Annotated in this window: 48 protein-coding genes and 1 riboswitch (1 of these 49 running past the window's edge); of the genes, 33 read left to right on the plus strand and 15 right to left on the minus strand. The window is 60.9% G+C overall.

The window, feature by feature from the left end; all coding sequences use genetic code 11:
* Window positions 1–35: 35 nt before the first annotated feature.
* Window positions 36–560 (plus strand): LasR-specific antiactivator QslA, encoded by a 525-nt coding sequence (locus HX830_RS31435; protein ID WP_177104702.1) that lies wholly within the window; start codon window positions 36–38, stop codon window positions 558–560.
* A 57-nt stretch (window positions 561–617) separates the two neighbouring features.
* On the opposite strand, the gene HX830_RS31440 is transcribed toward HX830_RS31435, so the two are convergent.
* The gene (locus HX830_RS31440) at window positions 618–1,217 is read right to left on the minus strand and encodes a hypothetical protein (protein WP_177104704.1); all 600 of its coding nucleotides are present in this window, start codon (window positions 1,215–1,217) and stop codon (window positions 618–620) included.
* A 175-nt stretch (window positions 1,218–1,392) separates the two neighbouring features.
* Between HX830_RS31440 and HX830_RS31445 the strand changes: the two genes are divergently transcribed.
* The 9 genes from HX830_RS31445 (at window position 1,393) to HX830_RS31485 (ending at window position 10,480) form a co-directional block, all read left to right on the plus strand.
* Window positions 1,393–1,980: a TetR/AcrR family transcriptional regulator gene (locus HX830_RS31445; RefSeq protein ID WP_177104706.1), complete on the plus strand. Its 588-nt coding sequence runs from the start codon at window positions 1,393–1,395 to the stop codon at window positions 1,978–1,980.
* A gap of 78 nt (window positions 1,981–2,058) precedes the next feature.
* Window positions 2,059–2,562, plus strand: a complete 504-nt coding sequence (locus tag HX830_RS31450) for a hypothetical protein (protein WP_177104708.1) — start codon at window positions 2,059–2,061, stop codon at window positions 2,560–2,562.
* 269 nt (window positions 2,563–2,831) lie between these two features.
* Window positions 2,832–3,713, plus strand: coding sequence for a 4-hydroxy-tetrahydrodipicolinate synthase (gene dapA / locus HX830_RS31455; RefSeq protein ID WP_152740826.1), 882 nt, complete (start codon window positions 2,832–2,834; stop codon window positions 3,711–3,713).
* Between the two features lie 10 nt (window positions 3,714–3,723).
* Complete coding sequence (locus HX830_RS31460; protein ID WP_177104710.1) at window positions 3,724–4,893, plus strand: iron-containing alcohol dehydrogenase; 1,170 nt, start codon at window positions 3,724–3,726, stop codon at window positions 4,891–4,893.
* Complete coding sequence (locus tag HX830_RS31465) at window positions 4,890–6,134, plus strand: four-carbon acid sugar kinase family protein (protein ID WP_177104712.1); 1,245 nt, start codon at window positions 4,890–4,892, stop codon at window positions 6,132–6,134. Before HX830_RS31460 ends, HX830_RS31465 begins: the two co-directional genes overlap by 4 nt.
* 15 nt (window positions 6,135–6,149) lie before the next feature.
* Window positions 6,150–7,163 carry a 4-hydroxythreonine-4-phosphate dehydrogenase PdxA gene (pdxA, locus tag HX830_RS31470; RefSeq protein WP_177104714.1) on the plus strand — a complete coding sequence of 338 codons (1,014 nt, stop codon included), beginning with the start codon at window positions 6,150–6,152 and terminating at the stop codon, window positions 7,161–7,163.
* A 56-nt stretch (window positions 7,164–7,219) separates the two neighbouring features.
* Window positions 7,220–8,170: a phosphoglycerate dehydrogenase gene (locus tag HX830_RS31475; protein WP_152740824.1), complete on the plus strand. Its 951-nt coding sequence runs from the start codon at window positions 7,220–7,222 to the stop codon at window positions 8,168–8,170.
* 111 nt (window positions 8,171–8,281) lie between these two features.
* Entirely contained in the window at window positions 8,282–9,589 is a 1,308-nt protein-coding gene (locus HX830_RS31480) for an MFS transporter (RefSeq protein WP_152740823.1), read from the plus strand.
* 123 nt (window positions 9,590–9,712) lie between these two features.
* Window positions 9,713–10,480 carry a DeoR/GlpR family DNA-binding transcription regulator gene (locus tag HX830_RS31485; RefSeq protein ID WP_152740822.1) on the plus strand — a complete coding sequence of 256 codons (768 nt, stop codon included), beginning with the start codon at window positions 9,713–9,715 and terminating at the stop codon, window positions 10,478–10,480.
* A gap of 6 nt (window positions 10,481–10,486) precedes the next feature.
* Here HX830_RS31485 and HX830_RS31490 read toward each other — a convergent pair whose 3' ends face one another.
* Window positions 10,487–11,215: an SDR family oxidoreductase gene (locus HX830_RS31490; RefSeq protein ID WP_177104716.1), complete on the minus strand. Its 729-nt coding sequence runs from the start codon at window positions 11,213–11,215 to the stop codon at window positions 10,487–10,489.
* Window positions 11,216–11,316: 101 nt separating this feature from the next.
* Between HX830_RS31490 and HX830_RS32705 the strand changes: the two genes are divergently transcribed.
* Window positions 11,317–12,231: an AraC family transcriptional regulator gene (locus HX830_RS32705; RefSeq protein ID WP_177104718.1), complete on the plus strand. Its 915-nt coding sequence runs from the start codon at window positions 11,317–11,319 to the stop codon at window positions 12,229–12,231.
* Here HX830_RS32705 and HX830_RS31500 read toward each other — a convergent pair.
* Entirely contained in the window at window positions 12,218–14,842 is a 2,625-nt protein-coding gene (locus HX830_RS31500; RefSeq protein WP_177104720.1) for an EAL domain-containing protein, read from the minus strand. The two genes, HX830_RS32705 and HX830_RS31500, sit on opposite strands and share 14 nt — an antisense overlap.
* A 462-nt stretch (window positions 14,843–15,304) precedes the next feature.
* A riboswitch (guanidine-I (ykkC/yxkD leader) is annotated at window positions 15,305–15,407 on the plus strand.
* Between the two features lie 65 nt (window positions 15,408–15,472).
* Here HX830_RS31500 and HX830_RS31505 point away from each other — a divergent pair.
* The 8 genes from HX830_RS31505 to HX830_RS31540 all read left to right on the plus strand — a co-directional run bounded on the left by HX830_RS31505 (window position 15,473) and on the right by HX830_RS31540 (window position 25,722).
* On the plus strand, window positions 15,473–16,540 hold the full coding sequence (locus tag HX830_RS31505) for a putative urea ABC transporter substrate-binding protein (protein ID WP_177104722.1): 1,068 nt from the start codon (window positions 15,473–15,475) through the stop codon (window positions 16,538–16,540).
* 15 nt (window positions 16,541–16,555) lie between these two features.
* Window positions 16,556–17,371: an ABC transporter permease gene (locus HX830_RS31510; protein WP_152740818.1), complete on the plus strand. Its 816-nt coding sequence runs from the start codon at window positions 16,556–16,558 to the stop codon at window positions 17,369–17,371.
* The gene (locus HX830_RS31515) at window positions 17,368–18,162 is read left to right on the plus strand and encodes an ABC transporter ATP-binding protein (protein WP_177104724.1); all 795 of its coding nucleotides are present in this window, start codon (window positions 17,368–17,370) and stop codon (window positions 18,160–18,162) included. Before HX830_RS31510 ends, HX830_RS31515 begins: the two co-directional genes overlap by 4 nt.
* Window positions 18,159–18,872, plus strand: coding sequence for an urea amidolyase associated protein UAAP1 (locus HX830_RS31520; RefSeq protein ID WP_177104726.1), 714 nt, complete (start codon window positions 18,159–18,161; stop codon window positions 18,870–18,872). Before HX830_RS31515 ends, HX830_RS31520 begins: the two co-directional genes overlap by 4 nt.
* A 10-nt stretch (window positions 18,873–18,882) precedes the next feature.
* Complete coding sequence (locus tag HX830_RS31525) at window positions 18,883–19,509, plus strand: urea amidolyase associated protein UAAP2 (protein WP_103495612.1); 627 nt, start codon at window positions 18,883–18,885, stop codon at window positions 19,507–19,509.
* A 183-nt stretch (window positions 19,510–19,692) separates the two neighbouring features.
* Window positions 19,693–23,292 (plus strand): urea carboxylase, encoded by a 3,600-nt coding sequence (uca, locus tag HX830_RS31530; protein ID WP_177104728.1) that lies wholly within the window; start codon window positions 19,693–19,695, stop codon window positions 23,290–23,292.
* Window positions 23,289–25,052 carry an allophanate hydrolase gene (gene atzF / locus HX830_RS31535; protein ID WP_177104730.1) on the plus strand — a complete coding sequence of 588 codons (1,764 nt, stop codon included), beginning with the start codon at window positions 23,289–23,291 and terminating at the stop codon, window positions 25,050–25,052. The genes uca and atzF overlap by 4 nt, the downstream gene beginning before the upstream one ends.
* 178 nt (window positions 25,053–25,230) lie before the next feature.
* Window positions 25,231–25,722, plus strand: coding sequence for a GNAT family N-acetyltransferase (locus HX830_RS31540; protein WP_177104732.1), 492 nt, complete (start codon window positions 25,231–25,233; stop codon window positions 25,720–25,722).
* 39 nt (window positions 25,723–25,761) lie between these two features.
* On the opposite strand, the gene HX830_RS31545 is transcribed toward HX830_RS31540, so the two are convergent.
* Complete coding sequence (locus HX830_RS31545) at window positions 25,762–27,036, minus strand: glucarate dehydratase family protein (protein ID WP_177104734.1); 1,275 nt, start codon at window positions 27,034–27,036, stop codon at window positions 25,762–25,764.
* The gene (locus tag HX830_RS31550; protein WP_103495607.1) at window positions 27,033–28,430 is read right to left on the minus strand and encodes an MFS transporter; all 1,398 of its coding nucleotides are present in this window, start codon (window positions 28,428–28,430) and stop codon (window positions 27,033–27,035) included. The genes HX830_RS31545 and HX830_RS31550 overlap by 4 nt, the downstream gene beginning before the upstream one ends.
* A 105-nt stretch (window positions 28,431–28,535) precedes the next feature.
* Here HX830_RS31550 and HX830_RS31555 point away from each other — a divergent pair, with 105 nt between their 5' ends.
* Window positions 28,536–29,438, plus strand: a complete 903-nt coding sequence (locus tag HX830_RS31555) for a LysR substrate-binding domain-containing protein (protein ID WP_177104736.1) — start codon at window positions 28,536–28,538, stop codon at window positions 29,436–29,438.
* A 19-nt stretch (window positions 29,439–29,457) separates the two neighbouring features.
* On the opposite strand, the gene HX830_RS31560 is transcribed toward HX830_RS31555, so the two are convergent.
* Entirely contained in the window at window positions 29,458–30,645 is a 1,188-nt protein-coding gene (locus tag HX830_RS31560; RefSeq protein WP_177104738.1) for a XylR family transcriptional regulator, read from the minus strand.
* 153 nt (window positions 30,646–30,798) lie between these two features.
* Between HX830_RS31560 and xylA the strand changes: the two genes are divergently transcribed.
* From xylA to HX830_RS31580, 4 genes are all read left to right on the plus strand, one after another.
* Window positions 30,799–32,115: a xylose isomerase gene (gene xylA, locus HX830_RS31565; RefSeq protein ID WP_177104740.1), complete on the plus strand. Its 1,317-nt coding sequence runs from the start codon at window positions 30,799–30,801 to the stop codon at window positions 32,113–32,115.
* 141 nt (window positions 32,116–32,256) lie between these two features.
* Window positions 32,257–33,258, plus strand: coding sequence for a D-xylose ABC transporter substrate-binding protein (gene xylF, locus HX830_RS31570; RefSeq protein ID WP_177104742.1), 1,002 nt, complete (start codon window positions 32,257–32,259; stop codon window positions 33,256–33,258).
* A gap of 32 nt (window positions 33,259–33,290) precedes the next feature.
* Window positions 33,291–34,847 (plus strand): D-xylose ABC transporter ATP-binding protein, encoded by a 1,557-nt coding sequence (gene xylG, locus HX830_RS31575; RefSeq protein WP_103495590.1) that lies wholly within the window; start codon window positions 33,291–33,293, stop codon window positions 34,845–34,847.
* Window positions 34,848–35,984, plus strand: coding sequence for a sugar ABC transporter permease (locus HX830_RS31580; RefSeq protein WP_103495589.1), 1,137 nt, complete (start codon window positions 34,848–34,850; stop codon window positions 35,982–35,984). It abuts the gene before it with no gap.
* Window positions 35,985–35,997: 13 nt separating this feature from the next.
* Here HX830_RS31580 and HX830_RS31585 read toward each other — a convergent pair whose 3' ends face one another.
* The 3 genes from HX830_RS31585 to HX830_RS31595 form a co-directional block, all read right to left on the minus strand.
* Complete coding sequence (locus HX830_RS31585; protein WP_152740799.1) at window positions 35,998–36,837, minus strand: alpha/beta hydrolase family protein; 840 nt, start codon at window positions 36,835–36,837, stop codon at window positions 35,998–36,000.
* Window positions 36,834–38,930 (minus strand): tetratricopeptide repeat-containing sulfotransferase family protein, encoded by a 2,097-nt coding sequence (locus HX830_RS31590; protein WP_177104744.1) that lies wholly within the window; start codon window positions 38,928–38,930, stop codon window positions 36,834–36,836. The genes HX830_RS31585 and HX830_RS31590 overlap by 4 nt, the downstream gene beginning before the upstream one ends.
* Before the next feature lie 133 nt (window positions 38,931–39,063).
* Window positions 39,064–41,544 carry an autotransporter outer membrane beta-barrel domain-containing protein gene (locus HX830_RS31595; protein WP_177104746.1) on the minus strand — a complete coding sequence of 827 codons (2,481 nt, stop codon included), beginning with the start codon at window positions 41,542–41,544 and terminating at the stop codon, window positions 39,064–39,066.
* 244 nt (window positions 41,545–41,788) lie between these two features.
* Between HX830_RS31595 and HX830_RS31600 the strand changes: the two genes are divergently transcribed.
* Window positions 41,789–42,820: a helix-turn-helix domain-containing protein gene (locus HX830_RS31600; RefSeq protein WP_152740796.1), complete on the plus strand. Its 1,032-nt coding sequence runs from the start codon at window positions 41,789–41,791 to the stop codon at window positions 42,818–42,820.
* On the opposite strand, the gene HX830_RS31605 is transcribed toward HX830_RS31600, so the two are convergent.
* Together HX830_RS31605 and HX830_RS31610 are read right to left on the minus strand one after the other, a co-directional pair.
* On the minus strand, window positions 42,780–44,129 hold the full coding sequence (locus HX830_RS31605; protein WP_177104748.1) for an MFS transporter: 1,350 nt from the start codon (window positions 44,127–44,129) through the stop codon (window positions 42,780–42,782). The genes HX830_RS31600 and HX830_RS31605 overlap by 41 nt on opposite strands.
* A gap of 159 nt (window positions 44,130–44,288) precedes the next feature.
* Complete coding sequence (locus HX830_RS31610; RefSeq protein WP_152740794.1) at window positions 44,289–44,951, minus strand: RraA family protein; 663 nt, start codon at window positions 44,949–44,951, stop codon at window positions 44,289–44,291.
* 153 nt (window positions 44,952–45,104) lie between these two features.
* Between HX830_RS31610 and HX830_RS31615 the strand changes: the two genes are divergently transcribed.
* Window positions 45,105–46,259 (plus strand): alpha-hydroxy acid oxidase, encoded by a 1,155-nt coding sequence (locus HX830_RS31615; protein WP_177104750.1) that lies wholly within the window; start codon window positions 45,105–45,107, stop codon window positions 46,257–46,259.
* Window positions 46,260–46,456: 197 nt separating this feature from the next.
* Here the strand turns inward: HX830_RS31615 and HX830_RS31620 are convergent, their stop codons facing one another.
* Window positions 46,457–46,885 (minus strand): ester cyclase, encoded by a 429-nt coding sequence (locus tag HX830_RS31620; protein WP_177104752.1) that lies wholly within the window; start codon window positions 46,883–46,885, stop codon window positions 46,457–46,459.
* A gap of 118 nt (window positions 46,886–47,003) precedes the next feature.
* Here HX830_RS31620 and HX830_RS31625 point away from each other — a divergent pair, with 118 nt between their 5' ends.
* Window positions 47,004–47,885: a LysR family transcriptional regulator gene (locus HX830_RS31625; RefSeq protein WP_103495584.1), complete on the plus strand. Its 882-nt coding sequence runs from the start codon at window positions 47,004–47,006 to the stop codon at window positions 47,883–47,885.
* A 30-nt stretch (window positions 47,886–47,915) separates the two neighbouring features.
* On the opposite strand, the gene HX830_RS31630 is transcribed toward HX830_RS31625, so the two are convergent.
* A complete protein-coding gene (locus HX830_RS31630; protein WP_177104754.1) occupies window positions 47,916–48,617 on the minus strand; it encodes an alpha/beta fold hydrolase in 702 nt (233 codons plus the stop codon).
* 88 nt (window positions 48,618–48,705) lie between these two features.
* Window positions 48,706–49,629, minus strand: a complete 924-nt coding sequence (locus tag HX830_RS31635) for a LysR family transcriptional regulator (protein ID WP_177104756.1) — start codon at window positions 49,627–49,629, stop codon at window positions 48,706–48,708.
* Between the two features lie 515 nt (window positions 49,630–50,144).
* On the opposite strand from HX830_RS31635, the gene HX830_RS31640 reads away from it, so the two are divergent.
* The 4 genes from HX830_RS31640 (at window position 50,145) to HX830_RS31655 (ending at window position 54,903) form a co-directional block, all read left to right on the plus strand.
* On the plus strand, window positions 50,145–51,521 hold the full coding sequence (locus HX830_RS31640) for an MFS family transporter (protein ID WP_177104758.1): 1,377 nt from the start codon (window positions 50,145–50,147) through the stop codon (window positions 51,519–51,521).
* A gap of 152 nt (window positions 51,522–51,673) precedes the next feature.
* On the plus strand, window positions 51,674–52,570 hold the full coding sequence (locus tag HX830_RS31645) for a LysR family transcriptional regulator (RefSeq protein WP_103495582.1): 897 nt from the start codon (window positions 51,674–51,676) through the stop codon (window positions 52,568–52,570).
* 243 nt (window positions 52,571–52,813) lie between these two features.
* On the plus strand, window positions 52,814–54,160 hold the full coding sequence (locus tag HX830_RS31650) for an MFS transporter (protein ID WP_177104760.1): 1,347 nt from the start codon (window positions 52,814–52,816) through the stop codon (window positions 54,158–54,160).
* An 80-nt stretch (window positions 54,161–54,240) separates the two neighbouring features.
* Window positions 54,241–54,903: an RraA family protein gene (locus HX830_RS31655; RefSeq protein ID WP_103495580.1), complete on the plus strand. Its 663-nt coding sequence runs from the start codon at window positions 54,241–54,243 to the stop codon at window positions 54,901–54,903.
* Between the two features lie 209 nt (window positions 54,904–55,112).
* Here the strand turns inward: HX830_RS31655 and HX830_RS31660 are convergent, their stop codons facing one another.
* The gene (locus tag HX830_RS31660) at window positions 55,113–56,417 is read right to left on the minus strand and encodes a dicarboxylate/amino acid:cation symporter (protein WP_177104762.1); all 1,305 of its coding nucleotides are present in this window, start codon (window positions 56,415–56,417) and stop codon (window positions 55,113–55,115) included.
* Window positions 56,418–56,982: 565 nt separating this feature from the next.
* Between HX830_RS31660 and HX830_RS31665 the strand changes: the two genes are divergently transcribed.
* Together HX830_RS31665 and HX830_RS31670 are read left to right on the plus strand one after the other, a co-directional pair.
* The gene (locus HX830_RS31665; protein ID WP_177104764.1) at window positions 56,983–57,522 is read left to right on the plus strand and encodes a thiamine pyrophosphate-binding protein; all 540 of its coding nucleotides are present in this window, start codon (window positions 56,983–56,985) and stop codon (window positions 57,520–57,522) included.
* A protein-coding gene (locus tag HX830_RS31670; protein ID WP_177104766.1) for a thiamine pyrophosphate-dependent enzyme crosses the window boundary here: on the plus strand, window positions 57,510–57,671 show its 5' portion. It continues 435 nt past the right edge of the window; only the first 162 of its 597 coding nucleotides appear in the window; it begins with the start codon at window positions 57,510–57,512; its stop codon lies off the right edge, out of view. The genes HX830_RS31665 and HX830_RS31670 overlap by 13 nt, the downstream gene beginning before the upstream one ends.

The following is a 57,671-nucleotide window of genomic DNA, read 5'->3' on the forward strand; positions in this document are numbered from 1 at the left end:
CGGGGTTAGTAGACCACTACACGGAGCCCCTCTCCATGATTGATCGAACATTGCTCTCACGCCTACCCACACCCACCTTGATCAAACTCGCCTCCCTGAGCCCCACCGAAGCGGTCGATCATTTACGCCACGCCGCCCGGCTCTGCCTGGACGGTGCCCGAACCCTGGCCTTTCAGGATGACCAGCAGCAGAAGCTGGCCGACAAACTGATCAAGGACGCCATCGCCCTCTACGACATGGCCATCCTGCGACAACGTGATCCCCCCTCTCCCGCTTCAACCACCACCATCAGCCTCAACGCCTGCGCCAATGCCTCATCGCAAAGCCCCACCCCTTGGGACGAGCAATTCGCCCAGGAAATCGCCAGTGGCGGACGCTGCGCGGGGCTCTGGCTGGACCGACGCGCCACCCAGCCGTTGTGGTGGCAACTGACCCAGGCTCGCCGGGGCTATCCGGAAGGTGATCGGCGCGACGCCTTCGAAGCCGGGTTTCTGCGGCACCTACAGCAACGCCTGATTACGGCGCAATACCGAGCTTCACGCAGTTCACCGCAACACTGACCATCAAGGCGGCAACGTTCGCGTTGCCAGCCTCTTTGCTTTCCAAAAACTCAAAACTCACCACCCCGCCCCCTCAAAACGATACTTTTGAGAAGTAGCCATGCTGCCCCCACTGACCCGATTGATAAGCTTCATCTCATCCGCCATATCGGCCACGAAATAGGCCCTCTTCGCCCAAGGATCACAGATGACGGCGTCGTTGTTCCAGGTCGTGGGGTCTTGCAGATTGGTCTGCGCGCTCCGGCCGCAGACGACGAAGACGTGATCAGGGCCCGCGTAATCGGCCTCCACAATCCCTGTAATCGCGCCGCTTACCGCAGGGCCCTGATAGCCTTCCATTCCCACGTGGTTTTGCAGGGACATCAGTTCGAGCGGCGCGATCCCGGTACTGGCGAGCATATCGAACGCGAGGCACGCCTGTTCCTCGCAGTTTCCCGCTCGTGACGCCCGCGCCGCAGCGGCGACCGCCTTTACATAGGGCTTCCCTTCGAAGCCGAAGATGCCGTCGTCAACATACGACTGGCTGAGCACCGCGTGTCGTTGCTCAAGCACGGCATTGCCATGGGTCAAGGCGTCTCCAGGGCGATTGCTCGCCGCGATGCCCAACGCCTTTATGCCCTGCACCACCACGCGAGCCGCCTGTAGAAATACATACATGTAAATCGCCTCCATTGACCGACCGCAGGCTTTCCCTTTCGTAGGGAGCCGTCGCTTGGACAGAAAACCAACCTACTAGTAGGTTTACCCCATCCAACAGCCAGCAGGCTGACTCAACCCCCTCTCACGGGGCCGAGTATATCCAGCGTTGCGCGGTAATTTTATGGAATTGTCTATGAACACAGAACTGTCCCCGAAGGCGACCGAAATCGCCGAGTATGCCCAGTCATTGCTGACTGTCGGGGGCTACAACAGCTTCAGTTATGCGGATATTGCCGAGCGGGTGCGTATCACCAAGGCCACCATTCATCACCATTTCCCCAGCAAGGCCGAGTTGGTTCGCGTGGTGGTCGCGCGGTATCGCGAGCAAGCACGGGAAGGCTTGGCGGCGCTCGGCCGACAGATTGCCGATCCATTGGCACAGCTCAATACCTACGTCGATTACTGGTCCACCTGTATCCGTAGTGGCAGCTCTCCGTTCTGTATCTGCGCGATGCTGGCCGTCGAACTGCCGACGATTCCTGACGAAGTGGCGGCCGAAGTTCGCGGGCATTTCCAGGACCTGACCGACTGGCTCACATCGGTCCTCGAAAAGGGCACCGCCACCGGGCAGTTTCACTTGCAAGACAGTTCGACGATCGAGGCAAAGGCGTTCATGGCCAGCGTGCATGGAGCCATGCTGGCCGCGCGTGGGTTCGGCGATCCAGAGACCTTCCAGGCGCTGGTTCAATTGTCCATCAGCCGGCTGACTTCAACCCGCTGATCCATACCGAGAAGACTGGCGAAGACCGGTCTTTTATTTTGCCCTTATACCCAACCAACTAGTAGAGAGATACATTCCATGACTCATCCCATATCGACTTTAGGCGCCATCCATACCGTTATCAGCCTGATCCCCGTGATTGCAGGCGCCTACAGCTTTATCCGCTATTACAAGATCGACCCGAAGACCCGCGCCGGCAGTCTCTACCTCATCAGTTTGACGCTCACGGTCGCCACGTCCTTTGGGGTCTCCAGTACTGGTGGTTTAAATGCCGGGCATGCCTTTGGCGTCATTGTGCTGCTTGCCGCCTACGCCGGTGCGTGGGCGCCAGCAGTGAGTTTCCTGGGGCGAGCGCGCCCGTATTTGAGCGCATTCGGGCTGTCGTTCAGTTTCCTGCTGTCATTCGTGCCCGCCACCAATGAAACCCTGACCCGCCTCCCCGTCTCGCATCCGATTGCCGATCATCCGATGGCGCCTGTGGTGCTGAGCACGCTGCTGGTATGGCTAGGCTTTTTCATCGTGGGATTTGCCGCGCAATGCCGGCAGATTTATTCGCGGAACAAGGTCTCGGTACGGACATAAAGCGGGGTCATCAGGCGGTTACGCGGCTCAAACACGGTATTCCCTCGGCATCGGCGCCAACAGCAATCCCAACGAGCCGCATAACAGCGAAGTCAGGCCCAAAGACCAGCAGTATTCTCGCCCCGGAAAAATGATCGATTCACGCAAAAACACAAAAACACTCACCTACAAAAAACCACTTTAGTGATTTTTTCAGTCATTAGTCCTTGCCATTCACGATCACTTCAATCACTCTCGTCCCAATTACAACAAAACGAGAGACCCTCTTCATGAAATTCCACGGCATCGTTCCCGCTTTAGTCACCCCGTTTACCGCAGACCAGCGTTTGGACGAAAAAGCCCTGCGCGGCCTGGTCGAAAGCCTGATCGAAGCCGGTGTCCACGGCCTGTTCGTGCTGGGCACCAACGGTGAATTTTTTGCCCTGTCCGATGAAGAAAAACTCGAAATCGTCCGCATCACCCTCGACGCTTCGGCCGGCCGCCTGCCCGTTATGGTCGGTACCGGGGCGTTCAGCACCCGCGAAGTGATTGAAATGAACAAACGCGTCGAAGGCATGGGCGCCGATGCGTTGTCCGTTATCACCCCGTACTTCAATGCCGTCAGCCAGGCGGAACTGATCAAGCATTACGAAGCCATCGGTGACGCCACCTCGTTGCCGGTGATGATGTACAACATTCCGGCCAAGACCGGCATGTCCATCGGCATCGGTGCCGTGGCCACCTTGTCCCAACACCCACAGATCAAAGGCATCAAGGACAGCGCCGGCAACTTCGACAACCTGGTGCAGATGATCAAATACCGCAGCGACGACTTCGCGGTATTCGCCGGCACCGACTCCCTGATCTACTGGAACCTGCTCGCCGGCGGCGACGGTGCCGTGGCTGCCACCGCCAACGCCGTGCCTCATGTGGTCATGTCCATCTGGAACCAGTTCCAGGCCGGCAACCATGACACCGCCAAGGCCGCCCAGGAACTATTGCGTCCGCTGCGCGATGCCTTCGCCCTGGGCACCATGCCCTCGGTGCTGAAAAAAGCCACCGACCTGTTGAACGTGCCGGTCGGCCCCTGCCGTTCCCCGGTCGCGCCCCTCGATGCGGCGACCACGCAAAAACTCGAAGAGATCCTGGCTGTTTACCGCCAAAACGCCTGAGGGGGCCGACATGTCCGCGACCTATCACTTCCAGACCGTCAAGAACATCATCCACGGCCCCGGCAGCCTGGAGCAGTTGGGCGACAAGCTGTATCTACTGGATACCCCGCTCAAGCAGGTGGTACTGGTCACCCAGCAGGCCATGCACCGGCTCGGTGTCACCGCGAAAATCAAAGAACAGTTCGCCAGGCGCGGCATCGCCGTGCAGACGATTGATAACGTCGAAATCGAACCGACCCTGGAAAACATCGAGCGGGTCTTTCACGAGCAGGTCGCGCCCTTTGCACCGGACGCCTTGATCGCCGTGGGCGGCGGCAGCGTGCTCGATGCGGCCAAGCTGTTCGCCGTGATGCTGACCAACGATACCCCGCTCAAGGAGCTGCTCGGGATCGACAAGGTGGGCAACCCCGGCAAGCCGATGGTGCTGATTCCAACCACCTCGGGCACCGGCTCCGAAGTCACACCCAACGCCATCGTCACCCTGCCCGACGAAGAATTGAAGATCGGTGTCGTCAGCCGGCACCTGCTGCCCAACCTGGTGATCCTCGACCCCTTGCTGACCCTGAGCCTGCCCAAGGCGATCACGGCCGCTACCGGCATGGATGCGTTTACTCATTCGCTGGAATCGTTTATTTCCACCAAGGCCAACCCCATCAGCGACACCTTTGCCCTGGAATCCATGCGCCTGATCGCCGGCAGCATCGTCGAGGCCTATCAACAGCCCGACTCGGTGCGGGCCCGTGGCGATATGCTGCTGGGTTCGATGTACGGCGGCCTGGCACTGACGGGCGCCGGCACCGCCGCCGTGCATGCCCTGGCCTATCCGCTGGGGGGCAAGTTCCATGTTACCCATGGCGTTGCCAACGCGATGCTGCTGCCCCATGTCATGGCCTTCAACCTGGACAGCTGCGCCGCCCGCCTCAAGCGCGCCGCCTGTGTCTGTGGCGTAGCCCTGGAAAGCGACAGCGCCGAAGCGGCCGCCGGCAAACTGATCGAACAGATCAGCGAGTGGACGGCGACCCTGAATATCCCGCAGAACCTGCGCGAATTCGGCGTGGCCGAAGAGCATCTGGCGGACATGGCAGTGGCCGCGTCGAAGGTGACGCGCTTGATGGCCAACAACCCCAAGACCCTCAGCCTCGACGATATCCAGCAGCTTTATCGGTGCCTGCTGCCATGAGCACCACGCCCCTGCCGCGCCTGCTGATCATTGCCGATGACCTTTCCGGGGCGGCTGACTGCGCCGCCGATTTTGCCGGGCGCATGGTCACCCAGGTGATTCTCAGCCACGTCGGGCTGGAGCTCGGCACGGCGCTGGGCGCGGAGGTGATCGCCCTCGATCTCGACTCCCGGCGCCTCAGTGCGCAAGCCGCCGCCGTGGCCCATCGCGATGTGTTGGCGATGGATCAGGTAGCCGAGTTGCCGCTGTACAAAAAGATCGACTCCACCCTGCGCGGTAATGTGGCGAGCGAAGTGGCCGCGTTGCAGGCCCTTCGCGGCATGGCCCTGGTGGCGCCGGCCTTTCCGCTGATGGGCCGGACCACCGTGGGCGGCGTTCAGCACCTCGACGGCGTTCCCGTCGATCAGACCGATGTCTGGCGCAATGAGCGCCTCGCGGGCACGGCCAATCTGCTGGAGCAGTTGAGGACGCAAGGTCTGCGCTGTGCGACGCTGTCTCTCGATGCCGTACGCGACACGGAGCGATTGCAGGCCGATCTGCTCAGGCATTTGGTCGCCGGGGTACAGGCACTGGTGTGTGATGCGCAAACCGAGACGGACCTGGCGAATATCGCCCAGGCATCGGCGGCTCTGTATAAGCGGCTGTTCTGGGTCGGCTCCGCCGGGCTGGCCCGACACCTGCCGCAGGCGTTGGGATTTCCGCCGGTATCAGCTCAGTTGAATGCGCCGATCAACGGGCCGGTGCTGACCGTGGTCGGCAGTATGTCCCGACACTCCCAGGTGCAAGCCAACTACCTGGCCGAACACAGCGATCAACTGCACTTGCGCCTTGCCCCCGCCACCTTGTGCGCGGGACCGGAGATGGCCGAATGGCAGTCCATCGCCGCCACAATCGAGACGGCCCAGCAACAGGGTCGGCATGTGCTGGTCAGCCTGCAACAGGAGCAGCGCGATCCCGGCCAGGCCGCGCAGTTGAGTACGGCCCTGGCCCAATTGCTCCAGCCTGCCCTGCTGCGCTCGGGCGCGCTGATCGCCACCGGGGGCGAAACCGCCCGCGCCATGCTCGGGGCCGCCGGCATCCAGCGCCTGGACCTTCAGGGCGACCTGGCCCCCGGTGTGGTCTTCTCCCGCGCCCGCTGGCGTGGCCGTGAGCTGGCCGTCGTGACCAAAGCCGGTGGCTTCGGCCAGCCGAGCAGCCTTTTCGATGCCTGGCGGCAACTGACCGCCACGCCGCAACTTTAACGAAGGAAGACCACTATGTCTGAGCGTCCCGTTATCGGCATCACCATGGGCGATGCCACCGGCGTCGGTCCGGAAATCATCATGAAATGCCTGGCCCACGCCGCACTGTACGAAACCTGCCGGCCACTGGTGATCGGCGATGCCGCTCGACTGGCCGATGCCAACCGCATTGTCGGTGGCAGCCTGAAAGTGAACAGCATTGAACGCCCGGCTCAGGCACGCTTTCAACACGGTATCGTCGACTGCATCGACCTGGGGCTGATCCCCGCCGACCTGCCCTACGGCAAGCTCTCGGCTATCGCCGGTGATGCCGCTTTTCGCTACATCGAGCGCACGGTGCAACTGACCGAAGCCGGTGAGCTGGACGCCATTTGCACCGCGCCGCTGAACAAGGAAGCCTTGCATGCGGGCGGCCATATTTTCCCGGGCCACACCGAGCTGCTGGCGCACCTGACCGGCATCGAAGAGGTCTCGATGATGCTGATGACGCCGACCCTGCGGGTGATTCATGTCACCACCCATATGGGCATTATCGATGCCATCGCCAAGATCGAGCCCGGCCTGGTGAAACGCACCATTGAGCGCGCCCGCGAAACCCTCATACGCGCCGGTATCGAAGACCCGCTGATCGCGGTCTGTGGCATCAACCCCCATGCCGGGGAGAACGGTTTGTTCGGTTATGGCGAGGAAGCCACCAAGATCCAACCGGCCATCGACGAGCTGCATGCCCGCGGCTGGCGTGTGGAAGGACCGCTGCCGGCGGACACCCTGTTTTTCCGCGCAGGGCGCGGTGACTTCGATGCGGTGGTCGCGATGTATCACGACCAGGGCCATGGCCCGGTAAAAGTCATGGGCCTCGAAGCCGGGGTGAATGTCACGGTCGGCCTGCCGGTGATCCGCACCTCCGTCGACCATGGCACCGCCTTCGACATTGCCGGCAAGGGGATCGCCGACGAACGCAGCCTGACCGAGGCGATGCGCCAGGCCGTGGAGCTGGCCGCCCACAAGCGCAGCAGCACGGCGGCCTGATTACCCGCGAACGCCCGAGTCAGCAAAACCTATAAAAACAATATGAGGACATCACCATGAAAATCGTCTGCACCTCACCGTCTTTTGCCAAATATTCGACAGCCCCCCTGACCCTGCTGGGCGAGCAGGCCATCGAATGCGTCAACCTGCCGGCCGACATCGGCGAAGACGAGTTCATTGCCCAGGCCAAGGGCGCACAAGCGGCCATCGTCGCCTTCAACAGCATCAACGCCCGCGTGCTCGATGCACTGCCCGAGCTGCGTATCGTCTGCAAGCACGGTGTCGGCGTGGACAACATCGACCTGCCCGCCGCCCGTGAACGCAAGGTGTGGGTCTGCAACGTCCCGGACTCCAACAAGCATGCGGTGGCCGATTACACCTTTGCCCTGCTGCTGGCCTCGGCCCGCAAGATCGCCCTGGCCGATCAACAGACCAAGGCCGGCGAATGGCCGCGCTTGTTCGGCGCCGATGTCCACGGCAAGACCCTGGGCATCATCGGACTGGGCAATATCGGCAAGGAGGTCGCGCGGCGCGCGGCAGGCTTCTCGATGCAGGTGATCGCCCATGATCCCTACCCGGACCAGGCCTTTGCCGAGGCCAAGGGTATTCGTCTGGTGGCGTTGGATGCGCTGTTGGCCGAGGCCGATTACGTCACGTTGCATATCGGTCTGAACGACGCGACCCACCATCTTATCGGTGCCGAGCGCCTGGCCTTGATGAAGCCGCACGCCCATCTGATCAATGCCGCACGGGGCGGCATTATCGATGAGAACGCCTTGTTTGCCGCGCTGCAAAACGGCCGCCTCGGTGGTGCCGCGCTGGACGTTTTCGAGGAGGAACCGGTCACCCGCCACCCGCTCTATGCCCTGCCGAACGTGATCGCCTCACCGCATATCGCCGGCTACACGCCGGGGGCACTGGACATTCTGAGCCTGACTTGCGTGCGCAACATTGTCGCGGTGCTGAAGGCCAATGCACGCCCCGAACACGTGGTGAACGGCCTCTAGCTCGTCCGCGCCCCCGACTTCAAGCCACTCAATGGGTAGGCCCACCGGCCTGTCGTGGGCGCGATCACGCTGTTGCCAAACACCCCGAACACCGAACCCGGAGTTGGAACCATGCATAACAATAATAAGGCTTCCTCGGTACGTTGGCTGATCGCCGGATTGATGTGGACCGCCATTGCGGTCAATTACATCGACCGTGTCGTACTTTCCGCCGCCGCCCCGATCATCAGCAAAGAGTTCGCCCTGAATACCGCGGAAATGGGCCTGATCATGTCGGCGTTTTTCTGGTCCTACGCCCTGCTGCAACTGCCGGCCGGCTGGCTGGCCGACCGCTTCGGCCAGAAAATCACCCTTGGCGGCGCGGTGCTCTGGTGGTCGGTGGCCACCGCCATGACCGGCCTGGCAAACGGCTTCAATTCCTTGTTCGCGCTGCGGGTCGGCCTGGGCGTGGGTGAAGCGGCGGCCTATCCGAGCAACGCCGGGATCGCCTCGCGCTGGTTTCCGGACAAGGAGCGCGCCACCGTCGCGGGCATCTTCGACAGCGGCTCGAAATTCGGCGGCGCGATCGCCATGCCCTTGATCGTCTGGCTGATCGCCCTGGTGGGCTGGAAGATGACGTTCGTCCTGAGCGGCTCCATCGGCATCGTCTGGGCACTGGTCTGGTTTGCTTTTTACAAAAACGATCCCGAACAGCACAGCGGGGTCAACGCGGCCGAACTGAAATACATCCGCGAAGGCCAGCGCCGCCAGGAAGGCACCGGCGACAAGCCGACCCTGCGCTGGTACGACCTGCTGCGCTACCGCAACGTCTGGGCCATGTGCCTGGGTTTTTTCTTCATCAACTACAACTCGTACTTCTTTATCACCTGGCTGCCCACCTATCTGGTGAAAGAGCGCGGCATGGACCTGATTTCCATGGGCTTCGTCGCGGCGCTGCCGTTGCTGATCGCCATGCTGGTGGAGATTTTTGCCGGCTGGCTGTCCGACCGTATCTACCGCCAGGGGCGCTGGTCCTTGACGCGGATTCGCAAGACCTTCCTGGTGGTCGGCCTGTTGATGGCTTCCTGCATCGGTTTCGCCGCCTTCGCCGAGTCGTCGTGGCTGGCTATCGTCCTGCTGTGTATTGCCAAGTCCGGCACCACGGTCGCGGCCACTCAGGTCTGGGCCCTGCCCGGCGATGTGGCGCCACGGGGCATGACCTCGATGCTGGCCGGCCTGCAGAATACCGTGTCGAATATGGGCGGCGTGGTCGGTCCGATCATCACCGGGTTTATTGTCGCCGCCACAGGCTCATTCATTCCCGCCCTGCTGTTTTCCGCCGGATTGATTGTCGTCGCCATTCTCAATTATCTGTTTCTGCTGGGCGACGTCGAGCCGATCCAGGAACAGCCGCCAACCCCGAGCCCGCAACCCGTCTGAACCCTTGACCGGTAAAACGCTCGGAGACCCAGGGCGTTTTACCCGCTGAGTTTTCCGGGCGACCTTTTACGGCCTCGTTGAAAAACCGTATAAAGGCACTCGGGCCAGATCTCCAGGACATCCATGAAAGTTGCCACACGCCGCCAAGCCATTCTCAATCTCGTGCTGTCAGGCACTGCGAACGTCGAGGAGTTGTGCCTGCATTTCGGCGTCTCCGAAGCCACGATGCGCCGGGACCTCACCGCCTTGGCGGAAGAAGGCCTGATCTTGCGCACCTATGGCGGGGCTGCCCATGTCGGCCTGCGTGAGCCGGAAACCTCCGTCGAGGAGCGGCGCTATCAACACAGCCAGGAAAAACTCGCCATTGCTCGTGCAGCGCTGGCCCATGTGCGGGACAACGACACGCTATTGCTCGACGGCGGCACCACGACCTGCGCCTTGGCGGAGCTATTGGTGGAACGGCGTGGTTTGCATGTGATCACCAACAATATCCTCGCACTGCCGGCCCTGGCTCGGCTCCCGGAGGCCAAGATCACCCTGCTCGGTGGCGAGCTGCGGGCCTCCAGCATGTCGACCTTCGGGGCCGCCGCGCAGGCAACCCTGGAGCACTTGAGTGCCGACAAGATCTTTCTCAGCGCCGATGGTGTCGTGGCCGAATTGGGGCTCTGCGAAGCCAGTGCCGATCAGGCTTACCTCAAGGCCAACATGATCGGACGCGCGGCCCAGGCCTTCGTGCTGGCTGACGCGACAAAACTGGGGCGCGCACTCCAGCAACATTGGTCGCCCCTCAAAGGGCCGTGGACGCTGATTACCGATTCGCTGGCGGATGAATCGCTGCTGGCGCCGTTCCGGGCCAATAAACTGATCAGCATTGAAATCGCCAACGGCTGACGGCTCCTATAGCAAGGCCAAGGCATCCGCTCCGGCAACAATGCGAAGCGGCGCCGCCGGATCGTTGGCAGCACGCCACACCGCTTCGGCCACATCGCGCGCCAAGGTGATCTCCGACGACTGAGCCCATTGTGCAAAGACGTTCTTCGCCAGATCGGCATACGCCTCGGGGATGAGTATTCGCGCCTGCGCGTTTTCACCGAAGCGTGTTTCAGGCGCCCGTCCCGGGAGTACCAGGCTCACGCGGATATTGAATGGCTGAAGCTCCAGGGCCAGCGACTCGGTGAACGCATTGATCGCCGCCTTGCTCGCGGTGTACACGGAAAGCAGCGTAAGGGGCTTCAAGGTCACGCTCGACGTGACGTTCACCACCGTGCCCGCCCTGCGCTGCCTGAACTGGGGCAGCAGCGCCTGGGTCAGTGCGATGGTGCCAAAGGTGTTGGTCTCGAAAATATCGCGAACGGCGTCCATCGGCGTACCTTCAAGGGCGCCGAACATGCCAATCCCGGCGTTGTTGACCAGCACATCGATGGGGCCCGCAGCCTCTACCACCCGCTGGATGCTCTGCGGGTCGGTCACGTCGAGCGCCAGCACACGCAGGTGCTCGGAGTGCGGCAACAAGTCCTCGCGCGGCGTGCGCAGGGTGGCGATGACTTTCCAACCGTGGTCGAGAAAGTATCGGGCGGTTTCAAGGCCGAAACCGGATGAGCAGCCTGTTATCAGAACGGTTTTCATCAATGACTTCCTGCAGGTGATAGGCGGTACGGAAACGATACGGCCGCGTATCCGGACTTGCTACACTCCAAAGTCCATATCTCATTCGCAGGAGTCCTGCCGTGATTGATCCGTTATCGGAAGTCGTCAGCCTGCTCCAGCCGTGCGCGCCGTTCTCGAAGCTCGTCAGCGGCGCGGGTCACTGGCGTGTTCGCCGATCGGAAGCCGGACAGCCTTTCTACTGCGTGATCCTCGAAGGTACGTGCCGCCTCGCGGTTGAGGGACGCGAGCCGATCGAGCTCCAGGCCGGCGACTTTGTCCTGATTCCCTCCTCGCCGGGGTTTGCGATGTCGAGTCTTGAGCCGCCGCCGGAGGACGTTCAGACAGCGCCCGTCGCACAGCTCCAGGGCGGGTTCCGCTTGGGTGTGCAAGACGGGCCGCACGAAGTGCTGGTGCTGGTGGGGCACTGCGTCTTCGGCTCGCCGGACGCGGCTTTGCTGGTGTCGCTGCTCCCGCGGTTGATCCATGTTCGCGGCGAAAAAAGACTCACCACCCTGGTTCAACTGGTGAGCGAAGAGTCCCGCGAGCGGCGGCCGGCGCGGGAAGTGATCCTGGAGCGCCTGCTGGAAGTGCTGCTGATCGAGGCCCTCCGCTCCACGGCGGGGCCCGCCACCTCACCCGGCCTCTTGCGCGGGCTTGCCGACGAACGCCTCGCCGTGGCGATCAGACGAATGCACGAAAGCCCGACCCAAGCCTGGACAATTGCGCAGTTGGCGAAAGAGGCCGCCCTCTCCCGCTCGGCCTTCTTCGAGCGCTTCAACCGCGCACTGGGGACAGCGCCGATGGCCTATCTGCTGACCTGGCGCATGGCTCTGGCCAAGAATCTGCTACGCCGCAAGGAAGGTGGCCTGGCGGAGATTGCACAACGCGTGGGCTATAGCTCGGCGAGCGCGTTCAGCGTCGCCTTTACCCGCCATGTCGGGCTGCCACCCACGCGTTATGCGCAGAACGAGGCAGATCCACTTATGGCCGGCTGAGGTTGTCCGTGATCGCGGTCATCACCATGCTGCCTTCGTCCACGCAGCGCTCGGTGTCACGCGCCATGACCCATTGTGCAAACGCCTCACTCGGCAGCGGGACCGAGAACAAATAGCCTTGCCCCACCTCATAGCCCTGCGCCACGAGAATATCGCACTGGGCGACCTGTTCAATGCCTTCAGCCACCACGTGCAAGCCAAGCCCCTTGCCGATACCAATGACGGACTCACTCAGGGCACGGCAGGAAGCATCGCGCTCCAGGTCGTCGACGAAACTCTTGTCCAGTTTCAACTCGCTGATCGGCAGGCGCCGCAAATACCCCAGGCTGGAGTAGCCGGTGCCAAAGTCATCAATGGCCAGGCGCACGCCCAAGGCGTGCAAATCACGGAGGGTTTGCTCGGTGCTAGCGCTATTGGACAGCAAGACGCCCTCGGTCAACTCCACACACAGGTCGCTCGGCTGCAAGTCGCAATATTGCAATTGCCGGTCGATCAACTCGGCCAGATTGCGATTGTGGAAGTTGATCGGCGACAGGTTGATCGACAAGGAAGGAATCCCCAACCCTTGCCGACGCCACTGCGCCAGTTGCTCGCACGCTTGCTCCAGCACCCATTGACTCAGCGCATTGATCAGCCCGCACTCCTCGGCCAGAGGAATGAACCGGTCGGGGCCGATAGGGCCCAGCGTCGGATGCACCCAACGCGCCAGCGCTTCGGCCCCCACCAGACGTCCGCTGCGCAGATCCACCTGCGGCTGATAAGCCAGATACAGCTCATCGCCGGCCAGGGCCCTGCGCAAGTCCGTCTCCAGCATCAAGCGCTCCTGGGCGGTCTTGTTCATCTCCTCGAGAAAGAAGCTGAAGCTGCCGCGTTCGACGCGCTTGGCCTGGTACATGGCGATATCGGCGCAATGCAGCAGGCTTTCCATATCCTGCCCGTCCCTGGGGAACAGGCTGATGCCGATACTGGCCGACAACACGACGCAAGTCCCGGCAACGGTGGCCGGGACGCTGAGGGTCAGCAGCAGCCGCTCAAGAAAAAACGTGACCTGGGTGGCGCCCATCCGTGGCAACACCAGCACGAACTCGTCCCCGGACAAACGCCCGACAATGTCCGACTCCCGCAGCACACTGCGCAGCCGTTGCGCCATGACTTGCAGCAGTTCGTCCCCCGAGGCGTGCCCCAGGGCATCGTTGATCTGCTTGAAACGGTCCAGGTCGACAAACAATACCGCCAGTTCGGTCTGCTCTTCAGCCGCTTCAAGCAGGGTCCGCTCGGCCTGGGCCAGGAGGAAATTGCGATTGGGCAAGCCGGTCAGGGCATCATAAAAGGCCAATCGCAGAATGGACTGCCGGGCCTCTTCCCGCTCCAGGGCCAGCAGGCACAGGTGGATACCTGCCGTTACCAGATGGGTATGAAGAGGATCCGGTCCGCGGGACTCCCGGAAGTAGAGCGCAAAGGTCGCCGCGACCCGTCCCGCGGCGTTGCGGATCGGAACCGACCAGCACGCCTGGAAAGCCAACTGTTGAGCCAGGGCCCTGTAGTCGGCCCAGAGCGGGTCGTGGTGAATGTCCGTCACCAGAACCGGCTCGCCCCGGTAGGCCGCCGTGCCACAGGAGCCACTGGCCGGACCGGCTGACAGGCCCTCGATCGCCCTGGAGTAATCCGGCGGCAAGCCCGGGCTGGCCAAGGGGTGGAGGATTCCGTTCTTGTCCACACTGAGGATCGAAACAGCGACCTCGGGGGCAATGTGTTCAATCTCCTCACACAGCAAGGTCAGCACGCTCTCCAGCGACGCCTCTTTCAACAGCGCGCCGATGATCTTGTCCTGCAACACCTCATGCAGCTTTGTCCGGGTAATGTCGGTCAACACGATCACGATGTTTTCGACCTTGCCCCGGGCATCGAGCACCGGCGTCGAGGAAACATGCAGCCACAGCCGTTGGCCATTGCGCTTGCCGATCAGCGCGCTGGTTTCATTGGATTGACCGCCGAGGAGCTTTTCCAGCACCTGCTGTGCATTCGCCTTGGCTTGGGTACCCGGGGTAAAGAATATCAGCAGTGACTGACCGATCACCTCTTCACGGGAATAGCCCAACAAGCGAACGAACCCGTCATTGACATAAATGAGGTCTCCATTCGCATCGGCGATACAGGTGGCCGAACGGGTGGCATTGACGGATATCGAGAGCAAGCGGTGCTCGATGTCCTTCAAGCGCGCCTGGGTGATGTCCTTGAGAAAGGCGGCGTAGAGAATGCGGCCCTGCAAGGTGATTTTCGAGATGGACAACGAGCCCCAGCGCTCTTCGCCATCCTTGCGCACAATACGCAGATCCCGGCTGCTGCCGACTATCTTGTTGACCCCGGTCTCGCGGTTGGCGCTGATAAAACCGTCATGCTGGGCATAGACAGCCTGGGGCACCAAGGTATTGACGTTTTGGCCCAGTACTTCGCTGCGCGGACACCCCCAGAGCTGCTCGGCCGCCCCGTTGAAGAACACCACGCAATTGTGATCATCAATGACCACCACGGCATCAATTGCCTGCTCCAGTGTCTGCACGAAAAAGGGCTCCGCTTCTTCGCCACTGATCAACCCGACGCTAGAGTCCATTTCTCTTACCACTGTATACCTGTAATCACCGCCCTACGCCCTTGGGAGCACGTAAGGCACCAGAAGCGCGACGCTGTCTTTACAACCGAGTGTACGACTCTCTCACCCAAAGCACCTCGTGTCAGGCACTGCGATGAAAACAAGCTGGACGGATATAATCCGCTCCTGGGGTGTCAGTTTAACGGTTTCGTGTATTTCCGCTGTGAAACACCCGAGTTTTTTAAACAACGTCGTATATTCCGGCCTCGCCGGATCGCCCCAATCGAGTGCGAGCCGCCCCAACCCGGAGCATCTCTCGAGGATGGGCGGTGCAAAGCAACCGAACTCAGCCCCGGAAAACCCGCTGTATCTCGCCGCTTTCCCCCCTTGAGCCTGGCGTTGGAGAAATGACCATGATCTGGCACGCCTCTCGCAAGGAACAGGGCGTGCAGGAGTAGCGCGAGCTAGACGCACCACAATTTGCAAATAGTTGGCTAGGGTTCCGGCTCGCTGAAAAGCGAGTGACTGGTCCGAGAGCCAACGACCTCCAGTTGAGGTTACACGGCGGGATAAAAGCCCGGGAGACAGACCACCTATTCATACAGGTGTCGCGCTGCTCCCTGTCCGCCCATCCTCAACTGGAGTCTTACCATGCGAAAACCCCTTCTATCCGCCCTCCTCGCCGCCGGTATTGCCCTGCTGGTCAGCCTGCCTTCCAACGCCGCGGCCAAGACTGATTTCAACGTCTGCTGGACGATCTATGCGGGCTGGATGCCTTGGGAGTATGCGCAAGCCCAAGGCATCGTCGACAAGTGGGGCAAAAAATACGGCATCCACATCAAGGTCACCCAGCTCAACGATTACGTGGAGTCGATCAACCAGTACACCGCCGGCCAGTTCGATGGCTGCACCATGACCAACATGGACGCCCTGACCATCCCCGCCGCCGGTGGCGTGGACAGCACCGCGCTGCTGGTCAGCGACTTCTCCAACGGCAACGACGGCATCGTCATCAAGGGCAGCGGCAAGACCGTCGCCGACCTCAAGGGCATGAACGTCAACCTGGTCGAACTTTCGGTCTCCCATTACCTGCTGGCGCGCGCACTGGACAGCGTCGATCTGCAGGAAAAGGACCTGAAAGTCGTCAACACGTCCGACGCGGATATTTCCGCCGCCTTCAACACCGACGCCGTCCAGGCCGTCACGACCTGGAATCCCATGCTCGCCGACATCAAGGCCAAGCCGGGGGTCACCGAGGTGTTCGACTCCAGCAAGATCCCTGGCGAGATCATCGACATGATGGTGGTCAATACCCAGACGCTCAAAGACAACCCCGCGCTGGGTAAAGCCCTGACCGGCGCCTGGTTCGAAGTCGTGGCCTTGATGGGCAGCCAGTCCGCCGCCGGCGAAGCGGCCCTGGAACATATGGCCAAGGCCTCCGGCACCGACCTGGCCGGTTTCAAGGCGCAATTGGCGACGACCCAACTGTTCCGTACACCGCAGCAGATGCTGGACTTCGTCAACAGCCCCGAACTGCCGAAAACCATGGACAAGGTCTCTGGCTTCTCCTTTGAGCATGGCCTGCTTGGCCAGGCGGCCAAGGACAGCAGCGCGGTCGGCATGCGCTTCGCCCATGAGGTCACTCGCGGCGACAAGGGCAATCTCAAGCTGCGCTTTGACCCCGGCTACGTGCAGATGGCGGTCGACGGCAAGCTGTAAGCAGAGGACACGTCCATGCACCTGATCAATCGTCACCCTGATCGGCCCACACGCTTGTTGCTGGTGATCCTGCCCTTCGCCCTGTTGTTGTGTGCCTATTTTTTGGGCTCCGCGCAGCGGTTGGCAGACAACCCCAACGACAAGCTGCTGCCCAGCGCCGTGCAGATGACCGATGCGGTGAAACGCATGGCCTTCAGCGAGGACAAGCGCAGCGGTGGTTATGTGCTCTGGCAGGACACCGCGTCCAGCCTGCGACGCCTGGCCATCGGCCTGGGCGTCAGCGCCGTGGCGGGCCTGTGCCTGGGCATCGCCGCGGGCACGCTGCCGCTGTTCGGCGCGCCGCTGTCGCCGTTGCTGGTGGTGCTGTCCATGGTGCCGCCGCTGGCGATCCTGCCGATCCTGTTTATCGTCTTCGGCCTGGGTGAACTGTCCAAGGTGATGCTGATCGTCATCGGCATCACGCCGATACTGGCCCGCGACCTGGAACAACGGGCCCGGGAAATCCCCGTCGAGTTGCTGATCAAGGCCCAGACCCTGGGAGCCTCGACCTGGACCCTGATCCTGCGCGTGGTCCTGCCGCAACTGCTGCCACGGCTGCTGATTTCCCTGCGGCTGGTGCTGGGATCGGCATGGTTGTTCCTGATCGCGGCCGAGGCCATCGCTTCCGAAGATGGCCTGGGCTATCGGATCTTCCTGGTGCGCCGCTACCTGGCCATGGACGTCATTTTGCCCTATGTGGTGTGGATCACCCTGCTGGCCTGGCTGATGGACTGGGGCTTGAAACAGCTCACCCGGCGTGCCTTTCCCTGGTACGAAGGAGCCCGCTCATGAGCTTTATCCAAGTCAACAATGTGTGGCAGCAGTATGGCGACCATGTGGTGCTGGAGGGCCTGAACCTGAGCATCGCCGAAGGCGAGTTATGCACCCTGGTCGGTACGTCCGGCTGCGGAAAATCAACCTTCCTGCGGCTGTTGCTGGGCCAGGAAAGAGCAAGCCGTGGCGAAATCCTGCTCGACGGCCAACCGTTGGCCGCGGAGCCGGACCCGAGCCGTGGCGTGGTGTTCCAGCGCTATTCGGTGTTCCCCCACTTGAGCGCGCTGGACAACGTCGCCCTGGGCCTGGAACTGCCCCGGGCGCCGCTGCTGGGCCGGCTGTTCGGCCAACGCAAACGCGCCGCCCGCGAACAGGCGGCGGCGCTGCTGCACAAGGTCGGTCTCGGTCATGCCCTGGACAAATACCCGGCGCAGCTCTCGGGCGGCATGCAGCAACGCCTGGCCATCGCCCAGGCCTTGATCATGAAGCCACGGGTGCTGCTGCTTGACGAACCCTTCGGTGCCCTCGACCCCGGTATCCGCAAGGACATGCACGCCCTGCTGCTGGACCTGTGGCGCGAAACCCGGCTGACCGTATTCATGGTCACCCACGACCTCAGCGAAGGCTTCAGCCTGGGCACCCGACTGATGGTTTTCGACAAGGTGCGCGTCGATCCCCATGCGCCCTATGCCTATGGGGCCCGCATTACTTACGACCTGCCGCTCAACAGCAAGCGTAGCGAGGCCCAGGCGGCCCTCGCGACCTCGCTGGCGAGCGCTCTTCAACCGATCCTGGGACTGACCCCATGAATGACACTGCTGTTTTTGCCGACGAACGCCTGCCCGGCGGCGGCCACCTTTCCTTCGTGCTCAAGCGCGGGCAGCTACTGCGCCTGACCGACCTTCAAGGCGGCGCCAACGTCAGCCTGATGCTGTTCAACGCCCATGAGAAAACCGAGCGTTTGAACCTGCCTGACAGTCTCAAGTGCCAACACACCGCCAAGCTGACGACCGGCCATTGCCTGTACTCGGACATGGGCCGGGTGCTGGCTGCTATCACCCGTGACACCTGCGGTTGGAGCGACAGCCTCGGTGGCGTGCTCTGCGCCGACGAAGTCGAACAGAAGTACGGCCGCGGTCGCTACCAGGAGCTGCGCAACGGGTTCTACCGCAACGGCGCGGACAACCTGCTGGTGGAGATGGGCAAGTGGGGACTGGGGCTCTGCGACCTGTCCATGACCCTCAATCTGTTCAGTCGCGTCGACGTCGACGCTCACGGTGCCTTTCACTTTGTCGAAGCGCATTCCAAAGCGGGCGACTGCATTGAGCTCTACGCGCCGATGGACACCCTGTTCATCATCACCGCACTGCAACACCCCATGGACCCCGCCCCTGAATACGCGCCAAAACCGGTGCAACTGACCTTTATGAGCGCCGACGCCAGCGTCGCCGAACACTGCCGGACTTCGCGCCCCGAAAACCTGCGCGGCTTCATCAACACCGACCGACTGTTCGCTTGAGGACGACCCCATGACCACCCACCTGCATCCCGAATCAGCCGTCTACCGGGCCACCGTCCCGGCGGGCGAGCCCTGGCTCACCGAAGTGAAGGCCGGCCAGACCCTGCGCATCCTCGACCTCGAAGGCAACCAGGCCGTTGACACGCTGTTCTACAGCGCGGCCAACCCGCGCGAACGTTACGACGTCCAACGCACCCTGCGGCGCCAGAACAACGTCTACCTGAGCACCGGCAGCGTGCTCTACTCCAATCTTGGCCGCCCTTTGCTGACCATCGTCGAAGACAACTGCGGTCGCCACGACACCCTCGGCGGTGCCTGCGCCCAGGAAAGCAACACCGTGCGCTATGCCCTGGACAAACGCCACATGCACAGCTGCCGCGACAACTACCTGCGCGCCTGCACCCACGATGGTCGGCTGGGCAAACGGGATATCAGCCCGAACATCAACTTCTTCATGAACGTGCCGGTAACGCCCGAAGGCGCCCTGACCTTCGAGGACGGCATCTCCGCCCCCGGAAAGTACGTGCAGTTGCGGGCCGAGATGGACGTGATCGTGTTGATTTCCAACTGCCCGCAACTGAACAACCCGTGCAATGGCTATAACCCCACCCCCGCGGAGCTGCTGATATGGGACTGAAACCCTGGCTCAAGCCCCTGCGGCTATGGCTGTTCACGATTTGCCAGAGTCGCTCGGGCCAGACACTGCCTCGCAAGCGGCCTTGATCGCGGTCTGGGGACGACCCCGAGACCCTTTCGAAAAACTGTGGGACGACCCGCACCCCAGCCGAGGCGGACCAGCGCCGCCTCCAGGGAATCCGTCATGTTTGACACACTGTTGATTGCCAACCGCGGTGCCATCGCCTGCCGTCTCCTGCGCACCTTGCGCGAACTCGACGTCAAGGGCGTGGCGGTGTATTCCGAAGCGGATATCACCAGCCGCCACATCCTTGAAGCCGACCAGGCCCTGAGCCTGGGTGAAGGGGCCGCGGCCGACACCTACCTGGTGGTGGACAAGATCCTGGCCGCGGCCAAGGCCAGCGGCGCCCAGGCCATTCATCCCGGTTATGGCTTTCTTTCCGAAAACGCCGCCTTTGCCGAGGCCTGCGAAGCCGCCGGGATCGCCTTCGTCGGCCCGACGCCGGAACAACTGCGGCTGTTCGGCCTCAAGCACACCGCCCGCGCCCTCGCCCGCCAGCAGGGCGTACCGTTGCTGGAAGGCAGCGACCTGCTCGACGGCCTCGACGACGCCCTGCGGGCCGCGACGCAGGTGGGCTACCCGATCATGCTCAAGAGTACCGCGGGCGGAGGTGGCATCGGCATGCGCGTGTGCCGCGACGCCAAGGAGCTGCAGGAAGCCTTTGAGACCGTCAAGCGCCTGGGCCAGAACAACTTCAGCAACGCCGGGGTGTTTATCGAGAAATACATCCAGCGCGCCCGCCACCTGGAGGTCCAGGTATTCGGTGACGGTGCCGGCGAGGTATTGGCCCTGGGCGTACGCGATTGCTCGGTGCAGCGACGCAACCAGAAGGTCCTTGAAGAAACTCCCGCACCGAACCTGCCCGACGGCATGGCCGAAGCCCTTTGCAACGCCGCCGTGCAGTTGGCCAAGGCGGTCAACTACCGCAGCGCCGGCACCGTCGAGTTTGTCTTCGACAGCGACGATCAACGCTTTTACTTCCTGGAGGTGAACACCCGCCTGCAGGTCGAGCACGGGGTGACCGAACAGGTCTGGGGCGTCGACCTCGTGCGCTGGATGGTGCAGCTGGCCGCGGGAGACTTGCCGCCCCTCGGCGAATTGGGCGCCCGCCTGCAACCTCGCGGCCACGCGGTGCAAGCCCGTCTGTATGCCGAAGATCCGGGCAAGGACTTCCAGCCAAGCCCGGGCCTGCTGACGGCGGTGAAATTCCCACCGGCCGATGGCCAGGCATTGCGTATCGATACCTGGGTCGAGGCCGGTTGTGAGATCCCGCCCTACTTCGACCCGATGATTGCCAAAGTCATCACCTGGGCCGAGGACCGCGAGCAGGCGCGCCTGCACCTGCACCGGGCGCTGGGCGAAAGCCAGCTTTACGGCGTCGAGACCAACCGCGACTACCTTCGCCAGATCCTGCTCGATGTGCCGTTCGCCAGCGGCCAGCCCTGGACCCGTTGCCTGGAAGCGCTGGTCTATCACGCCCACACCTTCGAAGTACTCAGTGGCGGCACCCAGACCAGCGTGCAGGATTATCCCGGGCGCCAGGGCTATTGGGCCGTGGGCGTTCCGCCTTCGGGGCCCATGGACAGCCGCTCGCTGCGCCTGGGTAACCTGTTGCTGGGCAACCCCGAGGGTTGCGCCGGTCTCGAGATCACCATGAGCGGGCCAAGCCTGCGCTTCAATACTGACGCCGTGCTGGCGGTGACCGGCGCGGTGTTGCCAGTGACGCTCGATGGCGCAGCAGTGGCAATCAATACCGCGCTGCGGGTCAAGGCCGGTTCGGTATTGAGCCTGGGCACCATCGCCGGAGCTGGCGCACGCAGCTATCTATGCCTGCGCGGTGGCGTGCAGGTGCCGGATTACCTGGGCAGCAAAAGCACCTTCACCCTCGGTCAGTTCGGTGGCCACGGTGGACGGGCGTTGCGCGCCGGTGACGTGCTGCACCTGGCCCCGCTGACCGACGCAACGGCCGGCGCGGTGCTTGCCGGGCAACCGCCGCTGGCGGCGCTGCGCTCTATCCGCGTGATCTACGGCCCCCACGGCGCACCGGAATACTTTACCGAAGACTACATCCACACTTTCTTCAGCACCGACTGGGAAGTGCATTTCAACTCCAGCCGTACCGGCGTGCGCCTGATAGGCCCCAAACCCGAGTGGGTTCGGGCCGACGGTGGCGAGGCCGGGCTCCATCCGTCCAATATCCACGACAACCCCTATGCCATCGGCGCGGTGGATTTCACCGGGGATATGCCGGTGATTCTCGGCCCCGACGGCCCCAGCCTGGGTGGCTTCGTGTGTCCGGTGACCGTGATCGAGGCCGACCTCTGGCAATTGGGGCAACTCAAGGCCGGGGACAAGGTGCGGTTCATCCCGACCAATCTCGCCCAGGCACGCCAACTCGCCACCGCGGCGCTGACCGCCGAGCCTCCCAGGGACGCCGCCGTGATCGGGCTGCAATCCCCCATTGTGCTGGACCTGGGCCAGGACGATACCCGCCTGGTGGCGCGCCTGGCCGGTGATACCCACCTGCTGCTGGAGATCGGCGCCGCCGAGCTCGACCTGGTGTTGCGCTTCCGGGGCCACGCCTTGATGCAGGCGCTCGAAGCCAAGGCGTTGCCGGGGGTCATCGACCTTACCCCCGGTATCCGCTCGTTGCAGGTCCACTACCAACCCGAACAACTCCCCCTGGCCCACTTGCTGGAGATCGTGGCTGGCGAATGGGACGCGGTCTGTGCTGCCCGCGACTTGCAGGTCCCCTCTCGCATCGTGCACTTACCGCTGTCGTGGGATGACCCGGCTTGCCAACTGGCCATTGAAAAATACATGACCACCGTGCGCAAGGATGCGCCGTGGTGCCCCAGTAACCTGGAGTTCATTCGCCGCATCAATGACCTGCCCGACCTGGATGAAGTACAGCGCACGGTGTTCGAGGCCAGCTATCTGGTCATGGGCCTGGGCGATGTCTATCTCGGGGCACCGGTAGCGACGCCGCTGGATCCCCGGCATCGCCTGGTGACCACCAAGTACAACCCGGCGCGGACCTGGACCGCCGAGAACTCGGTGGGTATCGGCGGCGCCTACCTGTGCGTTTATGGCATGGAAGGCCCCGGCGGCTACCAGTTCGTCGGGCGTACGCTGCAGATGTGGAACCGTTACCGCGAAGTGGCGGCGTTCTCCGGCAAACCCTGGCTGTTGCGCTTCTTCGATCAGATCCGGTTCTACCCGGTCAGCGCGCAGGAGTTGCTGCGCATCCGTCGCGATTTCCCCCTCGGTCGCTTCGACTTGAACATCGAGCACAGCCAATTGCGCCTGGCCGACTACCAGGACTTCCTGGCCAGTGAAGCGAGCAGCATCCAAGCGTTCCGAGACCGGCAACAAAGCGCTTTTTCCGCCGAAAGACGGCGCTGGATCGACAGCGGCCAAGCGCACTTCGAAAGCAGCGAAGCGCTTGTCGAGGCACCCGAAGAGGCGCCCTTGCCGGCTCATCAAACCAGCGTGGAAAGCCCCATTGCGGGGAACCTCTGGCAGGTTCAGGTCGCTGTCGGCGAGCGGGTCGCCGCAGGCGCGGCGTTGGTCGTGCTGGAGTCGATGAAGATGGAAATTCCGGTGCTTGCGCCCTGTGCCGGCATTGTTCGAGAAGTGCTCGTGCAACCCGGCTCGGCGGTGCGCGCCGGGCAACGGGTGGTCGTGATTGAGCCCGTCCCCCCTACAGGAGAAAAGCCATGAAAACCGATCTGCAACTGGACGTGCTGCGGGCACGCTACGCCAGCGGCGAATGCTCGCCACGGCGCCTGATCCTCGCCCTACGTGAACAGGCCGAGACGTTGAATCCCGACTTCAATCTGTTCATCCATCTGCTCAGTGCCCAGGAGCTGGAGCCTTACCTGGTCGCCCTTGAATCCAGCACGATGGAAAGCCTGCCGTTGTACGGCGTGCCCTTTGCCATCAAGGACAACATCGATCTGGCGGGTATCCCCACCACGGCGGCGTGCCCGGCGTTCGCCTATACCCCGCAGCGTTCGGCGACCGTTGTCCAGCAGTTGATCGACCTGGGGGCGGTGCCGTTGGGTAAAACCAACCTCGACCAGTTTGCCACCGGCCTCAACGGCACCCGCTCACCCTATGGCCCCTGCCGTAACAGCGTGCTCGCTGAATACCCGTCGGGGGGCTCCAGCGCGGGCTCGCCCTTGACGGTGGCACTGGGTTTGACCAGCTTTGCCCTGGGCACCGATACCGCGGGCTCGGGCCGGGTGCCGGCGGCGCTCAACAACCTGGTGGGGCTCAAGGCGACCAGGGGACTGCTGTCCACGGCCGGGGTGGTACCGGCCTGTCGCACCCTCGACTGCGTGACGACCTTCACCGCCAGTGCCGCCGAGGCGAGCCGCTTGTTGGCGCTGATCGCGCAGCAGGATCCTGAAGATGAATACAGCCGCGCCAATCCCGCCTGGAACGATGGCACGGCGTTCGGCAGCGTGCGGCCGTTTCGATTTGGCGTGCCACGGGCCCAGGACCTGGAGTTTTTCGGCTGTACTGAAGGACCGGGGCTGTTTGCCGCCGCGATCGAGCGCTTGCAGGCATTGGGCGGCGAAGCGGTCAGTCTCGACCTGTCGCCGTTTCTTGAGGCCGCACGGCTACTCTATGAAGGTCCATGGGTGGCCGAGCGTTACAGCGTCGTCGGCGAACTGGCGCAGACTCAGCCAGATGCCGTGCTGCCCGTGATCCATGCGGTGCTGGCGAAAGCTCCCCAGGTGAGCGGCGTGCAAACCTTCCGCGCGCAGTATCGCCTGCAGGCACTCAAGGCGCAGTGCGACCGCCTGATGGCCGGGCTGGATTGTGTCCTGACGCCCACCATCGGTCGCCCGGTGACCTTGGCCGAGCTTGCCGAAGAGCCGGTCCTGCGCAACGCCGAGCTGGGTTACTACACCAACTTCATGAACCTGCTGGACTATGCCGCCGTGGCCGTACCGAGCGGCTTCATGGCCAACGGCTTGCCCTGGGGGGTGACCTTGTTGGGTCGGGCCTTCACCGATCAATACCTGCTGAGCCTCGCCCATGCGTATCAGGGCGGCAAAAAACCTGCCCATGAGGCTCGCCATGATCAGGCCCGCCTGGTGGTCTGCGGCGCGCACCTTGACGGCCTGGCGCTTAACGGGCAGCTCAAGCAACGCGGCGCGCGCCTGCTCGAAACGACCCGGAGTTCACCGGATTACCGGCTGTACGCACTGGCCGGCGGCCCGCTGAAGCGTCCGGGGATGGTCCGGGTCGCTGAAGGTGGCGTGGCCATCGCCGTGGAGGTCTGGCAATTGCCCAGCAGCGAGTTGGGCTCGTTCCTGACCGGGATCCCGGCCCCACTGGGATTGGGTAAGGTGCAGTTGGACGATGGTCGTTGGGAGACCGGGTTTATTTGCGACGCCTATGGCCTGGAGGGCGCCACGGATATCAGCGCTTGGGGCGGCTGGCGCGCCTGGTTGTCCGCGCAGTCCTGAGTCCATCGCCTGAACAAGCGCCCCGGCATCAGACAACACTGATCCTTGGGGCGCCCAACCTCGGCGAACGTCAACGCGGTGGAATTAAGCACCCGAGTACCTCCTCATCCGCCACCTGCTTGCTCTAACATAGCGCCTCCCGTCTCCCTCAAGACCCACCCAACGACCAGGAACCGCAATGTCCACCCTCAGCTTTCGCAATGCCGCGCCGTCAGACGCTGCGCGCTGCTATCAAATCGAGTCCTGCGCCTACGAAGGCGATGAAGCCGCGACCCTGGAGAAGATTGCAACGCGCATCGCCCAGTACCCGCAGGGTTTTCTGATTCTGGAGGATGGCGGCGAGGTCATCGGTTTCATCAACAGTGGCTGCGCCCACGAGGTGGTGATGTCCGATGAGCCCTTCAAGGAACTGGTGGGGCATTCAGCCGAGGCGCCGAACGTGGTGATCATGTCCGTGGTGCTGGATCCCGCGCAGCAGGGTAAAGGCCACTCCACGCGGATGATGGACGAGTTCGTCCGGCGCATGAAGGCACTGGACAAGAAAACCATCCACCTGATGTGCAAGGAGCAGCACGTGGCGCTGTATCAGCGCATGGGCTATCGCTACGTGCAGCCCTCGCCTTCCGACCACGGTGGCATGGCCTGGCACGAGATGGTCATGGACCTCTAACGCCTGCTCGCCGCGGCCTGAAGTCGCCTTGCCCGAAAATCAAAAACGCGGCTTGAGCGCCTTCCAGTCCGGCTTGTAACGCTGCATCTGCTTCACGTCATCGCGCTGGCGGATGCCGCAGCTCAAGTACTGGTCATGCAGCTTGCCCAACTGGTCGTGATCCAGCTCAAGGCCCAAGCCGGGAGCGCGGGTGATTTTCACGCAGCCGTCGACAATCGGCAGCTTGCCGCCCTTGATCACCTCTTCATCGGGCTCCTGCCAGGGGTAATGGGTGTCGCAGGCGTAGTCGAGGTTGGGCACCGAGGCCGCGACATGGGCCATGGCCATCAGGCTGATCCCCAGGTGCGAGTTGGAATGCATGGACACCCCCAGGCCAAAGGTCTGGCACATCTTGGCCAGTGCCTGCGTGTCGCGCAGGCCGCCCCAGTAATGGTGGTCGGCGAGCACGATCTGCACGCTGTTCAAGGCCACGCTGCGGCGAAACTCATCAAAATCGGTGACCACCATATTGGTCGCCAGCGGCAGCCCGGTGCGTTTGTGCAGTTCGGCCATGCCCTCCAGGCCCGGTGTCGGGTCTTCGTAATATTGCAGGTCATCGCCCAACAGTTCGGCCATGCGAATCGAGGTTTCCAGGGACCAGTTGCCGTTCGGGTCGATCCGTAGCGGGTAACCCGGGAAGGCCTTTTTCAGCGCCTTGATACACGCGACCTCATGCTCCGGCTCCAGCGTACCGGCCTTGAGCTTGATGCTCTTGAAACCATAGGTCTCGATCATGCGCCGCGCCTGGGCGACGATCTGTTCTTCGTTCAGCGCCTCGCCCCAACTGTCCGGTTTGTAGGGCGAGTCGACATGCCGGGCGTATTTGAAAAACAGATAGGCACTGAACGGAATCTCGTCGCGGATCGCACCGCCCAGCAAGTCCACCAGGGGCACACTCAGTGAGTGCGCCTGCAAATCCAGGAAGGCCACTTCGAAGGCCGAATAGGCGTTGCTCACCGCTTTGCTGGCATGAGAGCCCGGCGCCAGTTCCGCCCCGGCGAGGCTGGTGATCTTGTTCGCCGCCACCGTGGCCTGCACGATTGCGCGCAACTGATTGAGATTGAACGGATCGAGGCCGATCAACTGATCTTGCAGTTGCTGCTGGATCGCCAGAGCCGGGGCATCGCCGTAGCTTTCGCCCAGGCCGATATAACCGTTGTCGCTCTCGATCTCGATGATCGAACGCAGTGCAAAGGGCTCGTGGATACCGCTGGCGTTGAGCAGCGGTGGATCGCGAAAGGCGATGGGGGTGACGCTGACACGTTTGATTTTCAAGAAGCTGCTCCCTGTGGGCCCAGGCCCAAGGCTTGATGACTGATCGATGTTTTGGCGGCCCGGTTCTCGGCGGGTTTACCGGGCTGCGGGCGAGAGATGTCGCCACGCGGCGCGGTGCGCGCGAAGAAGATCACCACCGCCGCCACCAGTGAAGTGGCGGCCAGGCCATAAAGCCCGCCTTCGATGGAGCCGGTGCTCTGCTCCAGGAAACCGAATGCGGTCGGTGCGACAAAACCGCCGAGGTTGCCGATGGAGTTGATCAGGGCGATCACCGCGGCGGCGATGCGGGCGTCCAGATAGCCTTGGGGAATCGGCCAGAACAACGCCGAGGCGGCCTTGAAACCGATCGCGGCAAAACAGATGGCGACGAAGGCGAAGATCGGCCCGCCGGTGGTGGACATGAACATGCCGAATGCGGCAATCACCAGGGTCAAGGCCACCCAGGCCTGCTGGTGTTTCCATTTACTGGCCATGGCGGCAAAGCCATACATCGCGATGATCGAGATGATCCACGGAATCGAATTGAGGAGGCCGACGTGGAAATCACCGATATTGCCCATTTTCTTGATCATGCTCGGTAACCAGAACGTGGCACCGTAAATGGTCAGGGCAATGGAAAAGTAGATGAAGCAGAACAAGGCGATCTGCCTGTCCGCCAACAGTTTGAACATCGATGGCTTGACCGTCAGCGCGGCTTCGCGGGCCTGCTGTTCCAGCGCGATAGCGCCCATCAATGCGGCCTTTTCCTCGTCGCTCAGCCATTTCGCCTGGCGCGGATGGGACTGCAACCAGAACCAGACAAAACCGCAGAGCACGATGGAGGCAAAGCCTTCAATCAGGAACATCCACTGCCAGCCATGCAGGCTGAAACCGTTGACGTTCAGCAGCGCGCCGGACACCGGGCCGGAAATCACCGAGGCAATGGCCGAGCCGCTGAGGAAGATCGCCATGGCCTTGCCCCGCTCGCTCGACGGTAGCCATTGGGTGAAGTAGTAAATGATCCCCGGGAAAAAACCCGCTTCGGCCGCACCGAGGACAAAGCGCAGCACATAAAAGCTGGTTTCGCCGCGCACAAAGGCCATGGCCATGGCCGCCGCGCCCCAGGTGAACATGATCCGCGTCAGCCAGGCCCGCGCACCGTAGCGTTGCAGCAGCAGATTGGAGGGAACTTCGAAAATCGCGTAACCGATGAAAAACAGCCCGGCCCCCAAGCCATAGGCCGCGGCGCCGATGCCGAGGTCGGTTTCCATATGGCTGCGCACAAAGCCGATATTGACCCGGTCGATGTAGTTGACGATAAACATCACCACGAACAGCGGCAGCACATGGCGCTTCACCTTGGCTGCCGCGCGGGCCAGCAGATTCGGCTCCGGCGGACTCTGGAGGGTATTCAAGGGCGACTCCCGATCATTGTTTTTTTAGGGACCCGCCGATCATGGACCCCGCCATTGATCCCGTCTAATCTAACCTGGCATTCGATTGATACCTGGATTAGATCAATGTTCGAACTCACGCAACTGCGTTGCTTCACCACCGTGGCGACCGAACTCAACTTCCGTCGTGCCGCCGAACGGCTGAACATGACGCAACCGCCCCTCAGCCGGCAGATTCAACTGCTGGAGCACCATCTGGGTGTGGCGTTGTTCACCCGCTCGACCCGCAGCGTGGCCCTGACCGCCGCCGGCCGGGCTTTCTTCATCGAAGCGCAGAACCTGCTGGAACGTGCCCAGCAAGCCGCCGCAAGCGCCCGGCGCTTTGCCGAAGGGGATATCGGCTCGGTCAATATCAGCTTCATCGGCAGTGCGGTGTACGAATTCCTGCCCAAGGTCATCGCCGAGGCACGGCTCAAACAGCCCCATGTCAAAATCGAGCTGTCGGAGATGAACACCTACCAACAACACGAAGCCCTGCGCGCTCGCCGTATTGACCTGGGCATCGTCCGCGCGCCTTTACTGGAGCCGGGCTACGCCACCGAATGCCTGGTGCGTGAGCCGTTCGTGCTGGCCGTCCCCAGCAGTCACCCGCTGGCCAGTGCTGAAACCGTGTCCGTCCAGGACCTCGATGGGCAACCCTTCCTCATGTATTCCCACTCCGCCTACCCGCCCTTCAATGAGCTGCTGACCGGCATGCTCCGCTCCGCCCGCGTTGCCCCGCAGTACGTGCAGTGGCTTGGCTCCTCGCTGACCATCCTGGCCCTGGTCAACGCCGGCATGGGCCTGGCCCTGGTGCCTCGCTGCGCCACCAGCGTCGTATTCAAGAACGTGGTATTTCGCAGCATCGATCTGGGCGAAGGCGTGCAAAGCGAGCTGCATCTGATCTGGCGCGAGAACAATGACAACCCGGCGTTTGCGATGCTGTTGGAGGGGATTCGAAAAGCGGTGCGCCAGGGTTGGGGAGGATGAAATCCGGCTGACCGTTCGCTCAATGAATCGCTACGTGGGAGCCCTGCTGATACTCCCGCGGCGTACAGCCGAACTCTCGACGGAACACCGTGTGCAGGTATTGCGCCGATTTGAAGCCGCAATTCTGCGCGATATCGGCAATCGCCGAATCCGTGTGTTCCAGTCCATTGGCCGCCGCCGCCAGTTTGAAGCGCAGGATCTCGTCGTGCACGCTGCAGCCGCGCACCGTCCGAAAGTGCGACTCCAGCGATGAGCGCGACACGCCCACGTACGCGGCCACCTGCGCGGTCTTGATACCCTGGCAGGCGTATTGGCGGATAAAGAGCAGCGCCTGCATGACGTAGGGATCGCCCAACGGTTGATGCAGACTCGAGGCCTGCACATTGATCGCATCCGGGGGGATCAGTATCTGCGTGCCCGTGGACGGCATGCCGTGCAGCATCTGATGGAGCAGGTGCGCGGCGGTCCGGCCCATGGTCTCGGTGCCTTGGACCACTGAACTCAGCGGCACCCTGGTCAGGCTGCGGGTCAGCGGGTCGTTATCAATGCCGATCAAGGCCACCTGCTCCGGCACGGCGATCCCGGCGGTCAGGCAGGCTTGCAGCAGCTGCCGGGCACGGGCGTCACTGACGGCGATGATGCCGATGGGTTTGGGCAGGCTTTGCAACCAGGCGATCTGCTGTTCGACGGCGCTGTCCCAGAGCGGCGCGCTAGTGCCCATGCCGCGATAGACCTCGACAGGCAAACCATCACGCTTGAGCAGCCGGCGAAAGGCTTTTTCCCGCTCCTGCGCCCAGCGATTGGCTTGCGCTTCAGGCAGGCTGAAGCAGGCAAAGCGGGTCAACCCGGCCTCGATCAGGTGCTCGTAGGCCAGTTTCATCAGTGCGTCATTGTCGGTGGCGACATAGGGAATGCCCTTCGGATAGGCGCGCGCATCCTGATAGGACCCGCCCACCGCCACCACTGGCAACTTGATCCCGGCCAGCGCCTCGCCGATCAGCGGGTCGTCGAAGTCGGCAATGATCCCATCGCCCTGCCAGCGCTCGATCCCTTTCAACCGACAGAGAAAATCCTCCTCAAGGAACAGGTCCCAGGATGCACGGGTGCTGCTCAGGTAGTTGCCGATGCCACTGATAATGCCGCGATCGTAGATCTTGCTGCCGTTGAACAACAGCGCAATACGGTGGACGGGCGGGACGGTTTTCATTGTTTTGATCCTGGACCGGTCAACACAGACTAGGCGCGCAAACGACGAATCTCAATACTCAAAATCGCACTGCGCCTTGATGATTTTCATAATTTTCAGCCACCGGGCCGTTGCTAGTATCGGGGTACAGCCAAGAACAACAAGGACATTCCAATGCCGTTCTTCCCCGTTGTCGACAAGATTCGCTACGAAGGCCCCAGCAGCGACTCACCCTTAGCCTTCCGCCACTACGACGCCGACAAGCTGGTCCTCGGCAAACCCATGCGCGAGCACCTGCGCATGGCGGCCTGCTACTGGCACACCTTCGTCTGGCCGGGGGCGGACATGTTCGGTGCCGGCGCCTTCAAGCGTCCGTGGCAGCATGCCGGGGATCCGATGGAGCTGGCCATCGGCAAGGCCGAAGCAGCCTTCGAGTTCTTCTCCAAACTGGGCATCGACTACTACAGCTTCCACGACACCGATGTCGCCCCGGAAAGCAACTCGCTGAAGGAGTACCGCAATCACTTCGCGCAGATGATCGATCACCTGGAGCGCCATCAGGAACAAACCGGGATCAAGCTGCTGTGGGGCACCGCCAACTGCTTCAGCAACCCGCGCTTTGCCGCGGGCGCTGCCAGCAACCCCGACCCGGAAGTGTTCGCCTGCGCCGCCGCCCAGGTCTTCAGCGCCATGAACGCCACCCAAAGGCTCAAAGGGGCCAACTACGTACTGTGGGGCGGTCGCGAGGGTTACGAAACCCTGCTCAATACCGACCTGAAACGCGAACGTGAACAATTGGGGCGCTTTATGCGCATGGTGGTCGAGCACAAGCACAAGATCGGCTTCAAAGGCGACCTGCTGATCGAACCCAAGCCCCAGGAGCCGACCAAGCACCAATACGATTACGACAGCGCCACGGTCTTCGGCTTCCTGCACCAGTACGGGCTGGAAAACGAGATCAAGGTCAATATCGAGGCCAACCACGCGACCCTGGCCGGGCACAGCTTCCATCACGAGATCGCCACGGCCGTCTCATTGGGGATCTTCGGCAGCATCGACGCCAACCGCGGCGATCCGCAGAACGGCTGGGACACCGACCAGTTCCCCAACAGCGTCGAGGAGATGACCCTGGCCACCTATGAAATCCTCAAGGCCGGCGGGTTCACTAATGGCGGGTTCAACTTCGACTCCAAGGTCCGTCGCCAGAGCGTGGACGAGGTCGATCTGTTCCACGGCCACGTCGCGGCAATGGACGTCCTCGCCCTGGCCCTGGAGCGCGCGGCGGCCATGGTGCAGAACGACCGACTCCAGCAATTCAAGGATCAACGCTACGCCGGCTGGCAGCAGCCACTCGGCCAGGCGGTGCTGGCGGGTGAGTTCAGCCTCGAATCACTGGCCGAACATGCCTTCAGCCACGAGCTGAATCCGCAGGCCGTCAGCGGTCGGCAGGAGATGCTCGAAGGTGTGGTGAATCGTTTCATCTACCCCTGAAGGCGGGCGAACCCTGGCGTCGCGGTGACATTCTCACGACAAATCCATGCTCGCGGCGCCCTGCGACGCTCTACAGTTCCACCGGCAGCTTATTCATCGCCAGGCAGTGTCTTTCCAACAACAATAAAAGGACGCACCATCATGAACGCACTAAAACGCACTCTGCTCGCCAGCGCTCTGGCCCTGCTCTCGCTACCGGTCATGGCCGATGCCGCCCACCCGAAGATCGGTTTCTCCATCGATGACCTGCGTCTGGAACGCTGGTCGCGAGACCGTGATTACTTCGTCGCGGCGGCGGAAAAAATGGACGCCAAGGTCTTCGTGCAGTCGGCCGATGCCAACGAGCAGAAGCAGATTTCGCAGATTGAAAACCTCATTTCCCGTGGTGTCGATGTGATCGTCATCGTGCCGTTCAACGCCACCGTGCTGACCAATGCCGTCGCCGAAGCCAAGAAGGCCGGGATCAAGGTGGTGTCCTATGACCGACTGATCCTCAACGCCGATATAGACGCCTATATCTCCTTCGATAACGAAAAGGTCGGCGAGATGCAGGCCAACGGCGTGCTGAAAGCGGCGCCCAAGGGCAACTACTTTCTGCTCGGTGGCGCGCCCACGGACAACAACGCCAAGGTCCTGCGCGAAGGCCAGATGAAAGTGCTGCAACCGGCCATCGACAAGGGAGATATCAAGATTGTCGGCCAGCAGTGGGTGAAGGAATGGAACCCCACCGAAGCCCTGAGCATTGTTGAAAATGCCCTGACCCGGAACAACAACAAGATCGATGGCATCGTCGCCTCCAACGACGCCACCGCCGGGGGGGCCATCCAGGCACTGGCCGCGCAGCAGATGGCCGGGAAGGTGCCGATCTCGGGTCAGGACGCAGACCTGGCAGCGGTGAAACGGGTGATCGATGGCACCCAGACCATGACCGTCTACAAGCCGCTGAAACTGATCGCCTCGCAAGCAGCCAAGCTCTCGGTGCAACTGGCACGTAACGAGAAACCCAGCTACAGCTCGCAATCCGACAACGGCAGCAAGAAGGTCGACACCATCCTGCTCACTCCGATCCCCTTGACCAAAGACAATATCGACCTGCTGGAAAAAGACGGGTTTTATACCAAAGCGCAGATTGCCGGACAGTGACCCACCGAGCTGTACCCTGTGAGTACCTCGCTATGTCCGACTACCTGCTGCAAATGAATGGCATCGTCAAATCCTTTGGCGGTGTCAAAGCCCTGAATGGCATCGATATCAAGGTCAAGCCGGGGGAATGCGTGGGTCTGTGCGGCGAGAACGGCGCCGGCAAATCCACGCTGATGAAAGTCCTGTCGGCGGTCTACCCCCATGGCACCTGGGAAGGCGAAATTCTCTGGGACGGGCAGCCGCTCAAGGCGCAGTCCATCAGCGACACCGAAGCCGCCGGAATCGTCATCATTCACCAGGAGCTGACCCTGGTCCCCGACCTGTCGGTGGCCGAAAACATCTTTATGGGGCACGAGCTGACGCTGCCCGGCGGGCGCATGAACTACCCGGCGATGATCCACCGTGCCGAAGCCTTGATGCGTGAGCTCAAGGTGCCGGACATGAACGTCTCGCTACCGGTTTCACAGTATGGCGGTGGCTATCAGCAACTGGTGGAAATCGCCAAGGCGCTGAACAAGCAGGCGCGCCTGCTGATCCTCGATGAGCCTTCATCGGCCCTGACCCGCTCGGAAATCGAGGTGCTGCTGGATATCATTCGCGACCTCAAGGCCAAGGGCGTTGCCTGCGTCTATATCTCCCACAAGCTGGATGAAGTGGCCGCCGTGTGCGACACCATTTCGGTGATCCGCGATGGCAAGCACATCGCCACGACCGCCATGGCGAACCTGGACATCCCGACGATCATCACCCAGATGGTCGGACGGGAAATGAGCACGCTCTACCCCACCGAACCCCATGAGATCGGCGAGGTAATTTTCGAGGCGCGCCACATCACCTGCTACGACGTCGACAACCCCAGGCGCAAACGGGTCGACGATATTTCGTTTGTCCTCAAGCGCGGGGAAATCCTCGGTATCGCCGGGCTGGTCGGTGCCGGTCGCACGGAACTGGTGTCGGCACTGTTCGGCGCTTACCCCGGCCGCCATGAAGGTGAAGTCTGGCTGGACGGCCGGCCGATCGACACCCGCACGCCGCTCAAATCCATCCGCGCCGGCCTGTGCATGGTCCCTGAAGACCGCAAGCGCCAGGGCATCATTCCGGACCTGGGGGTCGGCCAGAACATCACCCTGGCCGTGCTGGGCAACTACTCGAGAATGACCCGTATCGACGCCGAAGCCGAACTGGGCAGCATCAACAAGGAAATCTCGCGCCTGCACCTCAAGACCGCGAGCCCGTTCCTGCCGATCACCAGCCTCTCCGGCGGCAATCAGCAGAAAGCCGTGCTGGCGAAGATGCTCCTGACCAACCCCCGCGTGCTGATTCTCGATGAACCCACCCGCGGGGTGGATGTCGGCGCCAAGTATGAGATCTACAAGCTGATGGGCGCGCTGGCGGCCGAAGGCGTGTCGATCATCATGGTGTCCTCGGAGCTGGCCGAAGTGCTGGGCGTTTCCGATCGCGTCCTGGTGATCGGCGAAGGCCAGCTGCGCGGCGACTTCATCAACCACGAACTCACCCAGGAACAGTTGCTCACCGCCGCCCTCAGCTCTCCCGATGACCATAACAATAATGATCGGAAAACCGCGTAGATGAATCAGCTCAAACAACTCTTCACCCGCTACAAAATGCTCGCGCTGGTGATCGCCGTGGCGATTATCTGGCTATTTTTCAGTTGGCAGACCGACGGTGGGTTTCTGACCCCGCGCAACCTCTCCAACCTGCTGCGGCAGATGTCCATCACCGGGATTCTCGCCTGCGGCATGGTGCTGGTGATCATCAGCGGCGAGATCGACTTGTCGGTGGGCTCGTTGCTTGGCCTGCTGGGTGGCCTGGCGGCGATTCTCGACGTGATCTATCACGTACCGCTGTTGGCGAACCTGGGCATTGTCGCCCTGTGCGGATGGATGATTGGCCTGGCAAACGGCTTTATGACCGCCTACCTGCGCATCCCGTCATTCATTGTGGGCCTGGGCGGCATGCTGGCGTTTCGCGGCATTCTGCTGGGGATTACCGGCGGCACCACCATCGCCCCGGTATCACCGTCGCTGGTCTATGTCGGCCAGGGTTATTTGCCACACACGGTCGGGACAGGCCTGGGCATACTGCTGCTCGCCCTGACACTTTTCCTGACCTGGAAACAGCGCCGCAATCGGGCCCTCCATGGCCTGGTGGCACACTCGCTGGTGCGTGACGTCTTGCGCGTGGTGTTGATCGGCGCGGTGCTGGCCGGGTTCGTCCATACCCTGAACAGCTACGACGGGATCCCGGTGCCGGTGCTGCTTCTGCTGATGCTGCTGGGGGTGTTCAGCTACATCACCAGCCAGACCGTGTTCGGACGACGCATCTATTCGGTGGGCAGCAATATGGAAGCCACGCGCCTGTCCGGCATCAACGTGCAGGCCGTCAAGCTGTGGATCTTCGGCATCATGGGCCTGATGTGCGCCCTCGCCGGCGTGGTCAATACCGCGCGCCTGGCCGCGGGCTCACCCTCGGCCGGGACCATGGGCGAACTCGACGCCATTGCCGCCTGCTTCATCGGCGGCACCTCCATGCGCGGTGGCTCGGGCACCGTTTACGGCGCCCTCCTCGGCGCGCTGGTCATCACCAGCCTGGACAACGGCATGTCCATGCTCGATGTCGACAGCTACTGGCAGATGATTGTCAAAGGCAGCATCCTGGTGCTGGCCGTATGGGTGGATGTGAGCACCCGGAACGGGCGACGCTGATCAGGCAGCGCACTCAACGACTCGAGGAGCACGGCAGAGCGATAAGCAGTAATTGCGGCCAGAGGCGCGCCCAATCGCTTTCATGACCCATGCCCGGCACAATCTGGCTATAGGCGCAGACACCGGCAGTGGCGCTGACAAAACGCCGCGCAATCACCGGCGGCACGACACTGTCATCGCCTCCGCTGAAGTGAAGCTGAGGGATGGACGCCACCTGGCGTGCAACGTCGATGGCATTGAGCGACTCCGGCATCGCCGACACCTGATGCAGGCGATTGACTTCGGCGTGATCGAGGTTACCGGCCACGGTGCGCAACGAGGCGATATCACTACGCCTGGCAGCAATCAATACCGCCAGGGCGGCACCTCCCGAATAACCGACCAGATGGATGCGCTGGCCTGGCACCTGGAGAGCAAAGTGGCTCACGGCCTGGTTCATCGCCACCACCACGTCCTCGGCAAAGCGCTTTTGCGTCCAGTAGGCTTTATCACAGCGCGGGCTGATCGCCAGCGGCGTGAACTGACAGGGGCGTGCCAGGTACACAACATTGGGCCCCGGATCCGCCGCCGCCAACGCCAGGCCCTCGGCCTGATGCGGCGTTGGATTTTCCGACGGCGTGGTACGTGAGCGCCAGGCCAGGCCATCGCCCTCGATGTAGAGGTTCAGCGGCAGGTCAGGACGGGTTATCCGGTAAAAACTGGTCAGCACAAAGCTGTCGGTATCGACCTGTTCTCGCTGCAGGTGCGCACTGTGCGCCAGGGTTTCGGCATGCCGGTTCGGATCGGCACAGCCGGCGAGTATTCCCAGCAACGCACACAGAAAAGTGAACAGCCCCCAGTTCAAGCCTTTCATGCCTCGGCAAGGCCCAGCGCCGCCAACAGCGACCCAAGCTGTTCGGCATGGGCATGCCAGCGGCCTTTCGAAGTCTTGTAGAGGGGCTGGCGCACCTGATTGACGCTGGCGGTACGCACCACGCGCCGGGTCTTGTGAAAGTCCAGGCAGGCCTCGTCCCACGGCAGGTCAATAAAGCTGATCAAGCGCTTGGCCTGTCCTTCAAGGTCGTCCAGTACCGACTCGTAGTCCACTTCAATAAAGGATTCGGCGGGCAGCAGCTGGCGCCAGTGACTCATCAAGGCTTCATAATCGCGATAGAACTGCCCCAATTCGGTCTGGTCGTAGCTGAACGGCTGATCACCGCTGAATTGCTTGCTGTAACAGGACAGGCAGGTATCCACCGGATCGCGGCGGCAGTGAATGATACGGGCACCAGGCAGGATCAGCGGAATCAGGCCGGCATAGACAAAATTGCCCGGCATCTTGTCCACCAGGCGATCCCGTGCGTCGACCAGGGGTTTGATTCGCTCCAGGTAGTCATGACCGATCCTGGCCAGATCCGGCGCCGAGCCGTTGGCCAGGTTTTGCGGAAATCTTCCCTGGTTTTCCACCGCCAGACGCAGCGACGACAATTCCCCCGCGCCCTGCACCCGCGGATGGGAGGCCAGGATCTGCTCGATCAGGGTAGTGCCGGAGCGTGGCATGCCGATGATAAAGACCGGCAGCGACGATGCCGCTCCCTGCCCTTGCCGCGCGGATTGAAATTCATCGGTGAACAACCCGGCAATGCTCTGCATCCATTGCCGCGTGGTCTGGGAATCATAGGCAAAGGTGGAGCGCTTGAGTCGGTTTCCGCTATCCAGGTGATGGAAGGCTTGCGCGGAATCGCCCGTGTCGAGATACGCCTTGCCCAAGGCAAAGTGAGCCAACAGTTTGTCGGCCAGCAGCAGACCGCCCTCGCGCACCAACCCGGCCTCCATGGCCGCGATATCGGTATCACCGGGTTTAAAGGTCTTGCTGTCCGAACGCCCCGTCAGTGCGCGGATCGACCCCGGAAACGCGCTCAGCGCCTGTTCGAAGGCCACGGCGGCCTCTTCCTTGCGGCCACTTTCCAGGAGCAGCGTGCCCCGTGCGATCATCGCCTCTTCGGTCACCGAGCCAGGCAACGCCACCGCCTGATTGAAATGCTCCAGGGCCTGATCGTGCAGGCCGCTGGCCTGAAGCACATTGCCCATGGCGTTGTGCACACTGGCGTCATTGGGTGCCAATGCCAACGCTTGCCGCGCGCAGTGCAGGGCCTCGTCGAAGAGTCCGCCCTTTTTCAAGAGCATGGCCCGTGCCGTGAAGCCACCGACATGGCCGGGGGCAACCCGGTACAGTGCATCCAACCAACGCAACGCTTCGCCATGGTTCAAGCGTTGAGTTTCGGCTTCGGCGATATTCAGGTACGCATCGACCAGCCGCGGGCTGAGTTCGACAGCTCGTCGTCCGGCCGCCACCGCCTCATCGAAATGCCCTTGTGAACTCAGTAAAAAACACAGGTTGCTGTAGGCCTCGGCGTAATTCGGGTCGAGGTTCAACGCCTGCTTGTAATGCCAACCGGCGTGGTCTTGTCGATCCAGGCGGCGATAGGTATTGGCCAGGTTGTTATGGGCTTGTGCCACTTGCGGCCGCAGCGCCACGACGCGCTGCAGACACTCGAGGCTGTCGTCCAGTTTGCCGCTTTCCTGCAGGATGATCCCCAGGTTGCTCCAGGCATCCACCAGCGCGGGGTCCAGCGCAACAGCCTGTCGAGCCGCCTGTTCGGCCTCCACCAGCAGGCCTTGCTGGCGGCACATCTCGGCCAGGTTGCTGAAGTAGATCGCCGGTGCGCTCAGTGTTTGGCAAGCCTGGCGCAGGTAGCTCACGGCCAACTCCAGACGACCGAAGGCGTGGGCAATCAGCCCGAGCAAATGCAGGGCATCGGCCTGTTGCGGCCATTGCCCCAGGATCCGCTGGCACAGTTGCTCGGCCTGTTGTGCCTGGCCCGCGTTCCAGTGTTGATGGGCCAGCGTCATGGCTTCGGCAAACGTCAGTTGTGGAGTACCGGGAGTTGTCGGTGTGCCGCTCATGGGGGGCCTTCAAATAGGGAGTAGAGACTACTGTGCAAAGGATTTTCGTCCACATCCGCTGCCCACTGACGGATAAACGCCCATTGTTCATCACTGAACAACAGGCGTTTTCGGTTAGGCGCAATGTAGCGGATCAGAAGTTCCAGCGCACCTGCACATCACCGGTATTGGCGGTGTAACCGCTTGCCGCCTCCAGGGTGTACTTCACCCCCAGGCTGAGGTTTTCGCTGTGCAGCAGGGTCACGCCCAACGCCAGCACGCCGGTGTCGGCAATCGCTTTCGCGCCCGGACTGGTGAAGCTGGTGGCGCCCGAGGTGTCGGCGGCATAGTTGGCGACCGATTGCAGGCCGTTGTCGTGGTACTCATGCCGCCAGGTCAGTTGCGCCGAAGGCACCACGCTGCCGTAAGAGGTGGCGAAGGAACGCTCCAGCTTGGCGCCCAGGTCGCTCTTGAGCGAAGTGGTGTTGCTGGAGTCCAGGTGCAGCGCCGCGCCATTGCCGCCGCTCTCGGTGTAGCTATCCTGACGCAAGGTGCTGTAGGTCAAACCGGCAATCGGCGTGAGGATGGTGTGAGCCAGGGTCGGGCCGAGGTCGATCGGGTAGCCAGCCTGGGCGGAAGCAATGTACTGCATCCCGTCATGCTGACCTTTGGCCGCGCCGTTGAAACCGCTGAAACTGATTTCACGCTGGGTATCGTACTGATGCTGGATGGCCCCCAGCGACAGGTCCAGATACCACGGCTGGCCCTGGTAGCTGGCGTAGCCGAACAGACCGTAAGACTTCACATCGGCGGAACTGCCGCTGTTGTCGCCGTCGTTGTTGACCGTGGTCTTGGTGTAGCTGAACAGGCCACCGGCGCGCCAGCTGTCGTTGAACGCGGCATCGGCGCCCAGCAGGAAACCGCTGTAGCGGGCGTGGTAACCGGCGATATCGTCGCGTTCACCCAGGCGCGAACTGCCGCCGAAGGCCTGGCCCCAGAGCCCGGTGTTGCTGGCGCTTTCGCCTGTGGCGACACCGCTGCCGACGCTGTCGTTCTGTGCGGTGCGCAACCCATCGAGGTGCGCCGCGGCGACATTGAGCACTTGTACGGTGGAAGCGGTCGACGCCTGGGTGGCGGCACTGGCGTTCGCGGTCGGGCTCAACTGGGCCCCGGCGTGGTTGCCAGCGGCCGAAGAGTCGAGGGCGGCAGCGGCGTTGAACAGGTTCATCAAGTCGGCATTCAGACCGTCGTAATGGAACAGCCCGGCCAGGGGGGCGGTGCCATTGGCACTGGTGGCCTGGTTGAGCGGCGCTGTCGACCCCAGCGTTACCAACAAGTCGCTGTTGGCGCCATCGGCCACACTGGTGCCCGCTGCGTTAAAACCCGCAACCGTGTAGTGAAGGGTGTTGGCGTTGTAGTTCGTCCCCGTGGAGTTGGCTTGAATCACCACGTAGCGTTGGCCTTGGGCAAAACCATAGCTGCCCAGCTTCTGCAAACCGATCGTGGAACCCGAAGCGATGTTCGCGCTGCCGGACACCACCAGGCGGCCGTAACCGCTGTCGGTGGCAACATTACCGGTGGTCACGGCATTGTCGGCCACGCCGAGGATCAGGCTGGCGTTGGCGCCCTGCTGGTAATTGCCGTTGATATGGATCGTGTTATTGACCTGCAGCGTGGCCGCCAGGTTGGACACCGTATGGGTAGGGTCACCCAAAACGGTGATGTTGTCATTGAGCAACAGGTTGCCAGAGCCAAATACCAGGTTCGAGAAACTATTGGTGATCTGACCGATGTTGCTGGTGCTCACACTACCGTCGCCTGCTCCCGTCAGGATGCCGAACACCGAGCCTGTACCGCCGTTGATTGTCAGGCTCTGCGCCGCGTCATTGCGGATCGCGCCGGCGATGGTCCCGGCATTGGTAACAGTGCCCAGAGTCGCCGCTGAAATGTTGTAAAGGGCGTATAGGTTACCCGTGATGAAACCGCTGTTGTTCAGGGTCCCGATGCTGCCGGCGTTGTAAATACCCGTGCGCCCGCCAGAGATAATGCCGCCAGTCTCGTTGTTCAGCGAGCTGAGAGTAGCGGCGCCGCCGTTGTAAATACCCACGAGCCCGCCAGAGATAGTGCCGCCCGTCTCATTGTTCAGCAAGGTGAGGGTACCGAAGTTAGCCACACCGTTGGTGTCACTGGAAATACTGCCGCTGTTGCTCAGTGTCCCGATGCTGCCGTAATTGTAAACACCAGAGGAGGAGCCACCGTGAATGGTGCCGCTGTTGCTCAACGTCCCTATGTTGCCGCCGTTGCTAATACCCGTGTCGCCGCCAGAGACGGTGCCGCCCGTCTCATTGTTCAGCGAAGTGATGGTACCGCTGTTGTAAATGCCACCGCTGCCGCCAGAGACAGTGCCGCTGTTGCTCAACGTTCCGATACTGGAGGAGTTGACAATCCCGTTAACGCCGCCATTAATGCTGGTCCCCAGCGGATTGTTCAGCGAGGGGAGCGGGGTGCTGTTGTTAAGACCAATAGCAGGAGGGGTGGCACTGGCCTGACCTGCGGCCAACGCCGAGGCAATGGCGATGGCCAGGACCGTCAAGCGGCCTGGTGTTCGTGATGATGGATGTCTGGACGAGTGCATGCGGTGTTTTCCCCAACGGTAATAAAAGGGTCATTGTGATTTTCGGGATCGACCATGCAGAACAGCTCGTCCTCCTGAATCACGGCCTGACTGGCAGCTTTTTAGGCGCTAATTTTTCAGGGTGGCATTTTGCCAGATTTTCCGGAAAGCACTTGACCGTGCGTATCAGTTGCTGAACTTTTTTGAACCTGAGTGTAGCGTTGCGCTAACGTGTGGCGACCGACGCCTTGGCGGAGACAATTGGATGGATAGCCCCGCAATCAAAGAGCCTTATGGTGGTCCATGGCCTGTTCTCGAACTCCAGCACCATCACTTCAATGTCAGTGGTGAGCCAGTACCTCGGCAGTTGCTGGCCTGGCGGGAGCGGGTCGGCCATGTCATCGATGTGTTGCCTTCATTGACGCAAGTCGAAGCCCCTTTCCAGGGAGTCATCGACCGATACGATCTCGGCACTGGGCGCTTTACCGATTGCCTCAGCGATACCATGGTGCTCGATCGTTCAGTGGCACGTATCTCCACGGATACCCAGCGCGATTATGTCTTTCAGGTATTCACGTCGGGGGGGATCGAGTCCGTCGGGAGGGGCGGCCTGTCACTTCGTCAAGGGCATTCGACCGCCAGTATTTTCGTCACCGATCTGAATCAGCCGATACGCATGCAACGCAGCGCTTGCCGGGTGCTGACATTTTTCGTACCCCGACCGGTTGTGGACGCTGCCTTCCCCCATGCAGAAGCCATCCACGGCAGAGTGTTTGAAAACGCTTCTCCCCTGATGCAATTGTTCATTGAGCAGGTGTTGGCGTTTTCCAGGAACCTTCCCGGACTGAGTGCACATGAAGCGGGCAGCACCTTCGATGTGAGTGTGCAACTGCTGCTCGCCGAGCTTGGCAAACAGAGCAAACTCAGCGGCAATGCACGTGCCGCGGTGCGCGCGGCCATGTTCGACAAAGCCCGACGTTATATTAAGGCCAACCTCCATCAAGCCTCACTGTCCCCCGAACGTTTGTTGGAAGCCCTGCAATTACCCCGCCTTACGCTCTATCGTCTGTTCGAGCATGAGGGGGGGCTCGGCGCCTATATTCGCAATCGCCGGCTGCGCGAAGCGGCCGATGAACTGGTCAAATCCCCGAACGTGCCGGTGACGGATATCGCTTATGGGCTGGGTTTCAAAAGCGCTTCGGACTTTAGCCGAGCCTTTCGTCGGACCTACGAAATGGCACCACAGGATCTGCGGTTCATCGCGTCGCAGCGTCTGCGCAATGGTTCGCGGATCTGATCGAGCGTAGTCGTTGAAGGCTGTCTGGAAACAGGATCAGTGCGAACAGACTGATACACATGACGGCCAACAGATACCAGGCAGGCGCCATTGGATTGCCGGTCACGCCGATCATCCAGGTCACGATAAAGGGGCAAAAGCCGCCAAAAATCAGTGTTCCCAGGCTATAGATCGTCGAAATGGAAGTCGCCCGATAATGACGGGGGAAGGCTTCCAACATCATCACCGTGGTGGCGGCGTTGCTACACAGCAACAGCAGCGAATAGCCACCGATGAGCAGCAATGAGAGCGGCTCGCCAATCCCTGTCGTCAATAGCAGGAAAACCGGGTGAACCAGTACGATGCTGCTGATCATCGTCCAATACTGGATCGGCTTGCGCAGGCGTTGCCTGTCGGCAACGCGGGCCAGTAGTGGCACACCGATGAAAATCAGGGTACTCGACAGACAGGCGGACAGCAGGCTGACGGCCGCCGGCATATGCAGCGTGCCGACCAGGTAAATGGGCATGTAAAACACCAGTATATAAATGCCCGCCGTCGGTGTTGCCATCAACAGGATGCCTAGCCAGAACGGCCGGGAGTGGTGCGCCAGGAGTGTCTTCATGGCCGGGCGGCGGGACTTTTTTATCGCAGCATCAGGCATTTGCCGACGCAGGTACCAGCCGACCGGTCCGATCAACAGTCCAACGGCAAACGGAATGCGCCATCCCCACTGGAGCAGTACCTCAGGGCTCAGCAGCATCGTGGTCAAGGCGCCGACCAGAGCCCCTGCCAACACGGCGGCGGCCTGGCTCGCCGCGCGCCAGCTGACCCCATAACAACGGTTTTTCCGGGCGGTCAGCTCCATCAGCACCACCGAGGAAACGCCAATCTCGCCGCCCACCGCGAACCCCTGCATCAGCCGCGCGGCGACGATCAGTAGCGTGGCCACCGGCCCCATGACGCTATAGGGCGGCGCAAACACCATCAACGCGGTGCCCAGCGTCATCAATGCGATAGAACAGGTCAGGCCCGCCTTTCGCCCTTGGCGATCGGCCAGATGACCAATGAACAACGCGCCGATCGGACGCATCGCGAACCCGGCGCCAAAGGTGAGCAATGACAGCAACAGCGATGCAAACGCGTTGCCGGAAGGAAAGAACAACTTGCCGATGGCCACTGCCGAAAAGCTGTAGACCGTGAAATCATAAGTCGCCAGGCCATTACCGATAGCGGCGGCCAGGACCAGACGTCTTTTTTTCGTGTGTGCCCGCGCTGACAACTCGAACAGGGGCACTGGAGCCAATGGAGAGACGATGGGGTTATGCATTTACCCTGCTCTTGAATAGCACTCCAATCAGGACAGGCTCAGGTAAACACCTTGACCTGGGGCCACCGGAATCCTGTCGCTGAATTTTGAGCATAATGGCATATAGCCTTATCCGACTATAAGCGATTTACAGCAACAAACCCGATATATATGGCCTCCTCACATCAGGCCGGCTTTGACGAGGGCGTTGCTGATCCACGATTGTTCGATCGCTTGGGTGGCGATCTCGGCCTTCACCCGCTCTTCGTGTGCTTCGTGTTCACGGGCTTTGGCCAGCACTTGCTCGGCGGCCTCCTGGGAGAAAGCCACCAATCCGTCTTCATCACCGACAACGATGTCCCCCGGGTTGATCACCATCCCGCCAATGGACACCGGCACATTGATCTCGCCCGGCCCCGTCTTGTAGGGCCCGCAGTGCACGACCGTTCTGGCATAGCACGGGGTGTTCTCAAAACACGCCACATCACGAATCGCGCCGTCGATGACAAAGCCGATACAACCCCGTTGCAGGGCATACAACTTGATCAGCTCGCCGATCACGGCGTTGTTGGTATCGCCTTGCCCATCCACCACCAGCACGTGACCAGGCTTGAGCATCATCATCGCTTTGTAGATGTAGAGGTTGTCGCCTGGACGGGTCTTGACCGTCAGTGCAGTACCGACAAGCTTGCCTGTGCGGTTGTAGCGCGTCAGGCCTCGGGCACCGATATGGCGCCCCATGTTGTCGCTGATATGAGGTGTCACCACAGAGGCAAATGCTTTGATCAAGGCATCAGAAGCAAGCACAGGCGATGGTTCGATACGGGTGCCTGGAAGTAACATGATATCTCCCGGTGTTATTAGGTGTGCTTTCACGAAGACTTGATCTTAGGGAGAATCAAAAAATACTTTTAGCGATATTTATCTATGTTTTAGCATCTCTTTTAGTAATCATATTTGCGCCGCACCGCAGCCCACGCCTCTAGGATGAGCCCTATGCCCTCCCCCTTGCACCGCTGTCTTTCACTCCAGGATTTCGAGCCCCTGGCGCGACGCCTGTTGCCCGCTCCCCTCTTCGCCTATGTATCAGGCGCTGTTGAAGACGAACTCTCGGCCATCGCAAACCGGGCATCATTCCTGGACTACAGCTTCCTGACAAACGTGCTGGTGGACGTGGCGCACGTCGATACGTCGGTGAGGTTGCTTGGCGAAACCTATTCGTCTCCGATCGGCATTGCGCCCATGGGCATTGCCGCGCTGACCAGCTACCGCGGCGATATCGTGCTGGCCCGCGCGGCGACCCAGGCGAAGGTACCGTGCATCATGAGTGGCTCTTCATTGATCCGCCTGGAAGAGGTGATGGAGCAAGCGCCGGGTACCTGGTTCCAGGCCTATCTCCCGGGAGAGGGGAAACAGATCAATGCCCTGATTGATCGCGTTGCCGCAGCCCCTGTTGAAACCCTGGTGCTGACGGTCGATACGCCGGTAGCCGCCAACCGGGAAAACAACATCAGAGCGGGCTTTTCGACACCACTGCGTCCGAGCCTGAGATTGGCCGCCCAAGGGCTTCTGCATCCCCGGTGGTTGCTCGGAACATTTTTGCGGACCTTGATCGTTCACGGGATGCCGCATTTCGAGAACAATTACGCGACTCGCGGCGCACCTATCCTCTCAAGAAATGTGCTGCGGGACTTTTCGGACCGAGGCCATCTCACCTGGGAGCATGTCATCGACATTCGTCGCCGCTGGAAGGGCAAGCTGATCATCAAGGGCATCCTGAACCCACGGGATGCGGTGAGGGCCCAACACATCGGTGCTGATGCGGTGATTGTGTCGAATCATGGCGGGCGGCAACTGGATGGGAGCGTGGCCCCCCTGAAAATCCTGCCGCGTATCGTGGAGGCGGTACCGGATATGACGGTGATGCTCGACAGCGGCGTGCGCCGGGGCACCGATGCCATGAAAGCCATGGCGCTGGGGGCCAAGGCGGTCTTTATCGGGCGGCCGTTCAACTACGCCGCGACCGTGGCCGGCGAAGCAGGCGTGCGGCATGCACTCAAACTTATCGGCGCTGAACTCAAGCGCGACCTGGGTCTGCTCGGTGTCGCCAGGCCCGAGGATCTGGGTGTCGAGAACCTGCTAGCACATTGAGTATTGTGGTTTGAGCGCTGTGATTTCTCCACGCTATCGATTGTTCGGCAATCATGCGGAGCACAGCGCTTTCCAGCTCGATTTCTGGAAAAAAAGTGATGTTATCCGAGTCTTAAGCAACCGAGGTCAGTTGTAGCCGCAGGCCAGAGGAACTCCCGGTGCCGGGGGATTGGCCTTGACCATGGAGCTTCCAGGCTTCAGTTAGATGCTTGGCCCGGGACGGCACCAATTTGTTGCAACAGGCCAAGGAGGTCGGGCTGTCCGCGCTCCTCGATGACCTTGCCATCCAGGAACCGATAGAAATTCATGGCCTGCACCTCAATTTTCCTACCGGTGGGCGCTACGCCGAAAAAGTGACCGAGGTGAGTCCCCCGCATGATAAAGCGTGCGGCGACCTTGTCATCCTCCGCAATAAGCTCCTCAAGCGTCCATTGGATGTCTGGGAAACCGGCGCGCATCATGGCAAGGATATCCAGGTACCCTGCGGGCCCCTTGAGCGCTTCTGCTCGCCCCGGCACGTGGAAAATGGCGTCTGGAGAGACGATTTCGCGCGCGAGAGATTCGCCACCGTTATTGATAAACCCCAGGAATCGCGACATCGCGTCCTTGTTTTGATTGATGCTCATTTAAAAACCTCTTGGGAAAGACTGTTGACAGATGCGAAACGAGAAAAGGCATCCTGAACCTGTGCCTGCCTGCGATAAATACCTAGAATGAATCATCATTTGAAACGCAGGGTTTGTAATGGATCGACTCACAAGCTTGTCAGTCTTTGTGAAGTCTGTGGACTTGGGCTCGTTCAGTGCGGCAGGCGAGGCGTTACAGATGTCCTCTCAACGGGTTGGCAAGCATGTGCAAGCATTGGAAGCCCGCCTGGGGGTCCGCCTGCTCACACGTACGACCCGCCGACAGAGCCTGACCGACTTCGGTCGAGCGTTCTACGAACGGGCGCGAATCATTCTGGCTGAAGTGGATGCGGCCGAAAACCTGGCCGCCGAGACCCGCGCACTGCCGACGGGCAAGCTGCGCGTCAATGCGCCGGTCAGCTTCGGCATGCACACGTTGGCACCGCGACTGCCGGAGTTCATGAAGAAGCACCCCAAGGTCGACGTTGAGCTCACGCTGAGCAATCGCGCGGTTGATCTGGTGGACGAGGGGTATGACGTTGTGTTCCGCATCGGCACGCTTTCCGATAGTGGATTGATCGCTCGCCCTCTGGCGCCATACCGCCTGACGCTCTGTGCTGCTCCGTCCTATCTTGCCGAGCATCCACCACTGAACAGCCCTCGGGACCTGCAAGTCCATGCTTGCCTGGGATTTACCCATACCGAGTTGCGCACACACTGGACCTTCGATGGGCCGGAAGGACGCGTTGTGGTCCCCGTGTCAAGCCGACTCATGGTGGACCACGGCGAGCCATTGCTCTGCGCGGCACTGGCAGGCCTGGGTATCCTGCTGCAGCCCGTGGAGTTGGTACGCGAAGCCTTGATCGAAGGTACGCTGATCGAACTGCTGCCGGAGTACAAAGTGCCGACGCGTCCGATGCACCTGCTATATGCCCCCGACCGTCGTGTCACCCCGAAGCTGCGCAGCTTTATCGAGTTTTCCCTGGACGCCTTCAGTTGATCGGACCGACCATGACGTCCATCAGGACAACTACACATCAAGCCATCGACTCAGCAGTTGCGTCGTCAACTGCGGATACTCGAGCGGTGGCAGATGTCCACATTCAGCCAGCACAACCAGACGTGAATGCGGTATGCCCCGATGGATTTCTTCTGACTCCACCGGCGGCGTGATCTCGTCGTTCTCACCCACCACGATCAAGGTAGGTACTGCAATCGTTTCCAGTACGGGTCGGTAGTCCGCGCGATCGATAATTGCCTGTTGCTGCCGAACAAAACCGTCCTTGCCTATCGCGTGCGCCATTGCCTGGGCGGTGTCCGCAACAGCGGTACCGATGCAACGGGGATGCATGAGCTTGGGCAAAAGTTGTGGCGTCACCCCCTTGAACCGGCCAAGTTCGGCAAGACTCAGCAGGCCGCGTCGCGCTTTGGCTCGGGCCTCATCATCCGGTCGCACCATGGTATCTATCAGGGCCAGTTTCATCACCCGCCCAGGCGCCCGGCGCATGATTTCCATGGCCACATAACCGCCCATGGACAAGGCCGCCAGTGCAAAACACGCAGGGGCCTCATCCAGTACTCGCTCCGCCATCTGCGCAATGCTGGCATCGAGAGAGACATCGGGAATGCAGATGGGCCTGGCGTGTTCCAGTGCAGCCTTTTGATGCGCCCATAGGCGCTCATCGCATAGCAATCCGGGGATGAGTACGAGTGGCGTATTGTTGAAGGCCAACGGGGGGGCTCCCTCAAAAGGTGTTGGTCAAAGATGGTCAGTCATTGCAGGGGGCCGACGCACAGGGGGCGACACATCAGCCAATGACTCAAAGCATGTATCCCGCCCAAATTTTTCGATCGACCAGATCAGCGGCAATTTCGATAAAGGCATCGCCAACAAATTTAGCTGCGGGACTGACGCGTCTGTCCGCCGGAAAAACCTGAACCAGTTTGCGCATGGGCACGGGATCCACTAACGGCGCCGCGCACAGCTCGCCGGCTTCGACCTGCGAATAGATAGACGCCAGTGGCAAGGCCGTCAGACCGAAGCCATGGCGAACCAGATCGATCATCGCGCCAAACGAGTCTGCCTCAATACTGGTCTTGAGCTTGATCCCGACTTCCCGCGCACAGTTGTCCATGATCACGCGAAGGCCATGTCGAGCACTGGGCAATATCAACTGCTGCTCGGCCAAAGACTCGAAGGACACCGGCGTATCGATGCGCAAGTTGGCACTAGTGGGGCCAACCAGCAGCAGGTTCTCCATCATCACCGGCACGATTCGAAGCGTATGCAGCGGTTGAGGGTCGTAGGAAATGGCCAGCTCCAACTCACCGCGCTGAACCCAATCGAGCAAGTAACCGCTGAAGGCCGAAGAAAACCTGACGGCAAGATTGGGATGCGCCTCACGGATCTTGCGCACCAGCGGTACAGTGACAATCTGGGCAACTGTCGGCGTTGTACCGATGACAACCGTTCCGCGGAAAGACGACCTGCCACCGACGACCGAACTCCGAATCGACTCCATTTCCTCCATGATACGAGTCGCGTGAGCCAGCACTTCGCGGCCGACATCGGTAATTTCCATCCCCCGCCCGTGTCGTTCGAACAGGTAGGCGCCGAGCTCTTTCTCCAACATTCTGATTTGCCGGCTGAGTGCCGGTTGCGCGATATGAAGACGGTCCGAGGCTTTGCTGAGACTGCCCAGCTCGGCCACATGAATCAAGGTTTTGAGTTGAACAACATCCATTACCGGGCCAGTCAGTATCGAGCTCGGCGCGATATGCGCCGAAAGTGATAATCAGTGTAACCGTATTCACGAGCCTTGGAGTGCTCTGCACACCACGTGCTGCGGGGCTTGCGGCCGTCGAGCGGGCTGTATCCCCCTACCTGCCAGGGCTGCACGCCCAGCTATAGAATTTGGGTATATCAGTTAGGCCTGCTTGACGGCTTATTGCCCTTCTCACTCTGCGGTAGCGTGCAATCAACGTCAGCGCCGAAGAGCGCTCGACTCACTACAAGAATAAGATTCGAGGGCTCGCGCCATGATTTCCACCGTTTGTTCTGACCTGGCTTATTCGAGTTTTCTGGGCCACGGGCCGTTTGCCTCCCTCGTGCATCCTCCCTCCCCCTTCTTTTCAGAAAACCGGACAGAGAGCGGACTCACGCCTCTTCGTTAAGCCGATCAATCCATCGAGTCAGTCACGTCGGACACGCATTAGCGTGCGCCTCGTATCGCCTCGCCTTGAAGAAAGGGTGAACATCATGTCGACATCTATCACAGGCTCGAAAAACCACGTGGCCCAGACCGGCCCCGTGGATACCCCAAGCCGCATAAAGGCAATCATCGGTGCCTGCTCAGGCAACCTGGTGGAGTGGTACGACTTTTTCATTTACGCCTATACCGCCATCTACTTCGCCGCTTCGTTTTTCCCCAAAGGGGACACCACCAGCCAACTACTGGCAACCGCCGGTGTTTTTGCTGTTGGTTTTTTTATGCGCCCACTCGGCGGCTGGATTTTCGGCTGGCTCGCCGACACTCGCGGCCGCAAGGCCTCGATGATCATCTCGGTGTTCATGATGTGCGCCGGTTCACTGTTGATTGCCATCATGCCAACCTACGACACCCTAGGGGTTGCAGCACCGATTCTGCTCGTGGCCGCCAGGTTGATCCAGGGGTTGTCGGTCGGCGCGGAGTACGGCACCGGCGCCACCTACATCAGCGAAATCGCGACACCCGGCCGTCGCTGCTTCTATGGCTCCTTCCAGTACCTCACCATCATCGCAGGTCAACTGTTGGCCTTGATGACCGTGGTCATTCTCCAGCAGACCCTCAGTGCCGAGCAATTGCACACATGGGGCTGGCGGATTCCGTTCTTCATCGGTGCCCTGAGTTCAATCGTCGTGGTGTATCTGCGGCGCTCAATGCATGAAACCGCCAGCAAAAAAGACATGGCCCGCAAAGATGCCGGCTCCTTGCGCGGCATGTTCAAACACAAACGGGCCGTCGCGCTGGTGGTGGCATTCACCATCGGCGGCTCGCTGTACTTCTACACCTTCACCACCTACATGCAGAAGTTCCTGGTGATCTCCGCCGGGCTCAGCCCGGAAACGGTCAGTTTCATCATGACGGCCGCCCTGGTCTGCTTCATGCTCTGCCAGCCGCTGTTCGGCTTATTGGCCGACCGCATCGGGATCAAGGCTCATATGTTGATGTTTTCCGGGCTGGCCATGCTATTCGTGATTCCGTTGCTTTATTCGCTGCAGTCGGTGAGTAGCCCATTTACGGCGTTCCTACTGGTCTTTGCTGGCCTGGCCATTGCGTCGCTCTACACCCCGATTGCCGGGATCGTCAAAGCCGAGCTCTTCCCCCCGGCGGTACGTGCATTGGGTGTGGGCTTTCCCTATGCCGTCGGCAATGCAGTGTTCGGTGGCACCGCCGAATACGTCGCCTTGTCGCTTCGATCACAGGGGATAGAGGAGTATTTCTTCTTCTACGTCGCTGCGATCGTAACCATTACGTTCATCGCCTCGATGTTGATGCCGAATCTGTCGCGCTATGGGTATATCAGCGGCAGCGGTGAGATTGAAGAACGTACCGGACTGCAAGGGCACACAAAACCGCATGTTGCCCGGGTTTGACGCCCTGCCCCTTACAAACGGTTTTTGAAGGGGCCGAGACGATCCAAATGGATGTGAACGAACCCGGTCATCGCCGGGTTTCGCTTTATGGTTCGGCAGACTCGATGTATTTCATTAATAATGGATCACTTTTTCTCAATCGAGCCTGAGCAATGATCACGTTCAAGCAACTGGAAGCCATCTACTGGATTGTGGAACTGGGTAGCTTTGAATCCGCCGCCATGAAACTGAACATGTCCCAGTCAGCCGTCTCCAAGCGTATCCAGGAACTGGAAGACGCCTTTGACATGCCCATTTTCGATCGTTCCAAACGCAGTGCGCGCCTGACGGAAAAAGGCACGGAGCTGTTCGAGCAGGCTTCGGAGATCCTGCGCCAACGCGATTACCTGCTTGAGCGCATCAGTTCCAAGGAGGTGCTGGTCCGGCGCTTTCGTATCGGCGTCACCGAACTGACCGCGATGACTTGGCTACCGGTGCTGATCGAGGGCATCCGCAGCGCTTATCCCAAAGTGGTACTGGAACCTTCGATCGAACTCAGCACCGAGTTGGTGGCGAAATTGGAGAACGATCAGCTCGACCTGATCATCGTGCCCGACATTTTTGCCGACGCCCGTTTCGTCAGCACCCCGCTGAGTTCGGTGGAGAACGCCTGGATGTGTGCGCCTTCACTGCATCAGGGCAACGGAGTAATGAATATGCAGGCCATCTCCTCGTACACCGTACTGACCCAGGGCGGTGGCTCCGGCACCGGGTTGATCTATGAGCGCTGGCTCGCCCAAAACGATGTCCGGGTCAACCGCACGATCAAAAGCAACTACCTGATCGCCCAACTGGGGCTGACGCTCTCCGGTATCGGCATCAGCTACCTACCTCGCCAGTGCCTCTCACCGCTGGTGGAACAGGGCCGGTTGCAGATCATCGAAACCGAGCCCCCATTGCCTCCCATCCACTACATCGCCGCACACCGTGCCGATCGCCTTCAGGGCCTGAGCGTCGAAGTGGCGCGTCTGGCGGCACAGTGCTGTGACTTCAGCCACATGGTGTTGTAGCCCAGCGCAAGGAGCGATGCTTTTGCGCAAGCGGAGCCCGCTACAGGATGGTCTTCCCCACGTCATGCAACCGGGCCTTCAGCCCGGTTTTTTTATGCCTGCGCACGCTATAAAGCATGCCTTCCACAGTGCACTCCCATCAATAAAAGCGATTTGTTGGCAGGAGTATTTGTCGCTTTTTTTGCAGAGTCACAATCACTACTTTGGCTGGACAACACCGATAGAAAAATAAGGTCCACCATCATGTCCCTGCCTGAAGTCATGAAACCTGCTGTGCGTAGCCATTACCGCTGGGTGGTTGCGGCCCTGATCTTCCTGATTTACACCATCGCTGCCGCCGACAGGGCCAACCTCGGTGTCGCCCTGCCATTTATTCGTAAAGAGTTCGATATGAGCAATGCTGAGGCCGGTGGCTTGGTTAGCATGTTTCTATTGGCTTATGCCTTGGCACAGATCCCTTCTGGCTTTGCCTTCGGCCGTTTCGGGGTCAGCAGGATCCTGCCAGGCGCCATGGTACTGACCTCATTGCTGACTGGCCTGGTGGGTACGGCCAGCTCGCTGTTTGCCCTTAAACTGTATCGCCTGGGCCTTGGTGTCGCTGAAGGTCCGCTGCCGATCAGCATGACCACGACTATCAACAATTGGTTTCCCCCGCGAGAAAAAGGTACGGCTTCGGGGATATTCCTGTCCGCCGTCAAGTTCGGTCCCGTGATCGTACCGCCACTCTGTGCCGTGATTATTTCGGTCTGGGGCTGGCGAGAAATCTTCTACTTTTTCGCCGTACCCGGCATTGTCCTCGCGGTGGTCTGGTATTTCATGGTCACCAATCACCCTTCCCGCAGCCGGTTCGTCAACGAAGCCGAGCTCAACTACATTACCGAAGAAACCGACAGTACCCAGACGGCCCAGCAAACCAGCCCCCAGAAGACCCCGGCATGGTTGGATAGACTGGATCGTCTCATACGGGCTCGTCATGAAGCCCCCCTGGAAACCAACAAGCAGGTGTTCGCCTCCTGGAACATCTGGGGCTGCGCCACCAGCTACTGCTTTCAACTGGGCGTCTCCAGTGTATTGCTGGCCTGGATTCCAACTTACCTGATGACCGTCAAACAATTCTCGATCATGAACATGGGGTTGGTATCGGCGGCGCCATGGGTGGGTGCGGTACTCGGGAACCTGATCGGCGGCTTCTGCTCGGATCGGCTGCTCGGTGGGCGGCGAAAACCCGGCATGTTGCTGTCGGCACTGGGCACATCGCTGATGATGTACCTGCTGATCAGCTCACCCGCCGAACCTTTGCCCTACGGGTTATTGTTGATGCTGACCGGTGTCGTCCTCAGCCTGGGCTTCTCTTCCTACATGGTCTACCCGATGGGACTGACCACCAAAAAAACGTTCCCCATCTCCAACGCCATCGTGAACATGATCGGTCAATTGGGCGCCGCGGCCACGCCCTTCATTACCGGACTGCTGCTGGACAACTATGGCTGGAACTATGTCTTTGCCTGGCTGGCGATCGGATCATTTATCAGTTTCGTCCTCTTGCTGACCATTTCCGAGCCACGGGCGAGATCAAGTTCCCCTGGCTGAAGCCCCCTTGAATAAAACCGAGCCGCTCGTTTGAGCGGCTTGTTCATGAACGATGCTGTCATCACTGCGAGGAGTTACACATGTCCCCCCAAGACAGAGAATTGGTTGCACTGTTTGAAGGTCTGGATACGCCTGGAGTGTCCGATGCCCTGGACAAACTGGGTCTGCCTGGCCAGTGCCTGGGCGTGATGCCCCTGGATAACTACCGCCAAGTGGTCGTTGGCCCGGCTTTCACCGTGCGCTACGTCACCGCCAGCTGCCCACCCGGCACGGTCGGCGACTTCATCGACGACGTGGCGGAAGGCGATGTGGTGGTCATCGACAACGACGGACGCACCGACTGCACCGTCTGGGGTGACATCATGACCCAATATGCCGGGAGTAAACGGATTGCCGCGACCGTGATCGATGGTGTCTGCCGGGATGTCAGCAAGGCTCTAGGTGATGGCTACCCGTTGTTCAGCAAAGGCCGGTTCATGCGCACCGGCAAGGATCGGGTCGAAGTCGAGTCGGTCAATCAGCCGGTTTCCATCGGCCAAGCCCGCGTCTGCGCCAGGGACATCGTGGTCGCGGATGCCAACGGCGTGGTCATCGTGCCCCGGGATCGCGCCCGTGAAGTGGCTGCGTCTGCCCGCGCGATCGAAGCCGTGGAAGCCAACATCCGGGCCTTGCTCACTGAAGGAAAATCCCTCAGGGAAGCCAGATCGGCACTGGGCTACCACACCCTGCAACGCAAGTCCTGAGCGTCACCTGCACCGCGTTCCCTTTTGCCCTCACTGCCTGCCCACGACAGCGCAATGTGAGGGTTTTTTATATATGCAGGTGCATCTCCTGCGTCTTTACCAATAACCCGCTGGCGTGGTCACCTACCTTCCCTCGGATAAACGAAAAGGGTGAGCCACCACGTTTGTGAATGCTCACCCTCTTATCCTGCACCCGTGCCCCGAACGGATCAGACCGTCAGCGGTTTCTCCCCGACCCGATCCGACGCCCCCAGCACAGCACCGGCGCGTTCGGCCTCATCCTCGCTCACCAACTGCCCTTCCCACTTGGCCACTACCGCCGTTGCAATGGAGTTGCCCACGGCATTGGTCGCCGACCGGCCCATATCGAGGAAGGTGTCGACCCCCAGAATCAGTAGCAGACCCGCTTCGGGAATATCGAACTGGGTCAGGGTAGCGGCGATAACCACCAGCGAAGCACGCGGCACGCCAGCCATGCCTTTGGAGGTGAGCATCAGCGTCAACAGCATGCTGGTCTGGGTACCGATGGACATCTCGATGCCATACGCCTGGGCGATGAACAATACCGCGAATGTGCAGTACATCATCGAGCCATCCAAGTTGAAGGAATAGCCCATGGGCATGACGAAACTCGAGATCCTGCGTTTGACCCCAAAACGATCCAGCGCGTGGAGAAGCTTCGGGTAAGCCGACTCGGAACTGGCCGTGGCGAAAGACAGAAGGAAAGCCTCTCTGATCAGCACCACCAATTTGAATACACGCCGCCCCAGAAACATCCAGCCGGCAAACACCAGCATCGCCCAGAGCACGATCAGCCCGAAATAGAAGTCGCGCATGAAGACCGCGAACTTGACCAGGATGTAGAGCCCGTTGACCGCGACGGTCGCGGCCATGGCCGCCATCACCGCCAGCGGTGCAAGCTTCATCACATAACCAGTGACCTTCAACATCGCATGGGACAGATCCTCAATGACATTCACCAGTCGCTCGGCCTTTTTTCCCAGGGAGGCCAAGGCGACACCAAAAAAAATCGAGAACACCACGATCTGCAGAATTTCGTTGGTGGCCATAGCCTCCGCGAAAGATCTGGGCACCAGGTGCGTGGCGAAATCCTTGAGGGTGAACACCGAGGTTTGCAGGTTGGTCACGCTGCTCACATCTGGCAACGGCAACCCCAGGTTGTGCCCGGGCTGCAGCAGGTTGGCCATGACCAGCCCCACCGACAATGAAAGCAATGAAGCCGTGACGAACCAGCCCAGCGCTTTGCCGAATACCCGGCCGACAGCACTGGCATCGCCCATATGCGCGATGCCCACTACCAGAGTCGAGAAGACCAGCGGGCCGATGAGCATTTTGATAAGACGCAGGAAGATATCCGAGACGATCGAGATGTAACCGGCCACCTTGGTGGCCATCGCCTTGTCCGGGAAGTTGAGGAAAATCATATAGCCGATAAAGATCCCCAGCAGCATGGCGATCAAAATGCCTGCCGCAGCCGGTAGCCTGTTTTTCATAGAGCACCTGTTGTTGTATTTCTGGAAATAGCCGGGAACAACATCCCTTGATCAGGCAACAGCCATCAAAGGACGGTGTGCAACCGACGAACTAAGGAATGAACAAGGCAAGTGCGAAATGCCGGTACCGGCAGACCGAGGGTGGATGCGGGTGAAACAGATCATGGACAGAGGACAGGACGGGGCAAGCCAACTGCAAGAGGCTGTTATACATAGGTGTAACCCTCGGATCTTATTGTTGTAGTGGCGTCGGCCAAGTGCTGTTACGACGTAGCCGAAAACTACCCTAGTCCTGCCTTCCTAATAAGAGCGGATCACGCTCTAGCTGATATGCCTAAATTGTATCGCCGTACACTAAAGCCTTGAACCTGGTCCTCAGTCCACAGCAATCAGGTTTTATCCTTCCAATAACGCATGGCTATCGCAATTTCCCAATACCCAGCGACTCCACAGCCGAGCTATAGAAAATGGGCATATCTCAAAGACAAAAACGGTAGTCGTCGCTGCCTTCCATCCCTCCCAGAATGTGTGAAAACACAAAAGCAGCACCGCTTGGGAGACTGGCATGTCAACAGAAGCTGAACAAACCGTAGGGACGGATTGGCAGGAGGACGTATTCCGCGTACTCAAGGCCCACGACGTCAAACATGTGGTCTTCGTACCGGACGCAGGTCACTCGGCGGCCATCCGCATGTCGTATGCGGACCCGGACATCAAGGCGGTCGTGCTCACCACCGAAGAAGAAGGGATCGGCTACCTCGCCGGTGCCTGGCTCGGCGGCGAACGGGGTGCGCTGCTGATGCAATCCAGCGGTGTCGGCAACTGTATCAACACCCTGGCGCTTCAGGTCTGCGCCGGCTTCCCGCTGCTGATGGTAGTCACCATGCGCGGCGACTGGGCCGAATTCAACGCTTGGCAGAACCCCATGGGCCAGGCCACCGAGGCCTCCCTGAACCTGATGAAGGTCATGACCTGGCGTGCCGATGATCCGAAAGACGTCGCCCCGCTGCTGCACGGCGCGGCGACCATGGCATTCAACGGTGATTCTTCCTGTGCCCTGCTGCTCGGTCAGCGTCTGATTGGAGAAAAGAAATGGGTCAAGTAAGCGCAAACCACACCCTGTGCCGTCGCGAAGTGGTCAAGGCTCTGCTGGCCGACCGCAAAGACGTGCTGGTCGTGACCGGCCTGGGGTCAGCGTCCTATGACGTCATGGCCGCCGGTGACCACGACCTGAATTACTACCTCTGGGCCGCC

The sequence above is a fragment of the Pseudomonas gingeri genome, assembly GCF_013385425.1.
GTDB lineage: Bacteria > Pseudomonadota > Gammaproteobacteria > Pseudomonadales > Pseudomonadaceae > Aquipseudomonas > Aquipseudomonas gingeri_D.

Excerpts from the sequence above, each read along its gene's own strand:
- HX830_RS31435 (WP_177104702.1), top strand. The coding sequence starts at position 36 with ATGATTGATCGAACATTGCTCTCACGCCTACCCACACCCACCTTGATC.
- HX830_RS31440 (WP_177104704.1), bottom strand. The coding sequence starts at position 1,217 with ATGTATGTATTTCTACAGGCGGCTCGCGTGGTGGTGCAGGGCATAAAG.
- HX830_RS31445 (WP_177104706.1), top strand. The coding sequence starts at position 1,393 with ATGAACACAGAACTGTCCCCGAAGGCGACCGAAATCGCCGAGTATGCC.
- HX830_RS31450 (WP_177104708.1), top strand. The coding sequence starts at position 2,059 with ATGACTCATCCCATATCGACTTTAGGCGCCATCCATACCGTTATCAGC.
- dapA (WP_152740826.1), top strand. The coding sequence starts at position 2,832 with ATGAAATTCCACGGCATCGTTCCCGCTTTAGTCACCCCGTTTACCGCA.
- HX830_RS31460 (WP_177104710.1), top strand. The coding sequence starts at position 3,724 with ATGTCCGCGACCTATCACTTCCAGACCGTCAAGAACATCATCCACGGC.
- HX830_RS31465 (WP_177104712.1), top strand. The coding sequence starts at position 4,890 with ATGAGCACCACGCCCCTGCCGCGCCTGCTGATCATTGCCGATGACCTT.
- pdxA (WP_177104714.1), top strand. The coding sequence starts at position 6,150 with ATGTCTGAGCGTCCCGTTATCGGCATCACCATGGGCGATGCCACCGGC.
- HX830_RS31475 (WP_152740824.1), top strand. The coding sequence starts at position 7,220 with ATGAAAATCGTCTGCACCTCACCGTCTTTTGCCAAATATTCGACAGCC.
- HX830_RS31480 (WP_152740823.1), top strand. The coding sequence starts at position 8,282 with ATGCATAACAATAATAAGGCTTCCTCGGTACGTTGGCTGATCGCCGGA.
- HX830_RS31485 (WP_152740822.1), top strand. The coding sequence starts at position 9,713 with ATGAAAGTTGCCACACGCCGCCAAGCCATTCTCAATCTCGTGCTGTCA.
- HX830_RS31490 (WP_177104716.1), bottom strand. The coding sequence starts at position 11,215 with ATGAAAACCGTTCTGATAACAGGCTGCTCATCCGGTTTCGGCCTTGAA.
- HX830_RS31500 (WP_177104720.1), bottom strand. The coding sequence starts at position 14,842 with ATGGACTCTAGCGTCGGGTTGATCAGTGGCGAAGAAGCGGAGCCCTTT.
- HX830_RS31505 (WP_177104722.1), top strand. The coding sequence starts at position 15,473 with ATGCGAAAACCCCTTCTATCCGCCCTCCTCGCCGCCGGTATTGCCCTG.
- HX830_RS31510 (WP_152740818.1), top strand. The coding sequence starts at position 16,556 with ATGCACCTGATCAATCGTCACCCTGATCGGCCCACACGCTTGTTGCTG.
- HX830_RS31515 (WP_177104724.1), top strand. The coding sequence starts at position 17,368 with ATGAGCTTTATCCAAGTCAACAATGTGTGGCAGCAGTATGGCGACCAT.
- HX830_RS31520 (WP_177104726.1), top strand. The coding sequence starts at position 18,159 with ATGAATGACACTGCTGTTTTTGCCGACGAACGCCTGCCCGGCGGCGGC.
- HX830_RS31525 (WP_103495612.1), top strand. The coding sequence starts at position 18,883 with ATGACCACCCACCTGCATCCCGAATCAGCCGTCTACCGGGCCACCGTC.
- uca (WP_177104728.1), top strand. The coding sequence starts at position 19,693 with ATGTTTGACACACTGTTGATTGCCAACCGCGGTGCCATCGCCTGCCGT.
- atzF (WP_177104730.1), top strand. The coding sequence starts at position 23,289 with ATGAAAACCGATCTGCAACTGGACGTGCTGCGGGCACGCTACGCCAGC.
- HX830_RS31540 (WP_177104732.1), top strand. The coding sequence starts at position 25,231 with ATGTCCACCCTCAGCTTTCGCAATGCCGCGCCGTCAGACGCTGCGCGC.
- HX830_RS31555 (WP_177104736.1), top strand. The coding sequence starts at position 28,536 with ATGTTCGAACTCACGCAACTGCGTTGCTTCACCACCGTGGCGACCGAA.
- HX830_RS31560 (WP_177104738.1), bottom strand. The coding sequence starts at position 30,645 with ATGAAAACCGTCCCGCCCGTCCACCGTATTGCGCTGTTGTTCAACGGC.
- xylA (WP_177104740.1), top strand. The coding sequence starts at position 30,799 with ATGCCGTTCTTCCCCGTTGTCGACAAGATTCGCTACGAAGGCCCCAGC.
- xylF (WP_177104742.1), top strand. The coding sequence starts at position 32,257 with ATGAACGCACTAAAACGCACTCTGCTCGCCAGCGCTCTGGCCCTGCTC.
- xylG (WP_103495590.1), top strand. The coding sequence starts at position 33,291 with ATGTCCGACTACCTGCTGCAAATGAATGGCATCGTCAAATCCTTTGGC.
- HX830_RS31580 (WP_103495589.1), top strand. The coding sequence starts at position 34,848 with ATGAATCAGCTCAAACAACTCTTCACCCGCTACAAAATGCTCGCGCTG.
- HX830_RS31585 (WP_152740799.1), bottom strand. The coding sequence starts at position 36,837 with ATGAAAGGCTTGAACTGGGGGCTGTTCACTTTTCTGTGTGCGTTGCTG.
- HX830_RS31590 (WP_177104744.1), bottom strand. The coding sequence starts at position 38,930 with ATGAGCGGCACACCGACAACTCCCGGTACTCCACAACTGACGTTTGCC.
- HX830_RS31595 (WP_177104746.1), bottom strand. The coding sequence starts at position 41,544 with ATGCACTCGTCCAGACATCCATCATCACGAACACCAGGCCGCTTGACG.
- HX830_RS31600 (WP_152740796.1), top strand. The coding sequence starts at position 41,789 with ATGGATAGCCCCGCAATCAAAGAGCCTTATGGTGGTCCATGGCCTGTT.
- HX830_RS31605 (WP_177104748.1), bottom strand. The coding sequence starts at position 44,129 with ATGCATAACCCCATCGTCTCTCCATTGGCTCCAGTGCCCCTGTTCGAG.
- HX830_RS31610 (WP_152740794.1), bottom strand. The coding sequence starts at position 44,951 with ATGTTACTTCCAGGCACCCGTATCGAACCATCGCCTGTGCTTGCTTCT.
- HX830_RS31615 (WP_177104750.1), top strand. The coding sequence starts at position 45,105 with ATGCCCTCCCCCTTGCACCGCTGTCTTTCACTCCAGGATTTCGAGCCC.
- HX830_RS31620 (WP_177104752.1), bottom strand. The coding sequence starts at position 46,885 with ATGAGCATCAATCAAAACAAGGACGCGATGTCGCGATTCCTGGGGTTT.
- HX830_RS31625 (WP_103495584.1), top strand. The coding sequence starts at position 47,004 with ATGGATCGACTCACAAGCTTGTCAGTCTTTGTGAAGTCTGTGGACTTG.
- HX830_RS31635 (WP_177104756.1), bottom strand. The coding sequence starts at position 49,629 with ATGGATGTTGTTCAACTCAAAACCTTGATTCATGTGGCCGAGCTGGGC.
- HX830_RS31640 (WP_177104758.1), top strand. The coding sequence starts at position 50,145 with ATGTCGACATCTATCACAGGCTCGAAAAACCACGTGGCCCAGACCGGC.
- HX830_RS31645 (WP_103495582.1), top strand. The coding sequence starts at position 51,674 with ATGATCACGTTCAAGCAACTGGAAGCCATCTACTGGATTGTGGAACTG.
- HX830_RS31650 (WP_177104760.1), top strand. The coding sequence starts at position 52,814 with ATGTCCCTGCCTGAAGTCATGAAACCTGCTGTGCGTAGCCATTACCGC.
- HX830_RS31655 (WP_103495580.1), top strand. The coding sequence starts at position 54,241 with ATGTCCCCCCAAGACAGAGAATTGGTTGCACTGTTTGAAGGTCTGGAT.
- HX830_RS31660 (WP_177104762.1), bottom strand. The coding sequence starts at position 56,417 with ATGAAAAACAGGCTACCGGCTGCGGCAGGCATTTTGATCGCCATGCTG.
- HX830_RS31665 (WP_177104764.1), top strand. The coding sequence starts at position 56,983 with ATGTCAACAGAAGCTGAACAAACCGTAGGGACGGATTGGCAGGAGGAC.